At 42.3% G+C, this 57,671-nt stretch carries 51 protein-coding genes and 3 pseudogenes (1 of these 54 only partly in view); 7 read left to right on the top strand and 47 right to left on the bottom strand.

All coding sequences use genetic code 11. The features are described from left to right. Window positions 1-380: 380 nt before the first annotated feature. The 11 genes and pseudogenes from VZF35_RS24020 to VZF35_RS23970 form a co-directional block, all read right to left on the bottom strand. Window positions 381-1,220 carry an amidohydrolase family protein gene (locus VZF35_RS24020; protein WP_407308926.1) on the bottom strand — a complete coding sequence of 280 codons (840 nt, stop codon included), beginning with the start codon at window positions 1,218-1,220 and terminating at the stop codon, window positions 381-383. A 151-nt stretch (window positions 1,221-1,371) separates the two neighbouring features. Beyond that, a pseudogene (locus VZF35_RS24015) lies at window positions 1,372-1,572 on the bottom strand (PEP-utilizing enzyme); the annotation flags it as partial. Window positions 1,573-2,025: 453 nt separating this feature from the next. Beyond that, on the bottom strand, window positions 2,026-2,454 hold the full coding sequence (locus VZF35_RS24010) for an OsmC family protein (protein WP_407308925.1): 429 nt from the start codon (window positions 2,452-2,454) through the stop codon (window positions 2,026-2,028). 151 nt (window positions 2,455-2,605) lie between these two features. Beyond that, on the bottom strand, window positions 2,606-3,310 hold the full coding sequence (locus VZF35_RS24005; RefSeq protein ID WP_407308924.1) for a DUF975 family protein: 705 nt from the start codon (window positions 3,308-3,310) through the stop codon (window positions 2,606-2,608). 155 nt (window positions 3,311-3,465) lie between these two features. Further along, window positions 3,466-3,897 carry a hypothetical protein gene (locus VZF35_RS24000; protein ID WP_407308923.1) on the bottom strand — a complete coding sequence of 144 codons (432 nt, stop codon included), beginning with the start codon at window positions 3,895-3,897 and terminating at the stop codon, window positions 3,466-3,468. A gap of 298 nt (window positions 3,898-4,195) precedes the next feature. Continuing rightward, window positions 4,196-5,374 carry a thiolase family protein gene (locus VZF35_RS23995; RefSeq protein WP_407308922.1) on the bottom strand — a complete coding sequence of 393 codons (1,179 nt, stop codon included), beginning with the start codon at window positions 5,372-5,374 and terminating at the stop codon, window positions 4,196-4,198. Between the two features lie 204 nt (window positions 5,375-5,578). Next, on the bottom strand, window positions 5,579-6,154 hold the full coding sequence (locus VZF35_RS23990; protein WP_407308921.1) for a nitroreductase family protein: 576 nt from the start codon (window positions 6,152-6,154) through the stop codon (window positions 5,579-5,581). 69 nt (window positions 6,155-6,223) lie between these two features. Continuing rightward, window positions 6,224-6,649 (bottom strand): universal stress protein, encoded by a 426-nt coding sequence (locus tag VZF35_RS23985; RefSeq protein WP_407308920.1) that lies wholly within the window; start codon window positions 6,647-6,649, stop codon window positions 6,224-6,226. A 144-nt stretch (window positions 6,650-6,793) separates the two neighbouring features. Continuing rightward, a complete protein-coding gene (locus VZF35_RS23980) occupies window positions 6,794-7,744 on the bottom strand; it encodes a polysaccharide deacetylase family protein (protein WP_407308919.1) in 951 nt (316 codons plus the stop codon). Between the two features lie 275 nt (window positions 7,745-8,019). Then, window positions 8,020-8,256: a hypothetical protein gene (locus VZF35_RS23975; RefSeq protein WP_407308918.1), complete on the bottom strand. Its 237-nt coding sequence runs from the start codon at window positions 8,254-8,256 to the stop codon at window positions 8,020-8,022. A gap of 168 nt (window positions 8,257-8,424) precedes the next feature. Next, window positions 8,425-9,237 (bottom strand): M23 family metallopeptidase, encoded by an 813-nt coding sequence (locus VZF35_RS23970; RefSeq protein WP_407308917.1) that lies wholly within the window; start codon window positions 9,235-9,237, stop codon window positions 8,425-8,427. A 115-nt stretch (window positions 9,238-9,352) separates the two neighbouring features. Between VZF35_RS23970 and lexA the strand changes: the two genes are divergently transcribed. Further along, window positions 9,353-9,970, top strand: a complete 618-nt coding sequence (lexA, locus tag VZF35_RS23965; protein ID WP_407308916.1) for a transcriptional repressor LexA — start codon at window positions 9,353-9,355, stop codon at window positions 9,968-9,970. 148 nt (window positions 9,971-10,118) lie between these two features. On the opposite strand, the gene VZF35_RS23960 is transcribed toward lexA, so the two are convergent. The 21 genes and pseudogenes from VZF35_RS23960 to VZF35_RS23860 form a co-directional block, all read right to left on the bottom strand. Continuing rightward, window positions 10,119-11,222 (bottom strand): D-alanine--D-alanine ligase, encoded by a 1,104-nt coding sequence (locus VZF35_RS23960; protein WP_407308915.1) that lies wholly within the window; start codon window positions 11,220-11,222, stop codon window positions 10,119-10,121. 113 nt (window positions 11,223-11,335) lie between these two features. Next, the gene (gene lepB / locus VZF35_RS23955) at window positions 11,336-11,881 is read right to left on the bottom strand and encodes a signal peptidase I (protein WP_407308914.1); all 546 of its coding nucleotides are present in this window, start codon (window positions 11,879-11,881) and stop codon (window positions 11,336-11,338) included. A 107-nt stretch (window positions 11,882-11,988) separates the two neighbouring features. Next, window positions 11,989-13,254, bottom strand: a complete 1,266-nt coding sequence (locus VZF35_RS23950; protein WP_407308913.1) for an aminotransferase class I/II-fold pyridoxal phosphate-dependent enzyme — start codon at window positions 13,252-13,254, stop codon at window positions 11,989-11,991. Between the two features lie 33 nt (window positions 13,255-13,287). Beyond that, window positions 13,288-14,898 carry a GTPase HflX gene (gene hflX / locus VZF35_RS23945; protein WP_407308912.1) on the bottom strand — a complete coding sequence of 537 codons (1,611 nt, stop codon included), beginning with the start codon at window positions 14,896-14,898 and terminating at the stop codon, window positions 13,288-13,290. A gap of 53 nt (window positions 14,899-14,951) precedes the next feature. After that, entirely contained in the window at window positions 14,952-15,920 is a 969-nt protein-coding gene (locus VZF35_RS23940) for an AAA family ATPase (protein WP_407308911.1), read from the bottom strand. 74 nt (window positions 15,921-15,994) lie between these two features. After that, window positions 15,995-17,818 (bottom strand): translational GTPase TypA, encoded by a 1,824-nt coding sequence (gene typA, locus VZF35_RS23935; protein ID WP_407308910.1) that lies wholly within the window; start codon window positions 17,816-17,818, stop codon window positions 15,995-15,997. A gap of 162 nt (window positions 17,819-17,980) precedes the next feature. Further along, complete coding sequence (gene hfq, locus VZF35_RS23930; RefSeq protein WP_407308909.1) at window positions 17,981-18,220, bottom strand: RNA chaperone Hfq; 240 nt, start codon at window positions 18,218-18,220, stop codon at window positions 17,981-17,983. Window positions 18,221-18,255: 35 nt separating this feature from the next. Continuing rightward, a complete protein-coding gene (gene miaA / locus VZF35_RS23925; protein WP_407308908.1) occupies window positions 18,256-19,197 on the bottom strand; it encodes a tRNA (adenosine(37)-N6)-dimethylallyltransferase MiaA in 942 nt (313 codons plus the stop codon). A 13-nt stretch (window positions 19,198-19,210) separates the two neighbouring features. Continuing rightward, complete coding sequence (locus tag VZF35_RS23920) at window positions 19,211-20,011, bottom strand: class I SAM-dependent methyltransferase (protein WP_407308907.1); 801 nt, start codon at window positions 20,009-20,011, stop codon at window positions 19,211-19,213. 94 nt (window positions 20,012-20,105) lie between these two features. Further along, window positions 20,106-22,079, bottom strand: coding sequence for a DNA mismatch repair endonuclease MutL (gene mutL, locus VZF35_RS23915; RefSeq protein WP_407308906.1), 1,974 nt, complete (start codon window positions 22,077-22,079; stop codon window positions 20,106-20,108). Between the two features lie 3 nt (window positions 22,080-22,082). Beyond that, a complete protein-coding gene (locus VZF35_RS23910) occupies window positions 22,083-23,408 on the bottom strand; it encodes a histone deacetylase (protein ID WP_407308905.1) in 1,326 nt (441 codons plus the stop codon). Then, window positions 23,405-25,072: a hydantoinase/oxoprolinase family protein gene (locus tag VZF35_RS23905; protein WP_407308904.1), complete on the bottom strand. Its 1,668-nt coding sequence runs from the start codon at window positions 25,070-25,072 to the stop codon at window positions 23,405-23,407. The genes VZF35_RS23910 and VZF35_RS23905 overlap by 4 nt, the downstream gene beginning before the upstream one ends. Before the next feature lie 49 nt (window positions 25,073-25,121). Beyond that, window positions 25,122-27,670, bottom strand: a pseudogene (gene mutS, locus VZF35_RS23900) (DNA mismatch repair protein MutS). Between the two features lie 113 nt (window positions 27,671-27,783). Continuing rightward, on the bottom strand, window positions 27,784-28,188 hold the full coding sequence (locus VZF35_RS23895; RefSeq protein ID WP_407308903.1) for a YlbF family regulator: 405 nt from the start codon (window positions 28,186-28,188) through the stop codon (window positions 27,784-27,786). 84 nt (window positions 28,189-28,272) lie between these two features. Further along, window positions 28,273-29,607 carry a tRNA (N6-isopentenyl adenosine(37)-C2)-methylthiotransferase MiaB gene (gene miaB, locus VZF35_RS23890; protein WP_407308902.1) on the bottom strand — a complete coding sequence of 445 codons (1,335 nt, stop codon included), beginning with the start codon at window positions 29,605-29,607 and terminating at the stop codon, window positions 28,273-28,275. Window positions 29,608-29,664: 57 nt separating this feature from the next. Then, window positions 29,665-30,711 carry a sporulation integral membrane protein YtvI gene (ytvI, locus tag VZF35_RS23885; RefSeq protein ID WP_407308901.1) on the bottom strand — a complete coding sequence of 349 codons (1,047 nt, stop codon included), beginning with the start codon at window positions 30,709-30,711 and terminating at the stop codon, window positions 29,665-29,667. Continuing rightward, window positions 30,711-31,973 (bottom strand): D-alanyl-D-alanine carboxypeptidase family protein, encoded by a 1,263-nt coding sequence (locus VZF35_RS23880; protein ID WP_407308900.1) that lies wholly within the window; start codon window positions 31,971-31,973, stop codon window positions 30,711-30,713. Before VZF35_RS23880 ends, ytvI begins: the two co-directional genes overlap by 1 nt. Before the next feature lie 23 nt (window positions 31,974-31,996). Then, window positions 31,997-32,848 (bottom strand): DegV family protein, encoded by an 852-nt coding sequence (locus tag VZF35_RS23875; protein WP_407308899.1) that lies wholly within the window; start codon window positions 32,846-32,848, stop codon window positions 31,997-31,999. A gap of 150 nt (window positions 32,849-32,998) precedes the next feature. Further along, on the bottom strand, window positions 32,999-33,121 hold the full coding sequence (locus VZF35_RS23870; RefSeq protein ID WP_407308898.1) for a hypothetical protein: 123 nt from the start codon (window positions 33,119-33,121) through the stop codon (window positions 32,999-33,001). Window positions 33,122-33,206: 85 nt separating this feature from the next. Beyond that, window positions 33,207-33,632, bottom strand: a complete 426-nt coding sequence (locus VZF35_RS23865; protein WP_407308897.1) for an acyl-CoA thioesterase — start codon at window positions 33,630-33,632, stop codon at window positions 33,207-33,209. Window positions 33,633-33,825: 193 nt separating this feature from the next. Then, window positions 33,826-35,316: a peptidoglycan DD-metalloendopeptidase family protein gene (locus VZF35_RS23860; protein WP_407308896.1), complete on the bottom strand. Its 1,491-nt coding sequence runs from the start codon at window positions 35,314-35,316 to the stop codon at window positions 33,826-33,828. A gap of 141 nt (window positions 35,317-35,457) precedes the next feature. Here VZF35_RS23860 and VZF35_RS23855 point away from each other — a divergent pair, with 141 nt between their 5' ends. Further along, window positions 35,458-35,652 (top strand): DUF896 domain-containing protein, encoded by a 195-nt coding sequence (locus VZF35_RS23855; RefSeq protein WP_407308895.1) that lies wholly within the window; start codon window positions 35,458-35,460, stop codon window positions 35,650-35,652. A gap of 12 nt (window positions 35,653-35,664) precedes the next feature. On the opposite strand, the gene VZF35_RS23850 is transcribed toward VZF35_RS23855, so the two are convergent. Continuing rightward, window positions 35,665-36,330 (bottom strand): MBL fold metallo-hydrolase, encoded by a 666-nt coding sequence (locus VZF35_RS23850; protein WP_407308894.1) that lies wholly within the window; start codon window positions 36,328-36,330, stop codon window positions 35,665-35,667. Between the two features lie 239 nt (window positions 36,331-36,569). Between VZF35_RS23850 and VZF35_RS23845 the strand changes: the two genes are divergently transcribed. Next, window positions 36,570-36,857 (top strand): hypothetical protein, encoded by a 288-nt coding sequence (locus VZF35_RS23845; protein ID WP_407308893.1) that lies wholly within the window; start codon window positions 36,570-36,572, stop codon window positions 36,855-36,857. 54 nt (window positions 36,858-36,911) lie between these two features. Here the strand turns inward: VZF35_RS23845 and VZF35_RS23840 are convergent, their stop codons facing one another. The 8 genes from VZF35_RS23840 to VZF35_RS23805 all read right to left on the bottom strand — a co-directional run bounded on the left by VZF35_RS23840 (window position 36,912) and on the right by VZF35_RS23805 (window position 47,022). Next, window positions 36,912-37,658, bottom strand: a complete 747-nt coding sequence (locus VZF35_RS23840; protein WP_407308892.1) for a DeoR/GlpR family DNA-binding transcription regulator — start codon at window positions 37,656-37,658, stop codon at window positions 36,912-36,914. A gap of 22 nt (window positions 37,659-37,680) precedes the next feature. Beyond that, window positions 37,681-39,414, bottom strand: coding sequence for a pyruvate kinase (pyk, locus tag VZF35_RS23835; RefSeq protein ID WP_407308891.1), 1,734 nt, complete (start codon window positions 39,412-39,414; stop codon window positions 37,681-37,683). Between the two features lie 17 nt (window positions 39,415-39,431). Further along, window positions 39,432-40,442 (bottom strand): type I glyceraldehyde-3-phosphate dehydrogenase, encoded by a 1,011-nt coding sequence (gene gap, locus VZF35_RS23830; RefSeq protein WP_407308890.1) that lies wholly within the window; start codon window positions 40,440-40,442, stop codon window positions 39,432-39,434. A gap of 358 nt (window positions 40,443-40,800) precedes the next feature. Next, window positions 40,801-41,979 carry an acetyl-CoA C-acetyltransferase gene (locus VZF35_RS23825; RefSeq protein WP_407308889.1) on the bottom strand — a complete coding sequence of 393 codons (1,179 nt, stop codon included), beginning with the start codon at window positions 41,977-41,979 and terminating at the stop codon, window positions 40,801-40,803. A 48-nt stretch (window positions 41,980-42,027) separates the two neighbouring features. After that, the gene (locus VZF35_RS23820; protein ID WP_407308888.1) at window positions 42,028-43,170 is read right to left on the bottom strand and encodes an acyl-CoA dehydrogenase; all 1,143 of its coding nucleotides are present in this window, start codon (window positions 43,168-43,170) and stop codon (window positions 42,028-42,030) included. A 33-nt stretch (window positions 43,171-43,203) separates the two neighbouring features. Continuing rightward, window positions 43,204-43,986 (bottom strand): short-chain-enoyl-CoA hydratase, encoded by a 783-nt coding sequence (locus VZF35_RS23815; protein WP_407308887.1) that lies wholly within the window; start codon window positions 43,984-43,986, stop codon window positions 43,204-43,206. Between the two features lie 110 nt (window positions 43,987-44,096). Then, complete coding sequence (locus tag VZF35_RS23810) at window positions 44,097-44,942, bottom strand: 3-hydroxybutyryl-CoA dehydrogenase (protein ID WP_407308886.1); 846 nt, start codon at window positions 44,940-44,942, stop codon at window positions 44,097-44,099. Between the two features lie 349 nt (window positions 44,943-45,291). After that, on the bottom strand, window positions 45,292-47,022 hold the full coding sequence (locus VZF35_RS23805) for a sigma 54-interacting transcriptional regulator (protein WP_407308885.1): 1,731 nt from the start codon (window positions 47,020-47,022) through the stop codon (window positions 45,292-45,294). A 707-nt stretch (window positions 47,023-47,729) separates the two neighbouring features. On the opposite strand from VZF35_RS23805, the pseudogene VZF35_RS23800 reads away from it, so the two are divergent. Continuing rightward, window positions 47,730-48,433 (top strand): annotated as a pseudogene (locus VZF35_RS23800) (Crp/Fnr family transcriptional regulator). On the opposite strand, the gene VZF35_RS23795 reads toward VZF35_RS23800, so the two are convergent. The 4 genes from VZF35_RS23795 to phoU all read right to left on the bottom strand — a co-directional run bounded on the left by VZF35_RS23795 (window position 48,372) and on the right by phoU (window position 51,769). Continuing rightward, window positions 48,372-49,022 (bottom strand): 4Fe-4S dicluster domain-containing protein, encoded by a 651-nt coding sequence (locus VZF35_RS23795; RefSeq protein WP_407308884.1) that lies wholly within the window; start codon window positions 49,020-49,022, stop codon window positions 48,372-48,374. The pseudogene VZF35_RS23800 and the gene VZF35_RS23795 overlap by 62 nt on opposite strands. A gap of 236 nt (window positions 49,023-49,258) precedes the next feature. Next, a complete protein-coding gene (gene ltrA / locus VZF35_RS23790; protein WP_407305724.1) occupies window positions 49,259-50,668 on the bottom strand; it encodes a group II intron reverse transcriptase/maturase in 1,410 nt (469 codons plus the stop codon). 179 nt (window positions 50,669-50,847) lie between these two features. Then, window positions 50,848-50,979: a hypothetical protein gene (locus tag VZF35_RS23785; RefSeq protein WP_407305726.1), complete on the bottom strand. Its 132-nt coding sequence runs from the start codon at window positions 50,977-50,979 to the stop codon at window positions 50,848-50,850. 130 nt (window positions 50,980-51,109) lie between these two features. Next, window positions 51,110-51,769 (bottom strand): phosphate signaling complex protein PhoU, encoded by a 660-nt coding sequence (gene phoU / locus VZF35_RS23780; protein ID WP_407308883.1) that lies wholly within the window; start codon window positions 51,767-51,769, stop codon window positions 51,110-51,112. Window positions 51,770-52,098: 329 nt separating this feature from the next. Between phoU and VZF35_RS23775 the strand changes: the two genes are divergently transcribed. Continuing rightward, window positions 52,099-52,803 (top strand): zinc dependent phospholipase C family protein, encoded by a 705-nt coding sequence (locus VZF35_RS23775; RefSeq protein WP_407308882.1) that lies wholly within the window; start codon window positions 52,099-52,101, stop codon window positions 52,801-52,803. Between the two features lie 257 nt (window positions 52,804-53,060). Here the strand turns inward: VZF35_RS23775 and VZF35_RS23770 are convergent, their stop codons facing one another. Together VZF35_RS23770 and VZF35_RS23765 are read right to left on the bottom strand one after the other, a co-directional pair. Continuing rightward, the gene (locus tag VZF35_RS23770; RefSeq protein ID WP_407308881.1) at window positions 53,061-53,486 is read right to left on the bottom strand and encodes a CBS domain-containing protein; all 426 of its coding nucleotides are present in this window, start codon (window positions 53,484-53,486) and stop codon (window positions 53,061-53,063) included. A gap of 183 nt (window positions 53,487-53,669) precedes the next feature. Next, window positions 53,670-54,377, bottom strand: coding sequence for a hypothetical protein (locus VZF35_RS23765; RefSeq protein ID WP_407308880.1), 708 nt, complete (start codon window positions 54,375-54,377; stop codon window positions 53,670-53,672). A gap of 808 nt (window positions 54,378-55,185) precedes the next feature. On the opposite strand from VZF35_RS23765, the gene VZF35_RS23760 reads away from it, so the two are divergent. Then, the gene (locus VZF35_RS23760) at window positions 55,186-57,237 is read left to right on the top strand and encodes a heterodisulfide reductase-related iron-sulfur binding cluster (RefSeq protein WP_407308001.1); all 2,052 of its coding nucleotides are present in this window, start codon (window positions 55,186-55,188) and stop codon (window positions 57,235-57,237) included. A gap of 100 nt (window positions 57,238-57,337) precedes the next feature. Next, on the top strand, window positions 57,338-57,671 hold the 5' portion of the coding sequence (locus VZF35_RS23755; protein ID WP_407308879.1) for a hypothetical protein. It continues 77 nt past the right edge of the window; the window shows 334 of its 411 coding nt (coding positions 1-334); it begins with the start codon at window positions 57,338-57,340; the stop codon falls past the right edge of the window.

Genomic DNA, 57,671 nt, shown 5'->3' with positions numbered 1-57,671 from the left:
AAATACTATTAGTTCGTTACAAATAGTACTAACCCTTCTAAACACACAAAAAAATAATGTAACTCTGTAGCAAATATTATAACGTAACCCGTTTTGGAGGATTTTGACCCATTTTAACCAGGAAGGAATAGCAATAATGAGCTTTTGATATTATCTCTACCTTCCTCCTGCTGCACGCCGTGATATGAAATTTCCCCATAGCACGGCGCTGCTCAAATACAATAGTTGTTACCTATAAAACTATATTATGTAAAATAAAACAGGCGACATGTTCCCGTGGACGTAGGTTGAAAACATTGAGGTAGTGAGTCCCTTACTGTTTATTGTGTCTGGAAGTTATCTTGCAGGTCAGAGGTCAGCGGCAAGAGTTAAGATGATAGTTAATTTTGAAGAAATTTCATGGCATTATCCCATAGCAATTTGGTTTTGACATCTGATGACAAAGGGAGTTTAGTCAGGGTTTTGATAGCGTCACTGGGGGAGTAATCCATGACCGGAAAGTCTGATCCAAAAATAAATTTATCGGAATAAAGTTCAATGGCTTTTAGCCATTCTTCTTGGATAGGAAACCGAGGATTACCTAAGATAAAAGCAGTATCAAGGTAAACATTCGGATATGAAGCAGCCAATTTAATTGCTAGGGTGAAGTCATTGGGAAGACCCATGTGCGCTATGGTTACCTTTAAATTTGGGAAGGACCTAAGCACATCGGCAAGTAATTCAACTCGGGTATAGGGGCCTGCTACGGGCATCGCGCTTGTATGGAGGATTAGACCTTTTTGTCTCTCGTTTAACATTCGGTACATAGGCCACAACCGCTTATCATTTGCGGCTACCTTTTGAACGAAGGTATGAACTTTCACACCTGGAAAATTCCATTCATCGAGTGCTTGACTCAGAATTTCCTCTACTTGCTCATCATCCTGATGAATAGCAGCAAAAGGGTGTAACCAGGAATGATTATCGCATAGGTCTTTGAGCCATACGTTAATTCCTGAAGCCATACCCTTTTTATGTACATACCCTAAAACAAACGCTGATGTTACCCCAATACCTTCAAGATACTTTATAAGGGTTTCAATGGGCTGTTGATGATAAGGCATAGTCCATTTTTGTTGGATGAACCAGTCTAAAATAACCTTCATGAGGCGATCCGGAAAAAGATGAATGTGGGCGTCACAGATTTTCTGAGAATCATTTGTTTCAATGTTAGAAATCATAAGGCCCGACTCCCTTCACAACATATATTTGAATATTTCGACATATAAAATTAAATTCCTTTGCTTTTAAAACTATAAAAGGTACGGCTAAAAGGATATTAAGCTGTTGGACAACATTAAGTGATTATGTTGTGTGCCCCACCCTGACGTGCTAGTTCGATAATAATTTCGTAACATTTTCCACCCCAACAACAGCAGGAATGCCATATTCCCTGGCAATAACGGAGCCGTGAGTCATCATACCACCCACTTCAACAACTAAGGCTTTAATTGAATGAAATAAAGGTGTCCAGCCCGGATCGGTTAATATTTTCCCTTCGCTGGTCATAACCCGAGGAGGAGTAAGCTTTTGCGGAAATGCTTATAAGCCATGATGTAATTACGCAGGGATTCTTAGAGAAAGTGGTAGATGAAATTTTTCTGCCACTTGTCCGAAATTGATTAAAACTTTGTCATTCCATTTATTTGGGCTACAGCATGAAGTTCGCAAGTTGATAGACCATCCACTGCTCAAAAAACACCAAAATCAGGCTTGATGGGCTGATTTTGGTGTTTTTAAATTCTGGCATTTCGGTGTTTCTGATTAAATATGTTATCTGCCACTCTTTATTGCTTCATTTCTCTATGCTTTATAAACCGTAAATACTACCAGTTTTTGAGACTTGTCCGCTTTAAGTGGACAAAAATTATTCCGCATCGGATCCGATAGTGAGCGTTATGTAATAACACCAGCATTCACAATAAGTATACAAGGGCTATAATTCGTAGTGTTAATAATTTGAGGTTTCATAAATATATATAACCGTTATTGAGTGACAATGCGAAATTCTGGAATAACCTCAACGTTATTCTTCAACATCGTCCATACAGGACAATATGTTTCTTCGGTAAGCTTAATCGCCTTCTCCACTTCTGAACTTTGAACATCCTCAGAACTTATTACATATTCAAGAATAATCTTCTGAAATGAAGTTGGGTTTTGCTCTCGCCTTATACCTTTTGCCTTAACCTTAAGCCCAGAGATGTTCTTTCTCATCCTTCTAAGCAACGTCACAATCGTAGTTCCACTACAAGAAGCTAGACTTACTAGTAGCAATTCAAGTGGTGTATAACCTTGTCCATCTCCTAGAGGTGGTATGCAGTCAATAATAATTGCTGGATTTGTTCTTGTTACCCCAGCAAATTGAACCTTCTGATTCGTTAAGTCAACCGAAACTTCCAATTGGTTATCCATTTTATAATCTCCCTCTTCAATTTCTAATGTATGAAATATTAATTTAGACTATGTCCATCCTAAGTGAACAATTTCCACACGTTAGATGTCCGAGTTTATGAATCAAACAATTATTAATTTTTGTTTGTGTATAGGTTTATTACGACTAAAGCTATACTATGATTGAATTTGCTTTCAAGTCTTGGTAAAAATTGGCCTTGGTAGCCTCATAGTAGGGATTGACCCACAGTAATGCTAAACCACATGTTAATGTGCCTAATAGAAACCAACCTAAAAAGCTAAGTTCTAACACAAATAATTCAAATTTATGCCCAACCATCATATTTTTACTTTGTTTCAATGCTTCAAAGGCACTCAAATGGGGGTTATCCATCATTATATAGTAAGCCATTGAATATCTAAAACCAGCTATAATTCCTGGGATAATTAGCAGTAAACTCCATAAAGTTGTAAAAACCTTAATTAGGAGATTCAGGATAAAAGATTTTAGGAAGGATTTAAATCCCTCTCCCAGATCTTTAATGTCGGGGCCTTCATTCCTGATCAACTTGAGAAAGAAACCCGATACTCCAAGTGTTAATGGACCTATCAAAATCAAGCTAAGCAAATCGCCCCAATGCATCTGACCAATCAAAATGAACTTAATAAAACCACTAACACTACTAAAAGGGTTTGCTGAAGGCACATTTGCTACTCTCCCATTCAAGAAAATATTTCTAACAGCATAAACTGGACCATCTTCTTTAATAGCTATCGTAAGTAGCCAGGTAAGGAAACATACAATGATTGCCTGCAGCCAATAACCTTTTAATTGTTCCTTTGCTTTACATTTTAGATCATAGCTTTCCTGAGGCATATTTCCCCCTCCTTCATGATCTAACTTTCATCTATCTGTGACCGTTAATGGTGTGTGTAGAGTATTTCATTAAGATTTTCACATGCTATCTTTAGATTTAGTGTTTTCAATTTGTGCCGACCATCCCAAATCACTTTTGTTTCTAAGAAGGCACTTTAGGCGGTATTACGTATTGCCCTCTTTTTATCAAAATCAGCCCACCTTTCCTCCATCGACATAGCTCGTGTCTTCTTCACTTTTGGAACTTTGTCTGAATCTCTTTGGCTGCTTGTATCGAGTTCATTCGGAGTTTCCTCTGAAGTTTGTGATTGTGTTTGGGTTTGGGGCTGCATTGTTTCTATTCTCTCTTCCCCCACATCTGAACGCTCCTTGAATTCCTCCATTTCTGAGACAATACGCGCTATTCTGGCACTCGTTTCCCTCACCCGCTCATCTATGATACTTTCTTTCTTTACGATACTGACGATCTTCTTTTCCAATAAAACAACAACTATTATCAAGACTAAAATAGACAGGCCTTTAAGTAATCCAAATAAATTAATTTCGAAATTAATCCTTTGACAAGATTCCAGGATGCTCGTAATCATAGGTAAAGTCCACCTCTAATCTAAGTTTGGAAATTTTATCAAGTATTCTTGATTGTTATCACTCTCATGGAATTTCCAAAATCTATTTCGCCGAATACCCAATGATTACCTTCAGATATATTGTAAAATTATGTAACAAATGTTCTACTTTTGAGGCATTAAACAAAGCCCATTAGTTTGATCTAATAAAAATCAATCTATTGGGCTTTTTCGTTAGCCTTACAAATATTGAGGCCGACTATATGGACCTCTTCAATTTATAGTATCCCTAAATAATGGGTTCGAATAATCGCTTCGTTTATAACAATTCCACAATCGTAGCGGCAGCTGGTCCACCTCCAGCGCAGAGTGATGCACAGCCATAACGTGCCCCACGGCGCTGAAGTTCATGTAAAAGAGTGACGATTAAACGAATCCCTGTATCTCCAACCGGGTGACCTAAAGAAATACCGGAGCCATTGGCATTAACTTTATCCATATTCAGTTTCAATTCACGATTTACAGCCAAAAATTGGGCGGCGAAGGCCTCATTTAATTCCCAATAATCAATATCCTCACGCTGGAGTTGAGCGAACTTTAAAGCCTTCATCACTGCAGGTACAACACCAATACCCATGATTTTCGGGTCCACGGCAGCCGAGGCCGTCGAGCAAATTTTAGCCAAAGGCTTAATTCCAAGTTCTGCGGCCTTTTCTGAAGCCATCAAGATCAAAGCCGAGCCGCCATCGTTCAGTCCTGAGGCATTACCGGCGGTTACAGTTCCATCTTTCTTAAATACGGGCTTTAGTTTCTTTAAGGATTCAAGACTTGTAGCAGAGTTTGGATGTTCATCGGTGCTAACGACCACAGTCCCCTTTTTGGTCTTGACTTCAACAGGAACGATTTCATCCGTAAATTTCCCTTGTTGCATAGCCGCAATTGCCCGCTGATGACTTAAAAAGGCCAACTCATCTTGCTCCTCGCGCGAGACTTTATACATTTCTGCCAGGTTTTCTGCAGTTAAACCCATATGATAATCATAAAATGCATCAAATAAGCCGTCATTCAGCATCGAATCAAGCATTTCAGCATTTCCCATACGGTAGCCGCTGCGAGCTTTTGGCAGAAGGTAAGGAACATTTGACATACTCTCCATGCCAACAGCTGCGCCAATATCAACCTTACCTAAGGCGATCTCTTGGGCGAGTATTTCTGTTGCGCGCATAGACGAAGGGCAAAGCTGGTTAATCGTAACTGCCACAGTCTCTAAAGAACACCCAGCTTTAAGCGCAACTTGTCTGGCAGGGTTCCCCTTTAATCCAGCCTGAAACACATTTCCAGCCACGACTTCCTCGATTTGTGAAACAGCTAACTGTGTTTTTGCAAGAGCTGCTTTCAAAGCGATTACCCCGAGTTCAACTGCAGAGATATCGCTCAAAGCGCCCAGGAAATCTCCGATAGGGGTACGCTGAGCGCTAGTAATGACCACTTCTCGCATTGCTCTATTCCTCCTCTTAGACGTTATCCGCAAATTCCATATTCAACAATTCCACATCGTGCTTCAATTTCCTGCCTTCGGAATTATCCGATAAAAAACAATTTAATGAAGTTTCAGACTTAAAAAACCATGCTGACACTAAAAGGAGTGCTAGCATGGTTTTAGAATGTCATTAAATATCCAACAAGAACTGAATTCACGTTTCTACTCGTTTGTATGCAAACCCTCATCCATTATAAGTTCCCTGAGTTCCACTCTGTCTTCCGGATGCTCACGATCTTGCAGTTCTCCACTCAAGCAATCTTTTTGGCCGTAATGACCAACCGCTATGACTGTAATAATGTCGTAATCCTCCGGTATGTGAAATTCCACTCTCGCTTTTTCTCGATTAAAGCCGCCCATGGCGTGAGTAATCAAGCCGCGTCTTTGAGCCTCCAGCGAGAGATATCCCCACGCCGTGCCAGCATCAAACATGTGCCAGAAATTCCCTTTACCATTTAATGTAAACGTCTTCTTTGAAGCAATTAGAATCAATACCGGAGCTTTATTGGCCCATTCTTGATTCGATGGTGTTAAAGCTTCACGCATTTTTTGCAGAGATTCTTCTTCATCGGCTATGATAAATCGCCATGGCTGTTCATTAAAACAAGATGGAGCGAATCTGGCTGCCTCGAGCACCGCCATAATCTCATCCCTCGAAATCGCCTGACTATCGAATGCTCTGGGCGACCATCTTTCTTTAATCTCGGGCATGATTTCAAAATTAAATTTCCTCAGCATTTTCCTTCCTCCTTTTCTCTGTCGGTTACAATAACCTTGCCATGGTTAACGATGTACTCATACGGCTTTTTACTTTACTACAAGCACCGGACATTGAGCATGGGCCAGAACCCTCTGAGTCACGCTTCCGATTACTGTGTCTATAATCGGTCCATGGCCATGTCTCCCCATTACTATTAAATCAAAGTCTCTTTTGCTCTCCTCAATAATCTCGGATGCAGGATGCCCCGAAGTTTTCTTCTTTAGTACAGATACGTTACCCACGTTAATCCCCGTTAAAGCCGCCTCCAAGGCAGCATCCCCACCTTCTTCCAACTGCTCTGGGGACATATAAAAACCATAAGAAACAGCATAACCCCAATATGCCTCCGGATTGTACATTACATGGAAAAGCTCCACTTCAGAGTTAAACTGCTTTGCCAGTTGAAGTGCTGTTATCAAAGCCTGATGAGAAGCCTCCGAAACATCTGTAGGTACTAAAATTCTTTTGAACATCTTCTCGCCACCCTTTCCTATGAGCCATCTGATTCATTTGCTCATTTTTGTTTTAAAGCCTATTTAATAATTATTATATCATTATAATTATTATTTACAAGCTGTTTTATTTTGCTGTGCCAATGCTTATACTCTTTAGCGTGCTTAATCTTCTGCCTCAGGCAAAGGCCAGATGATTGGAAAGTTATTTGGATGATTTAAGGCATAAGGAAGTGATGCCAGACCTAAATGTTCCTGTTTTAAAATACCAAGCAACTTCTGTAATTCCGAACTTAAATCAGGCTCCCAATGCAAAAGAATAATACTCCCCGGTTCGAGAGGCTTGCCATTATAGGTCTGCAAGACATTGTTGCTCATTGTCGCATTCCACATGATCACGTGCTTTATCCCGGCCTGATACACTGCCTGACAGACCGTTTGATCATAATCACCGTAGGGTGGTCGGAAGAGCGTCGGCGCAGAGAATGAGGATAGATACTTTTGTGCTGTCTCGATTTGATTTACAACTTCTTGAGTGGATGCCTTCGTCAGATCCAGGTGAGACAATGTGTGATTTTCGATATCTCCCCCAGCCGCCAAAAATTCCCGCCAAAAATCGGGGTGCCCTTGAACTGCATTTTCAATTAGAAAAGCAGATATTGGCACATGCTGCGTACGCATAATCGCCAGCACAGAATCACTAGGATACCAGCCATCGTCCACCGTAATAAACACAGCGCTGGCTGTTGTGGGTAAAGACCAGACAACATCGGCTGCTGATCCGACAAGCTGAGCAGCTTGTTTAGATTGACTCAGCGATCCGCTCATATCAGGCTTGGCCGCTGAGCTCTGCTCAGGAGTAGAAGAACGAACAGGTTGGGGGGAGGGCTCTGCCGAGTTAGGAGAAGAACTATCAAGATTCTCAGCTCCACTATCCTGTATTGGAGGTATAACCTCAGGTACTTTCGCGGTGTCTCCTGACACTTGGATTGGGCTCAAAGCTTTGGTCGACATATTCCCATAACTCAAAAACATCGTTCCCCAAATTGCTAAACCAAGGACTAACACACCCAAACTCGTAACGACGGTGACAAGAGTTGCTTTCTTTTTCTGCATAGTATTGCACATCCTTAATTCCAATAGAACGATATCAATTAATTTAAAATGGTTAATCAAAATCTAATATCAATTACATCGTATATTTATTACTTATTCGTCCCAATTTCTTAATTACCTTCTTTATTTAATAATAATTTTTATAATTTGGATATGACACTTTCCTCTAGGGATTTTAAAGCCTTGGATTACTCTTAAGTCTCCCGGACAAATCATTTAAGTAAAACAAGACCTCCCGAGTTAAACTCGTGAGATCTTGTTGTTTAAGTTCTTTGTTAATGTTTAAACCTATATCTCAAGCTCTGCCCTTTATGTCGATTTCCGGAAGGACGATCCTCATCATTTAATAAGATATCGTCAATTCCAATTTCAGCATAATCCCCGTCAGGAACATCAATACACCGACAACAATTATCGCATTGTTTGGTCGGATCAAGATCACATCGTTCGCACTCTCCGCAATTAGTACAAGTACGCTCTTCCAGAATACATGGTTTACCGATTGTTCTCAAGCTCATCATCCCTCAATTATTTTAATTCGTATCATAACTTAATAAAAAACGTTGTTTGGTCTTGATTAATACAATCATATCATAAAATCTTCGTTCTGAGTCTTTGACTTAAAAATCCTTGGCTTGATGAGCCGCATCAAGGTCTTCGTCTCTAGTTATAGAATTATTTTATCCATTTTCGGCCTGATTCAAGCCCCAATATTGCCATACAGCCAAGAAAGAGTACGGATCAATCCATTGTCCGTTAGGAAGTTCTATACCAAAATGAAGATGATCTGGGGTAGTCAGAGCATCACCCGTATGCCCCATACTTCCTATCGGCTCTCCTGCTTCGATACGCTTACCTTTAACCAACTTTGAGGAAATGGTTTGTAAGTGAGCATAATAATAGTAGTTGCCATCATCACCACGTACACCAACCCTTTCCCCGCCTAAACGATTCCAGCCTAATTGTTCCACTATTCCCCCACAACAATTGATAATCGGTGTGCCTTCAGCGCCGAACAGATCTGTACCTTCATGTCTGCGTTTGCCGCCTTCTCGATCTGCTCCAAAACTATCCTCAAACCACGTTTTTCCGATAACTGGAAATTTATACCTGCTGGGCGTTAAAATGGGATATCGGATTAATATTTCTCGATGCTTTTGCAAATCCTTCAAAGTCTGTCCCGAAAGAGCTCCCCATTTCAAATCTGAAAAAGGAATCCTATTCTGTAGTTGTTCTATTAGTGGTTGAGCATTTTCTTCTGTAAGCGTTGAGCGTATTGCCAATAGATCCTCCCAGGGAACTGATTTTTTTGCCCGAATTTCTTGAGCGCATTGTTGGACAAGGTTTGGAGAAATTGAAAGCAAATACGGATAGACCTCCTTCTCCTGGGTGGGCAAACGATGAAGCAGCCCCCAAAAAGCAAAGGCAGCTAACGTAAGGAGAATGATCTGAGCTAGGACTTTTAAAGAATGCAATTGACGTTTAGTTCGCATGATCAATCACTCCTTTCAGCCTTTAGTTCTTTATTTATCTCTCCCGCGAACATTTGTTTGCACTTTATTTTCGAGAATGGTAAAATATATCATGAAAAGATAGGGGTGTGAAATAATGTTCCCAGATTTATCAGAGCGTCAATCCAAGATTTTAGAGTTTATTAAACAAGAGCTGCAAAAAAAAGGGTATCCTCCGTCTGTTCGGGAAATCGGCGAAGCCGTTGGATTATTGTCGAGTTCAACAGTTCATGGACATCTCCAAACTCTTGAGGATAAAGGATACATCCGAAGAGATCCCACAAAACCCAGGGCTATCGAGATCTTAGATAGTTCCAGTGACACTCTTGATTCGAGGAAAGTCGTACATATTCCAATTATCGGCCGCGTGACTGCTGGACAACCGATCTTGGCTGTTGAAAACGTTGAGGGTTCGTTTCCATTGCCAGCAGATTTAGTCCGTGATGATAACGTTTTTATGCTTCGAGTTCAGGGAGATAGTATGATTGAGGCTGGAATCCTAGACGGAGATCTAATCATCGTCCATCAACAACAAGATGCCCGCAATGGGGAGATTGTTGTTGCTTTGATCGGAGACGAAGCAACTGTCAAACGATTCTTTAAAGAAAGAACACTCATTCGTCTACAGCCTGAAAACTCGGCAATGGAACCCATCTATTCTCAGGATGTTTCAATACTCGGGAAAGTTATGGGGGTTTTTCGCACGCTTCATTAAACTTATACTAGGATATACACCTTATAACTTACTTAGATTCTATTCACTTGGGCGTAAAACTATGGTGCTAATTTTGAAAAATAAGGGGCTGAAACTATTCAGGAATAGTTTCAGCCCCTTATTTTTTTGTACCATGGTTACCATATTCTTAATCGCGAGATATTTTACTGTTTTGTTTATCTTGGAAACGTTCTATACCAAGATCAATTAAATGATCAATAAGATTAGAGTAATGAATACCTGTAGCACCCCACAATTTTGGGTACATAGAAATTTCGGTAAACCCCGGCAAGGTATTAATTTCATTCAGGAAAATTTGATTCTCATCGGTCACAAAGAAATCCACTCGGCTAAGGCCACTTGCTTCTACGGCACGGAAGGCATCAATCGCCATACCTTGTAATTGTTTAACGACTGATTCGTCAAGTGGTGCCGGTATCTTTAAACTGGAACCTATGTCGGAATATTTGGCCTCGTAGGAGTAGAATTCCTCTGCGGGCAGGATTTCTCCTGGTAACGACGCCTTCGGGTCATCATTGCCTAACACTGCAACTTCAATTTCCCGTCCCGTAATATTCTCCTCAACAACAAGTTTACGGTCAAACGCTGCGGCAACATTTAAAGCCTCTATCAATTCTGAGCGGTGATGTGCCTTAGAGATCCCCACACTCGACCCTAAATTGGCGGGCTTTACAAAGCAAGGATATCCTAGTTTGGTTTCAATATCTGCGATACAGGACTCTGATTCCTTAAAATAATCCGAACGAAGAAAAGTAACATAGCGAGCCAAGGGAAGTTGTTTTTCTAAAAATACGACTTTCATGCGATCCTTATCCATCCCCAACGAAGAACCCAATACTCCTGAGCCCACATAGGGTACATTGGCCATCTCTAAAAGTCCCTGCAGCGTTCCATCTTCACCATAGGGCCCGTGGAGAACAGGGAAAATAACATCGAACTTACCGTCATCAGGCAGTGGTCGGCCATCCAAGGCTATAAAACGCGGATTGGACGGATCGACAACAAGAGTTACCTGAGGAGCCTGGTCTGTTTCCGGAAACCCCTTATCAAGGACATCTTGAGGCTGCAATCCCCAGAGCCATTGCCCCTGTTTATTTATACCGATAGTTTCAATTTGATAGCGGTTGCGATCGATCGCTTTAAAAACAGATTGTGCTGAATTTAGAGAAACTTCATGTTCTCCCGAACGTCCGCCAAATAATAGAACCACACGAATTTTCTGGTCACCCAAAATCCTCCACCCTCTCTATAAGTAATATTAAATCACTGTAAATTATGTTACCTAGTGTTATTCAAGAAAGTAACTCCCATATAGTATATGACGTTAATAGAAAAAAGCTCCCCCTATCGGGCGAGAGCACCAAAATGATCAAGTGGCCAATAGCGAAATAGAGTTCGACCTGTAATATTTTGAATCGGTAAGAAACCCCAAACCCTTGAGTCATCGCTATTATTTCGGTTGTCTCCCATAACGAAAACGGAATCTTTCGGAACAACAACTGGGCCGAAATCATTTTTAGACTTCTCTAAAACATAGGGTTCATAGAGAGGCTGGTCGTTAACGTAAGTCGTGTGATTTTTAATCTCCAACTTATCTCCGGGCAAAGCAACCACCCGTTTAATAAAGTCTTCGGTTGCATGTGCACTCGGCGGTGGCCTAAAAACCACAATGTCCCCCGGACTAAGATGACCAAACTCCTTAAAGAAAAACTTATCCACAATGACTCGGTCTTGAAGTTGAATCGTCGGAAGCATTGAACCAGTTGGAATCTTACGTGCTTCTACAACATAGGTTCGTAAAACCCAAGAAAGTGCGAAGGCCACAAGTACGATTTCAAGCAATTCTATAAAAAACCGAGTAGTGCTTTTCTTTGATTCTAACTCTTCCATAATCCACCTCTTTCTGCCTTCTTATATTATCATAGGATCTCCAATGTTCCAAATATCAATGGTATAAAGAAAACTTGGCTGACGCCCTAAACATTGTCATGCAATCGTTATCCTAAAAGACCTTCCTGCCATAAATTCAGGGCAGCCTGAATATTACCAATCTGTATATAGGACTGAGAAATACCTCCTTGTTGGTAAACAATATAAGGTTCTCTCAGGGGACCATCAGCCGAAAACTCGCTCGTTGAGCCTTGAATAAAGGTTCCTCCCGCCATAATGATCTCGTCTTCATACCCCGGCATTTCCGAAGGAATTGGTTTAATGTGAGAATCAAGGGGAGAACCTTTCTGAAGCCCCTGGCAAAAGGCGATCATCTTGGTCCTTGATCCTAGTTTTACCGCTTGAATCAGATCAGTACGCGGTGACTCAGGTTCGGGATGAACTTCAAATCCTAAAGCCCTCCAAAAAGCGGCCGAAAAAACAGCTCCTTTTAAAGCTTCGGAGACTGTTAAGGGGCTGAAAAATAGCCCTTGATAGAACAAACGCTCCCACTCCAGGGTCGCACCCATGTGGTCACCGATACCAGGAGCTGTCAACCGCTGTGATGCCAATCTCACTAAATCAGCTCGTCCAGCAACATACCCCCCCGTTGGGGCTAAACTCCCGCCCAGATTTTTAATCAGGGAACCAGCCATTAAATCGACACCAATGTCACCCGGTTCGAGAGCTTCTACTAATTCGCCATAGCAATTATCTACGAAAATGATCATCTGAGGGTAATGTTCTCTCACAAAATCTATAAATCCCTTAAGTTGAGCAATCGTCAAGGAGTTTCTCCAGGCATAACCACGTGAACGCTGAACAATAAGCATTTTGGTTTTAGCGGTTATCGTATCTTTTAGTAAAGAATACTGCAAGTTTCCCTGATCATCCAGGGGGATTTCTTGATACGTGACCCCGAAATCCTTCAAACTTCCTTGTCCTTCTCCTCTAAGTCCGATCACTTCTTCGAGAGTGTCATAAGGTGTGCCACTGACGGAAATCAGCTCATCCCCAGGACGTAGCACGCCGAATAAGGCGGCAGCAATGGCATGAGTACCCGAAACGAACTGCCCACGGACAAGAGCTGCCTCAGTTCCTAGTATGCGAGCGACCACTCGATCAAGGACTTCACGTCCTGCATCGCCGAGTCCATATCCTGTTGTTCCTTGGAGATGATACGAAGAAACACACTCTTCTTGGAAGGCCCGCAGAACCTTTTCATGATTACGTACCGCAGTATCTTGCAGATGAGGTAATTGTTGTTGGAGAGCTTGCTCCGCTTCTAATATCGCTCGGACTATAGGCTCCGGCCAATTAGGATTCAGATTCACGATGTTCCTCCTTAGTAACTTTAAAATTACCAGTTACTCTAGTAATGATTCCAGGACAGTCCAAACAGGCTTTAGTGAATCCCCGCGTTTAAGAGATAGCGCTGTGGGGTAAGGCAACTGCTCTGCAAGTTTCGAAATTTCATGGTCATCCTCTACTTTGTCCACTTTGTTAAGCAACGTAATGATTGGTTTTTCCCGACATTTCAATTGTCCCAAAACTTCGTGAACAGTTTCAGCTTGCTGATGCGCCTGAGGATGACTAACATCTAAAACATGGATGAGGATATCCGCCTGTTGAACTTCTTCAAGGGTTGCCAAAAATGCCTTAAGTAACTGTGTCGGTAATTTTCGGATGAATCCCACTGTATCACTCAGAAGAATTTCTAGGGATGAGTTAAGTTTTATTCTACGAACAATGGGGTCCAAGGTAGCAAACAATTTATTTTCACCAGCAGGAATATCCGTACGAAGGCCAGATTGCAGCATGGCATTTTTCATAAACGTTGTTTTCCCGGCATTAGTATAACCAACCAAGGCAACAGTTGGCAAACCGCTTTTAGTACGCTGACGCCGCTGTATCTCTCGATGCTGAAGGACAAGTTTTAATTCTTTGTCAAGGAGAGTTATTCGCTCACGCATCCGCCTCCGGTCGAGCTCCAATTTTGTTTCTCCAGGGCCACGGGAACCAATACCGGCACCTAAACGGGATAGGGCTTGTCCCTGACCTGTTAAATACGGCAATAAATGCTGAAGCTGGGCCAATTCAACTTGCAGTTTCCCTTCCCGGGAACGAGCCCGCTGAGCAAAAATATCTAAAATTAAACCCGTACGATCCAATACTTTAAGGCCTGTCTCCATTTCTAAGGTTCGCAATTGAGTCGCAGATAATTCATCATCACTGATGACAACGTCAGCTTGAGTTTCCTGAAGTCGATGAAGTAATTCTTCTAGTTTGCCGCTCCCAAGATAACTTCGGGACTGACCATAACGACGCAACTGGACAAGTTGACCAACGACATCGACGCCTGCCGTAAGTGCCAGCTCCCCCAGTTCCTCTAAATCCTCATTAATCTCTTGGTCTCCGTCTTGAAGCGCAATGAGAAAAGCGCGCTCTTTTCCAGCCTTTGTCTCAGTCTTTTTTCCAGCAGTCTTGTCATGCAAAAGACTATCCAGAGATTCAGAATAGTTGAATTCCCGCCAGTCATTGGGTCTTAGGTCAACAAGCAAAGGGGCGCTCCCACTCGTGCGGTAGGCTAATTGCAGACCCGTTAGTTTACCTTGACGTACTCCAATAGCAGTCATACTTTCAAGTTTCAATGAAGATAAGGCAGTATAATCAAGCGGACTTAATCTTGGATCCCCATTGGGATGAGTATGGATACAACGCAAATGTTTTCCCTGAGATCTTCCTTTGAGTGGCGGAAGAGTGACTGTCGCATGTTGTCCTACAGCTGCAGCTATCAAAACCCCTGAGCGAGAAAGATAGATGCAGATTTCTCGATTCCATAGGTGTGTCAACCGAATTAGCCCGTCAAGAATTTCGGGATGAATTAATTCATCCCGTTCTGTTTGAAATTCTGATAGTTTTTTAAGTTCGACAATCTGGCTGGCTCTGATCCCAGACAAGTCGCCCGAGATGTCCATAGTTCAAAACCTCACCTTTAAACCTTCAATTTTAAAATAGTCCTTTTAGAGGGTTAGACCGTTTCGATATTGATATCCTCTGGTAAAATTCTAATGAGTTCTTCCCGGCTTGAGCTGGTTTTTTGATACAAGCGGACAGCCTGCTTGCGAACCGTTTTCTCTACGAGATTACGCACCAATCTGGCATTTCCGGCATAAGGATGGGAATGCAGAAGGGTCTGTAAGTAATTGCGCAGAGAGTCATTGGCTTCTTTCGTCAACTCATATTGCCTAGTCTTAAACATTAGATTCCCAATGGATAACAATTCATCGAGTGTATAATCAGGAAAATCGATATGTATCGGAAAACGTGAGCGAAGTCCAGGATTTGTCTGAAGGAACCAGTCCATTTCCTGACGGTAGCCTGCTAAGATTAAGACAAGATTATCTTTGTTGTCCTCCATTGCTTTGACTAAAGCATCGATGGCTTCTTTACCAAAATCTTTTTCTCCGCCGCGAGCTAAGGAGTAGGCTTCGTCAATAAAGAGGACCCCACCCAAAGCTTTTTTTATTTGTTCTCTAGTTTTTTGCGCAGTATGCCCGATATATTCACCGACAAGATCTGCTCGTTCACATTCAATAACATGCCCCTTTTGGAGAACTCCCATTTCTTTATACAATCTACCGACTAAGCGCGCAACGGTTGTTTTGCCCGTTCCAGGATTTCCCCGGAAAATCATATGCAGAACTAGGGGTTCGGAAATGAGCTTTTCTTGAACACGACGCTTTTGAATTTCAACATAGGCCTGTAAATCTTTAATGAAACGTTTTACCGTTTCGAGCCCAATATAGGATTCTAATTCAGCGAGAATTTCCGCGATTTTGTCTTTATCTCTTTCGGTTGAAGTGAGATTATTCTTACGGACGCGTCCTATTCCCGTCCCCTCCGTTGAATTAGAACTTGGCGCAGGGTTGGGGGGCGTTGGTGTTTGAATGACCGGGGGCTGAAGATTGTCCGGCCGAAACGTTACACGGATCGTCATAAGTACAGGCACACCTCCCATCCTTACTACTATACGCGCGTAAGGACGAAAGGTGTCCTGATTCTCAAATGTTATTATTTTCCTGTTAAACTTTTGGCATAACGAACTCGTGAGGCATGGTCTAAAAATTTCTTCCTTAGACGAACACTTTTAGGGGTTATTTCCACAAGCTCATCATCATTGATAAACTCCAAGGATTGCTCCAAAGAAAATTCCCGGGGCTTTTCCAGTCGCAAAGCATCATCGGCTGCACTTGTTCTCATATTGGTCAGATGCTTTTTCTTAGCAACATTCACTTCAATATCCTGCTCACGGTTATTTTCCCCGACAATCATGCCTGCATAAACATGAAGGCCAGGATCTACAAACAAGGTACCTCTTTCTTGAGCTGAGTACAACCCATAGGTAGTCGTCTCACCCTCTTCAAAAGCGATCAATGCGCCTCTCGTTCTTCCCGGAATATCTCCTTTATAAGGTTCATACCCATTGAAGACGTGACTCATCATACCTTCACCTCGTGTTTCAGAGAGAAACTCCCCGCGAAAACCAATGAGGCCTCGGGCAGGTATTTTAAACTCAATGCGCAGCTGCGTTTCCGAAAGGCTCGTCATATTAGCCATTTCTGCTTTTCTCTTGCCTAGAAGTTCCATGACTGGTCCCAGAGATTTTTCATGAACGTCACAGATTAAAAACTCCATCGGTTCGCATTTTACCCCGTCAATCATCTTATAGATGACTTCAGGTTTAGAAACTTGCAGTTCATACCCTTCACGGCGCATGTTTTCGATGAGGATCGAGAGATGAAGTTCTCCTCTGCCGGAGACTTTAAAACAGTCTGCCGAGTCTGTTTCTTCAACTCTTAAACTAACATTGGTCTCGACTTCTTTCCAAAGTCGTTCTCTAAGCTTGCGTGAGGTTACAAAGTGCCCTTCCCGGCCGGCAAATGGACTCGTGTTAACCATAAAATTCATGGACAATGTTGGCTCATCAACTTCGATTGTAGGCAAAGCTTCAGGATTAAGAGCACAAGCTACAGTCTCCCCAATATTCGCACTTGTTAATCCCGTCAGAGCAACGATTTCACCCGCAGATGCTTCAAGGACATCTTGGCGTTTAAGTCCTTCGAAGACCATAACCTTACCAACTTTTGCTCGTTCAAAGCTTTCATCCCGTTTAATAAGGGTTATGCTTTCGTTTTGGTGAACCGTCCCTCTGACAATTCTGCCGACAACAATTTTACCAACATAATCATCATAATCAAGGGTAGTGACAAGCATTTGGAAAGGAGCATCAAGATCTACCACAGGCGCCGGAATATGGTCTAAAATCACTGAGAACAAAGGCACCAAAGTATCGGAGAGCGAATCAGGGGAAAGCCCTGCAATCCCAGCACGGGCCGAAGCATAGACTACGGGAAAATCCAACTGATCGTCTTCAGCACCAAGTTCAATAAACAGATCTAAGACCTCATCGACGACTTCGGCCGGACGAGCATCAGGACGGTCAATCTTATTAATGACGACAATTGGAATGAGTTTAAGTTCTAAAGCTTTTCTCAAGACAAAACGAGTTTGAGGCATAGGGCCCTCAAAGGAATCTACGATCAGGAGTACCCCATTGACCATTTGTAAGACCCGCTCGACCTCTCCACCAAAATCTGCGTGGCCAGGTGTATCAATAATGTTAATTTTTGTCCCTTGCCAATGAACTGCAGTGTTTTTAGATAAAATGGTAATTCCACGCTCTCGTTCTAGATCATTGGAATCCATAACCCGTTCCATAACCTGTTGATTCGATCGGAAGGTACCACTTTGCTTCAGCATAGCATCAACAAGCGTCGTTTTCCCATGATCTACGTGAGCGATAATTGCAATGTTTCTTAAATTTCGAGTTTCCATAGTTGGACTTTAGTTCCTTTCTTTCACCATTATAAACGCATATAAAGTTAAGATATCATAGTTAAGTATTGAATTCAAGTAAAAAGAACCAAGTTCGATCATTTCAAACTTAGTCCTTTTCGTCAAAACTCATAAATTTGTAAGGAGCTTGAAGATTGTATATTATTCTACGGGGGTGGCCGTTGCTAAATTAATCGGCCGTATAGGCATTACTGTGGAGATGGCATGTTTATAAACCATCTGTTGTCTACCTTCGAATTCAATCACAACCGTGAAATTATCAAAACCTTTGATAAGTCCTTTAAGTTGAAATCCGTTAACCAAATAAATGGTCACTGGAAGGTTTTCCTTACGTACCTGATTTAAAAAGGTATCTTGTAAATTGATGGGCGATTTATTCATATATTTCCCTCCATCACCTTATATTTCTACGCAATCTATTCTACACGAGTTTGATAGGCTCTGCAAGTCCGGATTAGTACTTTGAGAATCGGATCCAATCCGCCTTCGGTATCATGCCAGCTAATCCTGGGATCACGTCGAAACCAAGTTAACTGACGTTTAGCGAAATGACGAGTATCCCTTTGCAGGAGACGCAGCATTTCCGACTTAGTAACAAGTCCCTTTAAACACCAAAGGGCATGACGGTAGCCAATACTTTGCATTGGTTTTAGGGTTGATGAATAGCCCATGTTGAGTAGATTAAGAGTTTCTTCAAGCAACCCCTCTTCAAGCATGATCTCACAGCGGCGATTAATCCGATCATAAATCACTTGACGCGGAGCCGTCAGCCCAATATACAGAACCGCCGGATTCAGAGGTTGGTATTCGTCATCCTTAAATTGACGCTGACTCGAAAAGGGTTTACCGGTTAATTCCTGGACTTCCAAAGCACGAATAATTCGCAGGACATTATTCGGATGCAGAAGCCGGGAAGTTTCCGGATCTCGTTGTTCTAAGACTTTATGGAGCGCTAAGTTTCCATGTTTAAGTGCATACTCTTTCCAATGAAAACGTATCTGTTCAGAGCCATGTTCCGCGAAATCATAGGGATCAAGTAAGGAACGAATGTATAGGCCTGTCCCTCCAACCACAATCGGAACGTGACCCCGGCCGCGTATTTCCTCGATGCGGGAACTTGCTAACTCTTTAAACTGAGCCGCTGTAAAAGGTTCCTTCGGATCCAAGCAATCAATCAAATGATGCGGAACAAGTCGAAGTTCCTGTGTGGTTGGTTTTGCTGATCCAATATCAAGTTTTTGATAAACTTGAACAGAATCTCCAGAAATTATTTCTCCATCGATTTGCTGGGCTAAGGCCAAACCCAATGAAGACTTGCCAATACCGGTTGGCCCAATGATGACAACAAGTGGTAACACGACAACTCCCCCATTAAACAAGAATCACACCATAATCGATGGAACTATATCGTCCCCCAGGTACTATTTCAAAACCGAGGCGGCTAAACTCGGTGCTATTTTTGCGTTCTTTAAGCACCACTCTGTTTCGGGCAATCCGGGAGGCTTCCTGCACGGCCTCAAGATCCAAGGGATTATGTTCAGACCATTGGTGTAAGGATTGGATGGAATCTGATTGACGAAGGGTTGAGCGAAACATGGGATCGAAGTAAACGACATCAACAGACTTGGACTGCATATGTCGGAAAAAATCGCCGTGTTCTGCCCAATGAACTTCAATTCTCCCGGCTGCTCCAGCTAAAGCTTCCCAGGCTCTTTTTTTATGCTCAGTGTTAGCCTTGGAACTATTTTCAGTGATATGATTTAGTCCATCCTTAATAACTGCTGCTAGAATTGGAGATTTTTCAAGTCCTAAAACTTTACCCTGATCTCCAACCGCCAGGGCCCCTATCAGAGCATCGGAGCCAAGACCTAAGGTGGCATCCAGAAGAGTATCTCCTGGTTTTAACAGAGTTGCCTCAAGGAAACGATCCGAAGCGCCGCGTAAAATATTGATCGCCCGAATTAGGGCCATATTGGGGTGAAATGATACACTTTCAGGGCCTTGAATAAGTTTTACGCCACGCCTAGTAATCTTCAGTTCCGGAAGAGGCCCTACCTTATCCTCCGAGTCGACCCAGATACATCCTGGCTGATGCTGAAACCATTTGATTCTTTCGTATAGTTCTGAATCAGGATGAGTTGCTTTTAACATAATTGGGCGTTCCTTAAGCATGAATCCTCCAATAAATTTTCCAGCGAGAAGTCATAACCATTATTTTCCTCCTATTACCAAGTAGTATGCCCTTCCTGCGCTGCCCTCAAACTATTTATAAAACTCGATAAAAACGTCTCTCCAACTCTGCACGGGTTATTTTAATGGTTGTCGGGCGGCCGTGAGGGCAAGTATAGGGGTTCTCCGTTTGACGCAAGCGAGAAATTAATTGCTCCATTTCCAACAGAGTTAGGGAATCTTGAGCTTTGATAGATTCTTTACAAGCTAAGAGATAAATCCATTCTTTTAAGAGCTTGTCATAACTTGGGGATGCATTCTTTTGTAAGACCTCTTCAATGAATTGACGGAGAAGTTGATCCGCAGGAAAATTCCCCGTTTGAACGGGAACCCCACGCAATAAATAGGTCTGACTACCAAATTGTTCGAGCAGAAATCCCATTTCGGAGAGTATCCACAAATGCTCAAGTAAGACCTGTTCTTCTTGAAGCGTAAATTCCATAGGAGTGGGAATTAAAAGAGCCTGACTTGATTGTTTCCTTTGTTGGAACTGAGCTAGGATGCGTTCATAGTTAATTCGTTCGTGAGCAGCATGTTGATCAATCATCAGCAGAACGTCGCCATTCGTTGCTAAAATGTAGGTGTTGAACAACTGTCCAATCGGCCAGAATGAGCTGAGAACATCTTGAGTTTCATCTGCTTTAACCTTAGCTTCAGTCTCATCTGTTTCAGTGGTGGACTGCCCTTCCTGCTCTCCAGCACTTTGGATTTCCGGAAAGCTAACTATAGGTTTCCGAATTGGGGTAGGTCCAGGGAAGAGATTTATTTGCTGGTTTAATCCTTTCGTATCATCAGTAGAGCCTGCTTCTTCAGATAATGGCGCTAAGGTATTTTCTTCACTTATTGCGGAGAAATTTTTCGGCGGGGCAAACTCGCTCTCGGCTTTTATCTCCCGCAACATATTGTTTGCTTTAAGACGTTCGGGATTCACCTGAGGAGCATAAGGATTTAACTGACCTGAAGTGTCCGGCTTAGGTTTCAGGATAGGCTCGGTGCGGCTGTGAAAAGAAGGCAGCGGTTTACTTTTGAGCAGAGTTTGAAAAACAGCCTGACTAATAAAGGAGGATAAATCCGGTTCATTTTTAAATTTAACATCCATTTTTGTTGGATGAACATTGACATCATAGTCTGAAGGGGATCCATATAAATGAAGGGCCACGATAGGATGAAGCTTGACGGGAATCAGAGTCCGATATCCTTCTTCCAAGGCATTACTCAAGAACGAAGAGCGAACTACCCGTCCGTTGATCATAAAGGTCTGAGCTTGTTTTGTCGATCGAACCAGTTCCGGTGGACTGATTAAACCCTCCAGTTTCCAGTCTTCATTTTGCACATTGATAGAAATAAGTTGACGGGCGATTGCCTGTCCAAAAATTGCTCCCATCGTTTCTTTTAAATCTCCTCGTCCGGAGGTTTGTAAAACGACTTGCGTAGGGTGTGCTAAAGAAAAGGCGATCTTGGGATGGGCGAGAGCAATTCGGCCCACAGTATCGCTGATTAAGCCAAATTCTGTTGCTTTCGATTTAAGGAATTTCAGACGCGCAGGAGTATTGAAGAAAAGATTTCGGACTGTCACCGACGTGCCAGGAGGGCATCCTACTTCCTGAAGTACCCCAGGCTCCCCTCCTGTGAGGGAAAAAGACAAACCGGAGATTTCTGAAGGTGGACGCGAGGTAATCTCCAAAGTTGAAACCGAAGCAATACTTGCTAAAGCCTCTCCTCGAAAACCAAGGGTTTGCAAAGAATCAAGGTCTTGGATCTTCGTTATTTTGCTGGTAGCATGCCGAAGAACCGCTAAGGGCAAATCCTCCTCACCCATTCCCCTGCCATCATCCCTCACCCTGATTAAGGGAACTCCGTTCTCTTCGATGGAAATGTCAATATGCTTCGCTCCAGCATCGAGAGCATTCTCAACCAGCTCCTTTACCACAGAGACTGGTCGTTCGACAACTTCTCCAGCTGCTATCTGATTCGCAGAATGTGAATCAAGGATATGAATTACGGATGTCAAACCTCAATCCTTCTTTCTCTGCCATACATCATGTTGATTATGGAGTTGATTTTGCAGCAGGCCGCTTTTAAAATCGTCATGCTGCAGCCGGATATGTTCCCACAAATCATAACCCGCCTGTTCACAGGCTGAACACGCTTGAAATGGAATACGAACCAAGATTGACTTTTGGGAATGAGATCGCTGGCTCTCAATGTAAACCGTTCCAGCGCAATGACTGCATTCTCGAACGTAATCGTGCCTTGTTTCCTGAAACCCTTCTGTATCATAAAAAACAGAATGAGGAATGTGAACCCAATTTCCTGCCGGGAAAAATCCCTTATTCTGAATCGTAAAATTTGGTTTTATGGTTTGATGTTGTTTTTTCAGAGTCTCAATATATGGTTTTAACGTTGCTAAAGGTAAACTCGAACGCCCTAATGTTTGAGGTTCTCGAACATGATGATAGTCTTCACCCGCCAAGGCAAGCAAAATAGCTAAATTTACATAGGGAAGTGCTCCCTCGATTGAATATCCGCCTTCTAAAACGGCCAGATCTGGTTTAAGCAGCTCAGTGATCCGTCCGTATCCTGAAGCTGTGAGATTCATCGATGCCAAAGGATCTGTAAAATGATTGTCTTGACCTGCGGAGTTGATGATCAATTCTGGCCCAAAGGCTTGAAGACGAGGCAAAACCCAAGTCTCTAAAACATAGTGGTAGCCCTCGTCACCTGTGCCAGGAGGAAGCGGAATATTCAAAGTCTGCCCCCAGGCATTAGGTCCTCCCTGCTCATCGCTGAAACCACTGCCTGGATAGAGGGTGCGGCCATCCTGATGAAGGGAAATAAATAGAACATTGGGATCATGATAAAAGATATCTTGCGTACCGTCCCCATGATGAACATCCGTATCGACGATCGCTATTTTCTTAATCCCAAAACGTGCTCTTAACTGATTCACGAGTATGGCTTCATTATTTAACGTACAAAATCCCCGGTTTCCCCAGACAGTGGCTCCTGAATGATGTCCTGGCGGGCGAACGAGTACGAAACCGTTCCTTATCTCCTCTTTCATTCGTGCTTCACCAAGTAAGATAGCGCTCCCTGCAGCAATCAGATGAGCATCCAAGGTCTCCGGATACAATGAGGGGCTGGGAAATAAAGCTTGAGCTTGCAGTACTTCAGACAAGGAGGCGACACGAGGCGCAAATTGCTTGATTTGAGGAAGATCGAGAATACCTTCTTCAAAGAGTTGTTCCTGAGTATAAAGAAGACGTTCTTCTCGTTCAGGGTGAGAGCTTCCTAATGACCAATCAAAAGCAGGGAAAAATAAAATTCCTGTGCGACTCACTTGACAACCCTCCCTATTACTCCAGGTCGCAGATGGGCGGCCCCACGGATAATTTGGCCTACTGACTGATAGTTCTGTACTATAGGGAAGAAATCAAAGGGCTCTTTCTCCAAATCTTGAATTTCTATTCCCAAGTATTCTGCCTGTTTCTGAACTAAACCATCTAAGAAACCTTCAACCTCACGATAAGGCCGCGGAGATCCCTGCCATTTTCCTTGTTCACCTGTTTCTTCAACATGATAACGTTTTATATAAGTATCAATATGAAAGGTGCAGTCGAAAGTTGGCCGAGCCATGGCTGCTCCCAGAGCATTGGAAACCTCTGGATAAACTCCCAATTGAACAGGGATCTCCAGGCGTTTTCCTAAGGCCTTCGCCAATCCTTGGGCCCCTCCTCCACTTACCAAAGTTTTAAAGGTCCGGGCTTCATGAGGATGAAGGACCTCCCAAACTTTATAAGCAGGCTCTTCTTGCCATTCTCGCTTTAAGGAGTCAACTGCTTCAGAAATCCGGTCGACAACGGTGTCGATAATCTCACGGGCAAGTTTCCGATAAAATTCAGGCGTTCTCCGCTCGGAAGGTAAGATGGATGCCAGAGCTTCTTCCGCCAAATTCTTATTTCCATAGTCAATCAGTTCGAGATAACGCAAAGCATCCGTTGGGGTTAGAGCCTTACCTCCGAGACAATAGGCAGGACCAAGTCGGTAATTTTCCAGGACAAAACCTTGTTCTGATGGCCGAACGACTGAGTCACCGCCTACCGGAATTGAACGAACAGCCAGCGAACGTACTAACGTAGAATAGGGACCAATTTGAGCCCCGCGTGAACTGAGCAAAGGCGTCCCAGAGAGAATAAGGCCCAAATCGGTCGTTGTTCCGCCGATATCCACAATGATTGAAGAATCAGAGGGTTCACTCTGAGTCAAAGCCGCCAAAACGCTGGCCGCCGGACCTGAATAAATGGAATGTATCGGTCGAAGCTTAGGAAGCGGCAAGCTGCCGCCATCCGCTTTTAAAATCAAAATCGGAGCCTGTATCTTGAGATCTGATACGGCAGCTTGTAGTTGCTGGGCAAATTGATGGTATAAGCCTGTGACACCAAGATTGAGACAGGTGGTTAAGCTGCGGCGGTAAAAGTTTGCTTGGCCCCATTCATGCCCTAAGGCAATCTGACAATTGGGGTATGATTTTTTTAGATAGTCGGCAAGTTGTATCTCATGAAGATTATTTCTGTGAGAAAACTTCCCTACAATAGCCACTAACTCAGGATTTCCAGACCGTTTGACCCAGGGGAACTGCTTCCACTCACTGGGGTCTGATGGCCGAACTTCTCGGCCTCGAAAATCCATTTCTCCAGAGAGTTCACTATACTGTACCGGCCAAGGAAGTGCGTTCAGGCTCATTCCATTTCCGGGAAACAATAACAAATCAACCGACGGCAGTCGTTTTTGGAGAATAGCATTTGTTACGAGTGTGGTACTCACGGTAATTTGATCAATCGTTTTAACATTATCCAGCGTTAATGTTTTTAGGGCATCCAAAATGGTTTCTACTAAATTCTCCTCTCGAGTAGGAACTTTTGCCGTCCGTAGAATTTGACCATGATCGACATATACAGCGTCAGTATAGGTACCTCCCACATCAATGCCTACGCGACAAGACATTTTAATCCCTCCTATCGATATTTCATGTTACTATGTGTTACATTTGTAATTAAATTTCTGTGCTTTGAATACGGTCACGAAGCTCAAAGAGATATTGCAGTGCCTGACGTGCTGTCATCTCTTCTAACTGCAGCTGAGCAATTTCTTGCAAAAGTGGATGGGGCTGGGGTATGTCAAAGAGAGCGAACTGGGTTACAACCTGAGAAGAATCCGCTAAAGAAGGTACTGGCTTGGCAGTTTCTAATTCAAGCAGCAGAGTTTTAGCTCGCTGGAGAAGTTCAGGGGAAGGCCGGCCAAACGAGCAACTTGAATTCCGTAACTTCGGTCTGCTCTGCCGGGTAAAATCTTATGTAAAAAGACTATATCCTCTCCTCGTTCCTTCACGCCAACATGAAGGTTAAACAGTCCTGAAAAATCTTCTTGAAGTTGTGTCAACTCATGATAATGGGTTGCAAAGAGAGTTTTAGGGCTAAAATTGGAATGTTGGACTAAATATTCTGCGACAGCCCAAGCAATGCTCAGTCCATCAAAGGTTGCGGTTCCCCGTCCAATCTCGTCTAAAATGATCAAGCTATTTCTCGTAGCATATTTCAAAATATGTGCTACTTCATGCATTTCTACCATAAAGGTACTTTGGCCTGCTGCTAGGTCATCAGAAGCCCCCACGCGTGTGAAAATACGGTCAACCATGCTAATGGTTGCTTGTTTAGCCGGCACAAAAGACCCGATGTGAGCCATTAGGACGATTAAAGCAACTTGACGCATGTAGGTAGACTTTCCTGCCATATTGGGTCCCGTAATGATGGCTAAATGATGATCCTCACTTAGCTGTGTATCATTAGGCACAAATACGCCTGCTTCTAACATTTCTTCTACAACCGGATGACGCCCCTCGGCGATGGAAATTTGCCCATCATTTGTGATCTGGGGACGAACATACCGATTACGCACGGCAACTTCGGCTAAACTGACAAACACATCAAGTTCGGCGAGAATATCCGCCACCCTAAGTATACTTTGAGTATGGAAACGAACATCCTCTCTAAGCATTAACAGAAGTTCATATTCCAATTCTTTCAGGCGTTCTTCCGCTCCCAATATTTTTTGTTCATAGTCTTTGAGGTCCGGGGTAATGAAACGTTCAGCGTTTGACAAAGTTTGTTTGCGCAAATAATCAGCAGGCACCAGGTGAGCATTGGAATGGGTAATTTCTATATAATAGCCGAAAACTTTGGTATAGCCAATTTTTAAGGATCGAATTCCAGTTCTCTCTCGTTCGGCGTTCTCTAGCTGGGCTACCCACTCTTTCCCCCCCGAGGCAATCGAGCGTAATTCATCCACTTCTTCAGAATACCCCGATTTGATGATGTTGCCATCACGCAGCGATAGCGGAGGTGTAGGATTTATAGCCCTTAAAAGCTTATCGACTAAAAGGTCAAGACCGTCTAAAAATGGGACTTTCGTCTTTAAGGTCTCAGCCGTACTAGAGGTAAGGAGCAAACGCAGTTCAGGCAGGAGCGCCAAGGTATGTGTCAAGGATAATAAGTCCTTGGCATTGGCTGTGCCATAAGAAACTTTTCCCATTAAACGTTCCAGATCATAGACCTGATCCAGAATCTTTATCAAATCTTTGCGCAAAAAAGAATCTGAGGTTAACTCTTCAACCGTGTTTAAACGGTGTTCAATAGCATCGGGCAAAAGCATCGGTTTATCAATCCAATGCTTTAATAATCTCCCGCCCAAAGCTGTTTTTGTCAAATCGAGCACAGAAAGGAGCGTGCCTTTTTTATCTTGACCTCTCAGAGATTCTGTAAGTTCAAGGTTTCGACGCGTCCATTGATCCAGAAACATCCATTGTTCCGATCGATAAGTTTTAATCTCAACGATGTGAGACGGATTTACGCCTGGCATGGTTTCAAGCAAATAGTCCCATAAAGCTGCAGCAGCTAAAGCCGCTACAGGGAATTCCTCAAGTAATGGCGCTTGGTCTGAGAAATATTGTTGCAAAGCTAGGCTATGATACGATTGACGATCACGGACGCTGCAAAAATATCCGGCCCATTGTTTGGCTTTCTTGATAAGTTCAGGGGGAAGCAGAATTTCGGCCGGATTAATCCGAGAAAGCTCAGCGAATAGAACCTCCGATTCGGATGTCTGAAAAATCGTAAATTCTCCAGTCGATAAATCTAAAAAGGACAACCCCCACTGAACATCGTAATAGACACTGGCTAGATAATGATTGCTGCGTTCAGAAATCGATTCCGTTAAGGTGCCAGGAGAAACAATGCGAATTATGTCTCGTTTGACAATACCCTTCGTCATTTTAGGATCTTCAACTTGTTCGCAAATGGCGACCTTATGGCCGGAGCTGACTAGTTTTATTAAATAGCCATCAACTGCATGATAAGGAACGCCACACATAGCGATTCGTTTACCTTCCCCTGCATCACGACTCGTTAGAGCTATTTGTAAAATTGGGGCAGCTAGCTCAGCATCCTCTCCAAACATCTCATAAAAATCGCCGAGTCGATAAAAGAGTATCGCATCAGGCACCTTAGCTTTAATTCCTCGATATTGTTTCATCATCGGGGTAGTCATCCCTTGTACTCTCCCTCTTGCCCATCATTTTGCTCAAAACAGCTTAAATCCTAAAAAGGGAAGAGCTATAGATTTAGCCCTTCCCTTAGATCATCTCGAACCTTCGTCTTGGGTTAATGCCCGCAACTGCAGCCTCCGCATCCTGCACTATCACAGCTGCCGTCATCACAGGAACAACTATCCGAAGAGCTAGCAATAGCACCCGCTAATATGGCATTGACGCTGTCCAGCATTTGAGTAAACTTATCCTGCGCTTTCATATAGGCCGCAATGGCAGGGTTAGCCTCTACTCGGGCTTCAATTTCATCGACTACTTTTTTATCCTCTTCAGAAAGCTCTTGATTGTTTTGTTGCATTTCCATAAACCGTTCTTGAGCTTTCTGTAACTCTGCAATCAATTGTTGAGCGGACTCATCAGCAGTCATAGCATCTTCCATGCTGTGCAATTCGGCCAGTTCCGGGCTCCGAGCAATTGCGTCTGCTAAAAGCTGAGCCTTCTCTGTAACTTCATTTGTCATTTTTTACACCTCCATAACGCTACATTCTACATTTAACAACTCAATTCCTGCCTCACTAAAATTAAAAAGTGTTTCATAGTCATTCTAATTTTCGAGTTCTCCCACTAGTGTCCAAGATCCTGCTTCGACAATCTTTAAGGTAACTAATGACCCGATGACTTCCGGAAGACCGTTAAATACAACCAAAATGTTTCCGCGTGTGCGACCTGTTAGACGATTAGGGTTCGTCTTACTGGGCCCTTCTACTAGAATTTCATAACGTTTCCCGATCATACTTTGTCTCAATAGATAACTTTCTTCATTTTGAACACTCATCAATCTTTGGAGACGCCGTTTTTTAATGTCCAGCGGAATCTGATCGGGCATATCAGCTGCTGAAGTCCCTGAGCGTTTTGAGTACATGAATGTAAACGCTTGGCTATAATGTACTGAATTAATCATCTCAAGGGTTTGTTCGAAATCTTCCTCAGATTCGCCAGGGAAGCCAACAATTATATCTGTTGTCAAAGTAGCCTGAGGAAGAAGCTCACGAATTTTACGAACTCTGCTCAAATAGTATTCCCTTGTATATTGGCGATTCATGCACTCTAAGATAGAATTACTGCCCGATTGAAGAGGAAGATGAAAATGTTCGCATAACTTATCTCCACGAGCAATTGTCATAATTAATTTATCGGATAAGTCCTTGGGATGGGAGGTGATAAAACGAACGCGTAAAAGCTCCGAAATTTGATCTACTTCCTGAAGTAAATCAGCAAAATCAAAGGTTGGATCAAACTCTTTGCCATAGGAGTTTACATTTTGTCCCAAAAGAGTAACCTCCTTGCACCCATTAGCGGCAAGAGCTTTAATTTCACGGATGATGTCCTGAGGTTGGCGGCTCCGCTCTCGGCCCCGAACATGCGGAACAATACAATACGAGCAAAAATTATCGCAGCCGTACATGATATTCACATTTGCCTGCAGTTTCCCTTTTTCGGCCAAAGGGGTAGATTCCATGGTTTGGTGTGATTCTTGCCAAATTTCCGCGATTCTTTTTTCAGTCTCAGAACGATGCAGTAGTTCGGAAAAATCATGCAAATTATGTGTACCTGTCCAAATATCCACGTGGGGTGCGCGCTTCTGCAGGCGCTCTAAAGCTCCAGGTTGCTGAACCATACAACCGCTAATGGCGATCTTCAAGCCTGGGTTTCTCTCTTTAAGTTTCTTGAGTTCACCAATCTTGCCTAGAATTCTATTTTCTGCGCTTTCCCTGACACAACAAGTGTTAACGATGACCAAGTCGGCGTTTTCAAGGTCATTGGAACTTGTGTATCCTTCTTGGCGCGTAATTTCAGTTAAGGTTTCGGCATCACGCTCCGACATCTGACAGCCATATGTTATGGTTACTACTTTCTTTTCTTTTTCCAAAAGAGTCAACTCCTAAAACACATATTACCTAAAATTTATTATAATGAACAATCAACGAAAAAAAAATCAAAGATTGCGAAAAACTCCAGCCCTGCTCAAGGCATAATAGGCGATAAGAATAAACGGTCCCAAAATTAAGCCGACAATTCCCATTGAAGCTAAGCCAATATACATACTTATCAAGACAAACAGTGGGTCAAGTCCAACGTTATCACCTAATATTTTAGGTTCGATAACGTGTCTCAGTATTGTAATAATCGATGTTAAGAGGATTAATTCAAGAGCCAAGAAACTATGCCCGCTGACATACGCTAAAAGTGACCAAGGGATCAAAACAATCCCAACTCCTAATACTGGGAGAATTCCAAATATCCCTGTAATCGTACCTATAATAATGGCATATTTAGGATGGATTATCCACAATCCAACGATGGAACAAAAGAGAGTTATCAAGAAAACAATAGCTTCTGCCCGAACAAATCCCGCAAATGCCCGCGAAAAATCTAATCCCAATCCTCTGAGATCCTCACGCCATTCCCAAGGAAAGACATTCAAGAAGTCGTTTAGATAGCGTTTAGTCCCTTTAGACATGAAAAAAGTAGCAACCAGCGCAATAACAATGATAATGACAATCTCTGGAATCTTTGCAGCGATAGACAACACACCGGTTAGGACAGCCGGTACTCTGCTCACAAATTCTTTGACCGTGTTATTGATACTATCATCCGTACCAGGGAGCTTTAAATAATAAACCTCAACCCTCGTAAGCCAATGCGTAATAAAATGTTGAATGAGCTGGTTATAAAACGGCCAATGAATATAGATTTCTTGAACTTCTCGAATCAGCCGAACTACCAAAAGGATAATTAAGACACCCAAGCCTCCAATCTCTAGAACCATTGCGGCAATAACAGCTGCAACTTGAGGTAGGTGGACTTTTCTTATTAAGAAATTTTTAAGCGGACTTATGGTTACGGTCATTATGAATGCCAAAATAAATGGCAAGAAAAGGTAACTAAAGCGTCCAACCAGATAGATGAAAATGCCAATGACCAGCCAAAAAACTAAAAACTTCAAACTTCGATTTAAAAATAGTTTCGTAACCTGGTTCACTAATTAGACTCCCTTCTCCTCGTGAGCAAAATTCGTCTTCGTGACCGACGTTCAGCATCAATCTTCCGACGAAACAGAACTAAAAAAAGAACTCCCGTGAGGGTAATACCCACAAGCCAAGAAAGATAGTTAGGGTTGGAACTCTTAATGGGTGGCTGCGGTATAATAGTACGTGCTGCTTTAAGAGTCAAGGTGTCTAAAAGAGTGCTTCCATCATAAACCTCCATTTGAGCAACCTCCTGCCCCTCTTTAATTGTAGTTAGCTTACCGGCAGAAGGGATCACTTTGAGGGTTAAAGACGAAGGAGTCTGATCGGCGAGATTTTGTGTCAAGTAAATGGGACGATCTATTTTTAAATCAACAGGTTCATTATTTACCATTACCGTGGATAGTACTGAACCAGCAGGTTTTAAAATCTTGTCAGCATAATTTGTATACCCATAATCAAACAGATTCTGCATGTCCGTATAAATTTCACGACCAGGAGATTTTAGGATAACCCCGATCAGTTGACGCCCATCTTTGGTCATTGAAGCGACAAGACAGTTTTCTGCTGCTGACGTGTATCCTGTTTTAATGCCGTCAACATCAGAATCTTGCCACAATAATTTATTTTCGTTAACCATTTGAGTAGGTAAATCTGGCTTTGATCTACTGATTCCATGGGATTTAGTACGAACGTACTGTGCGAATAGGGGGTTTTGATAAGCAACCCGAGCAATTAAGGCCAGATCATGAGCTGTCGTTACATGACCTTTCTCGGTTAATCCGCTTGGATTGACAAAATGCGTTTGAGTAGCCCCAATTTCCAGAGCTCGTTGATTCATTAGGTCGACAAAGCTCTGTACGTCTCCCCCGATATGTTCAGCTACTGTAACAGCAGCATCATTTGCAGAGTTCAAAAGCATAGCGTAAAGCAGGTCCTGGAGCGACATCTTTTCCCCAGGCTCTAAATAAACTTGAGTCCCATAAACAAGCTTACTATTAAGCATGGTCGATGAAACTGTTACAATATCATTTAGATTTCCTCGTTCGAAGGCTAACAGCCCGGTCATAATTTTTGTAGTGCTGGCCGGGGCTAACTGCTCATTGGGATTTTTAGAAAATAGAGTTTGTCCAGACTGGACATCAATTAAATAAGCACCCTCGCCGCGCACCTGAGGTAAAGGTTCCAGACCGGTAGGCTTGTCCTCAGCATAGGTTGCCGGTGAATTACTCAGGACCATCGACAACGCCAGTAATATGACCATGATGAATTTCAAGGAAGTGAAACCTCCTATTCTTGTTATACTTTGCGCTGATAAAATAGTGCCAGTGTGCCTGGGCCTGTATGACTGCCGATAACACAGCCAATTTCACTGATCCACACGTCTTTTACCGAAACGTGCTGACGGATTTCTTGGGCTAGCATCACTGCCTCTTCATAACATGCGGAATGAGAAATTCCGATGACTTGTTGTTCAGGTTGATCAATTTCCTGTTCTAAAAGTTCAATCAATTTTCGAATTGCCGCTCGCCTAGACCGAACTTTGGCTAAAGGTTCAATTTTCCCGTCTGGAGTCATATGTAAAACAGGTTTGACATCAAGCAAACCTCCGATGAATCCAGCAGTTTTACTGACTCTACCTCCTTTAACCAGGAACTCTAAGGTATCTAGAGTAAATACATAACGCATTTTTTTGCGAATGTCAAGAATTCTTGCTTCAGCTTCCTGCCATGATGAAGATATCGTCAAAATTTGTTGTGCAGACATGGCAAGCAGTCCATAACCAAAGGATGCTCCTAAACTATCAATAATATGAACTCGTTCAGGTGCCGAGGTAGTGTCCCGCATAATCTGAGCGGTAGCAAATGTTGAGCTCAAGCCTGAAGAAAGATGGATTGCCACTACCTCGTGGCCTTCCGACAAGAAACGCTCATAATGTTCTAAGAGGGTGTTCGGGTTAGGCTGAGATGTTTTAGGTAATTCTTTGAAGTGATTAAATTCAGTATAAAAATCTTGGGTTTTAAGGTTAACTCCTTCAAGATAGGTATTACCGTCGATGGTGACCGGCATGGGAATTGTATCAATACCTGCTGCGATCGCGCGATCAAAAGGTATGTCGGACGCACTATCAACAAGAACTTTGAAGGACATAATTATACCTCCCTAACGAAGACGATACGACTTATTATAATTCGATATAGGATTATATTATCCTGCAGAACGAAAAAAATAAATGCCCATGCCTTTCTGCACTGGACATTTATTCTATCACTAAAAATCAGCGGTTATATCGATGCCGAACTAGGAGGCTAAACGTTGGATAATTGCATGTTGTCCCACAGTGGCCATCAATTTTGGAAGTTCCTGCTTCTTAACTAACCGATAATTTACTTCTTCGCCTTCAATCCAAGTTACAAGAAACATAGAATCCCCTTCTCTCAGATGTATTATGTATACATAATACCATAATACATGATAAAAAACAAGTTATCCCAAGGATCCTTTAGACTTAGACATCATTAATTTTTCTGTTTACAATCAATTGGAGCTGTGCCCAAAGAACAGTATCACGAATATCCGCATGATGACCTTCCCTGTTAATAAACAAGTGAGCTGTTTTGCCTTGAGCTAAAAGGAAGCCCTCTCGGAATACTTGATAGGAAAAAGAAACGGATCGTGATGTTATTTTCTCTATCTCCGTGATAATCTCCAATTCATCATCGTAGCGGGCGGGTTTACGATAGCGGCAGCTTGCTTCTATAACTGCCAGACCAAAGCCTTGTTCCTCAAACCTTGTGTACGGAAGATCTATTTCACGAAAAAGCTCTGATCTACCAACTTCAAACCAGATAAGATAATTCGAGTGATAGACTATACCCATTTGGTCGGTTTCGGCATAACGAACTCGCAGCTGAGTTTTTCCTCTCAATCCCATAAGGGAGCCCCTCCTTTGCCTTGTAACTTGTATTATTGCCTGTATCTTTGGCTTCTTAGTCATGTTTATCTGTAAAGAAGCAGGGACGCTCGCCATCCATGGTTAAAGTCCCTGCTTGCCAATCCTCGGCAAAATTTTCAACGAAGTTGTACTTCTGGCATTAAACTTAAGAGCGCCCCTGGCGCTCTTAAGTTTAATGCAAATAGTTTAAAGGATTCACTGTGTCGCCGTTTTGAATAATCTCAAAATGAAGATGAGGGCCTGTGGCATTCCCTGTTGCACCGACAAGACCAATGGTTTGTCCCTGGCTCACTTTTTGTCCGACAGAAACCAGAAGTTTTGACGAATGACCATAGCGAGTCATAACACCATTACCGTGATCAATTAAGATCATATTGCCATATCCGCCGCTCCATCCGGCTGCAACGACTGTTCCTGATGCAGCCGCTGTATAAGGCTCGCCAGTATCCCCGCCAATATCAATCCCGGTATGGAATCCCCCCGAGCGAGATCCATAGTAAGAATTAATTGAACCTCTTAAAGGCCAAGCAATTCCTGAAATAGCCCCAGATCCTCTAGACCATGAATAGGCGACATTGACAGGGACACGACTTGGGCCTCTGTCAACGACTTGATCAACAGGTGTCTTGATTTCTTTCTCATCAACCACTTGTTTTGTGACATCTACTCCGTTTTTTTGAATATAGGAGTAAGTCACAAATTTTGATCCATCACTGCCTTGTTGTTTGATCACTGTCGTACCAGTTGGCAGTTGAGTATTGGTATTCGTAATCACATCAAAGGCGACAATCTCTGTGTCAGTTCGGATACCTTTACTAATCACGTTGAGATATGGTGTCACCGAAACCAGTTTGATCTTTTGTCCACTTTGTAACGTACTATCTTCTGTCATCCCCGGATTACCCGCTAAAACTTCTTTGGTTTTCATATTATTTTTGCGTGCGATCAGCCACCAAGAATCATTAGCTTGCACGGTATAATCTGTCGTTGTAACCTTACCATCTTTTAATTCCTTAAAAACTTCTTCGGGAAGTTTTACTTGATCTGGCTGAGCCTCAATAGGCTTCGTAGATACGGTTTCGCTAAATTCCACACCGGATACTTTGTTATTGTCAGTCGCTTTGGCATATAAATCCTGATATTCTTTCAGAACTTCTTGAACATCCTCTTTGCTGGGTAAAATGGCAATCTGAACATCAGCAATTTCTAAAGAAATTCCATCTATATAGGCCGTTAACGTATTTTGCAGTTCTTTTTTAGTTGTAACTTCTTGAATTAAAGCCGCTTTATTTACACGTACCGGTTCAAAGGTAATTTGGTCATGGGTCTTTGCAAGCTTACCGATCGCCTGCCCTCGGCTATTCAAGATATCATCAACCATTTGTTGGCCTGATTTTTCACTTTTGACAATTCCTATCTTCTGGCCGTTCAAGATTAGATAATCGGCAGAGCTTGAACTACTCAAATAAACACTTGAACCGACAATAAGGAATACAAGAATTACTGTACCCGCTATTACTTTCGGTGACTCCCAAGTTATATCGCTAAATTTTGGCTTAGTCCATAATTTAATTTTTAAAAAAGTAGGTTTGACACTAAGTTGTAGGCGTGCTGCTAGCTTTAGAATATAGGTTTTCAACGTTTGTTGGCTTATCTTTTTCATCCAATCCCCCATTCGTTATCTGTTGTAGAACATTATATCATTCATCCCTGAGCAAGAGTACAATCTGTCATTATTTTTCGCATCATGTTATAATATGGTGTTACAATTTTAGACAGATGTTGACGAAGGGAGAAATTTCTCGTGAGTACCACACCAATTAACATACTTATTAAGCGCATTAATGAACTTTCCAAAAAGCAAAAAACTGAGGGCCTTGAAGAATGGGAAAAGGCTGAACAAGAGGTTCTGCGTCAAGAGTATTTGTCATTCATCCGGGGCCAAGTCAAAGAAACACTGAGCAAAGTAAAAATAGTTGATGATCTTCCTGTTCAATAATATTTGCCCTGATTATTGGATTTTGCCATTGATGGACTTTTGTAGTTTGTCCAGCCAATGATTTGATGCGGGGGTTGCGGGCCCATGCCCTGGTAAAATCCAGCGTAAAGGACGTTCTATAACCAATTGTGCCGACTCTCTTAATGTTTCAAGACTCCAAGAAAAAACATTTGGCGCTAAACAAATCTCTCCGCCCTGAAAAAGGTCTCCAACGATAGCAATACCATTTCGATAAAGAACGATGTGACCTGGTGTATGACCAGGTGTATGAATGATTTCCCAATCCTCAAATATTTTTCCGTCTTCTAAAGGGCTAATCTCCTTAGGAGGATTTAACGCCCCATAAATAGGTCGAGTTAGCAAGGGCAGCCAGCGCTTAATGCCAAGTCGTTGCTCTTGTCCAATAATATAAGGTATCTCCAGTATATGTGCATAGATGGGACAATGCGCCACGTTTTGCAATTTTACCGCACTTCCGACATGGTCGACGTCGTAATGAGTAAGAATTATTCCTTCGAGTGTCGCGGGATCCAGTCCGATATTGGTAATATACTTTAAGATTCGATCCTCTTGTCCAGGTAATCCCGAATCAACCAAAAAAATACGCGAACCTGTCACAAGATAAACATGGGCTCCTTTTACCCCATCTATCAAATGAATACCATCAGTTACTAACACTAAACTATTTCCCCCATCCCAATGGTAAACGTGCTTTCTGTCGTCATATTATGATTGCTAGTTATGATGAGCAGAGCACGTTCTTTCTTTCGCTAATTTCTATAGTTTGTTCGACAGAAAGACTAAAATACCTTTTTGGCTTGATAAATAAACTTATAAAATGATTGAATGTATTTTTTTGACCATTTGACAAATACTAAGTGATGAAGAATTGATTTTCGATAAGGAGGAGGATCCTTATGCCGGAACGAATTCTAAAATTTGGAGGAGTTAAAATCCGCAACCTTGTTCCTCCAGTAAAAATTAACCGATTTGTTAATCGTTTGCCATTCAAGAAACGAGATTCATTGTTTGAAATTGCCAGTGAATTACAAAGTGCCGGGCTTATTGATGTTTTAAATGACCGCTCTCAAAGTACTATTGATAAAGACACAATTGATGATCAAATGACGAATACAGGAAGTTTTGCTCATGAAATTAAAGGTTTTAAAAGACACTCTAAAGACAGCTTAACTCTTCCAAAATAATAAAAAAATTCCGCACCGACTTGTGTTGGCGCGGAATTTTTTTATTATTTTGGGTTACGCCAGCAGAACCTTGACACCTAAAGAGTTAAGTTTCTCTCGAACAGGTTCAGCTAAACCGGCATCCGTAACTAATGTCTGTATACTATCCCATCGAGCAAATGTATGAAAATAAATTTGCCCGATTTTTGCACTGTGAGCTACAAGAATGACTTCTTTGGCAACTTTTAGCATAACTTGTTTAACTTCAGATTCCAGCATATTGGCAGTTGACAAACCACGTTCAATCGTTACACCCGTGGCTCCTAAAAACAGTTTATCAGCGTTAAAACCCTTTAAGACCGATCGTGTCACAGGCCCAGCTAAGGCAAATGTCCCGCTCCGGACTTCCCCTCCAGTCATCAAGACGGTAATTTCATCCCGATTCCCTAAGACACTTGCGATGGGAATTGAATTGGTAATTACGGTGCATTTAGTATTCAGAGCCTGGGCAACGGCTAACGTCGTGGTACCGGCATCCAGGATAATCGAATCTCCTTCAGAAATAAGCGTCGCTGCTAAATGACCTATTCTTGCCTTTTCCTGTTCGGCTTCTCCCATATTAAGCAAAGTGTCCATTATAGGAACTGGAGGATAGATCGCTCGTCCGTGCTCGCGTTGAATTAAACCCATCGCTGCCAAGTTCTTAAGATCTCGACGGATCGTCATCTCCGATACATTAAACCTCTTGGCCAACTCAATAACGGTTAAATTTCCATGCGTTTGGAGTAAATGATGAATTTCATCCTGCCTTTCAGAACTCACGATCTCCCCCCTTTCACATTACTTACAGAATACTCACCGAACCTTCATACATTATGCCTGTCAGCGCATCAACAGTTACCAATTGCCCATTTCCTACCTTCGAAAAAGCCTCCGGTACGCCGACAATTGCCGGTATTCCATATTGTAAAGCCGCAATCGCCGCATGTGAGGTCAATCCTCCCTCTTCGACAACGAGTGCGCCAGCTCGGGCTATGAGGGATACAAACCTGGCATCCGTACTCTCGGCAACTAAAATATCCCCTTGATTAATCGTATCCTGAGTCGGATCCTTAACTTTCTTAGCCAATCCCGAATAAGATTTACGCCCAATTCCTATACCTCTAGAGAGTATGTTGCCTATGATTTGAACTTTAATCATATTCGTTGAGCCAACTTTTCCAATAGGTACACCTGCAGTAATCACAACGACATCACCAGAGCTGATGTAATTTCTGTTTAAGGCAGTATTTACGGCAACGGATAGCATTTGATCTGTTCCGGAACTTTCAGGAACGACAAGGGGTTGAACTCCCCATTGCAGAGACAGTTTTCTTGCTGTTGTAGCAAAGGGAGTTGCCGCCACAATTAAGGCTTTAGGACGATATTTGGAAATCATTCGTGCTGTCAATCCAGAATGTGTGGGTGTAAGAATGGCAGCAGCTTCCAAATCCTTAGCAATCGTATAGCTTGCAAAACTTATTGCTTCGGCTACATTTAGCTGAGGGTGACGAGTTGCTTGATTTCCTAAAGACGTTGTTTCTGTACGCCGCGCAATTTTATCCATCATTTGGACCGCTTGTAACGGGAAAAGGCCTGCAGCTGTTTCACCTGAAAGCATAATTGCGTCTGTTCCATCCCAGATTGCATTAGCAACATCGCTGGCTTCTGCCCGCGTAGGACGTGGCTGCCGAATCATAGAATCCAGCATCTGAGTGGCAACGATCACAGGTTTTCCAAGCAAATTGCATTTGGAAATCATCTCTTTTTGATGAATTGGGACCTCTTCAACGGGAATTTCTACGCCTAAATCTCCGCGTGCAACCATCAAACCATCGGCAACTTCCAAAATTGAATCTAAATTTGCAAGCCCTTCCTGACTTTCTATTTTAGCGATGATATGGACAGTTGCTCCCATTTCTTCAACAATTCTACGTACATCTAAAATATCAACTGCCTTCTGAGTAAAGGATGCTGCAATGAAATCAATTCCCTGGGAAATCCCAAAGCGTATATCCTCGATATCTTTATCTGTAACTGCCGGTAAATCCACGTGGATACCTGGTACATTTACTCCTTTTTGAGACTTGAGGACTCCGCCATTTCGAACAATAGTTCGAATCGTTTCATTTTCTACAGAGCTTACTTCCAAATCGATCTGACCGTCGTCAATTAAAATATGGGTTCCTGGTTTAACACTTTGCCATAGAGTTTTATGAGTTATTCCAACTCGCTCCTGATCCCCTAGGCTGAGATCAGTACTTAGGGAGTAAGAAGCTCCATTTTCCAGCTTAATTCCTTCACCCGGAACCATTCCGGTGCGCACTTCTGGGCCTTTCGTATCGAGAAGAATACCTAAATGCTTGCCTACTTTAGCAGCTTCTTCTTTCAAAACAGAAATTCTTCGACCATGTTCCTCATGTGTTCCATGCGAGAAATTTAAGCGTGCAACGTCCATTCCCGCCGCTAGAAGTGCTTGAACATTTTCTTTAGACTCACTTGCCGGACCTATCGTGCAAACAATCTTAGTCCTTCTCATGCTGTATTTCCTCCTGATTACAGACCTTTGGCTGCAATAAGTTTTACCAAATCCACAATACGGTTGGAGTAACCCCACTCATTATCGTACCAAGACAATACCTTAACCATTCGATCCCCCATCATCATCGTTGACAAACCGTCTACAATTGAGCTTGCTGGGTTCCCGTTAAAATCGTGTGAGACGAGGGGCAGATCTGTATACTCAAGGATTCCTTTCAACTCATTATTAGCTGCTTGGCGCAAGGTTGAATTAACGTCTTCCTTGGTGGTTGGCTTACTCAAATTAGCAACAAAATCTACTAAGGAAACATTAGGTGTTGGAACTCGTACAGCAAGCCCATTCATCTTCCCTACCAATTCTGGAAGTACAAGTGTCACCGCTTTCGCCGCACCTGTAGTTGTTGGGATCATAGATTGATAAGCGGCTCTTGACCTGCGCCAATCGGAGTGCTCTAAGTCCAAAATACGCTGATCATTAGTCACTGAATGAGTCGTCGTCATCATCCCTTGTTCAATTCCGAAAGCATCAAGTAATACTTTGGCAACTGGCGCAAGGCAGTTTGTTGTACAAGAAGCATTGGAGATAATGTGATGATTTTTGGGATCGTATTTGTCATCATTAACACCCATAACGATAGTTATATCTTCGTTTTTCGCCGGTGCAGAGATAACTACTTTTTTAGCTCCAGCAGTAAGATGTTGTGCCGCCGCATCGCGCTTAGTGAAACGGCCCGTTGATTCAATGACAAGATCAACGCCCAGCTTAGACCAGGGTAAATCTAACGGATTTCTCTCAGCCAAAATCTCAATACGTTTTCCATCGATGATCATAGTACGGCCATCGATTTCGACGGAATTTGGAAGGATGCCATGAACAGAATCATACTTGAAGAGATGAGCCAACAAATCAGGACTCCCTAAATCATTGATAGCCACTACCTCAAAAGGAAGTGATTGTTTAAGGGCAGCACGAAGTGTAAGTCTGCCAATTCTACCGAACCCATTAATTGCCACGCGTAAACTCATGTTATAAACCTCCTCTTAATTATCCAACGTTAAGGCTGGATGATGCATATATATGCTAATTAACATTTATTCTGTGCAAATAAACAAATTCCTGCTATCCGAAATGTTTATTTACACATTTATTTGTTTATGTTTAGGATTCCCTAAACAGAACAAAAACTTGCAGACTTACTTAGATGTTAGAAGGCTATAAAGAAAACTCGGCTTATGCCGAGCTTGCGAAAGCAGAAGCTGTTAGTTGCACTTATGCTGTAGAAAGTATTCAACGAAATTATACTTTCTGACAGTACAAAAAAGAAATAGGCTTGTAACTAAGGTTGTTACAAACCTATTTCAAGATTATTCCTTCGTTAAAATCCTATCGTTCAACAATTAAAGCGATTCCTTGTCCGCCGCCGATACACAGCGTAGCCAAACCGCGTTGAGCATTCCTATGTTTCATTTCATGAAGTAACGTAACCAAAATCCGTGTCCCTGAAGCTCCAACCGGATGACCTAAGGCGATGGCTCCTCCGTTGACGTTTGTTTTTTCCATATTGAGGTTTAACTCTTTGGCTACTTCCAACGTTTGAGAAGCAAAGGCCTCATTAGCTTCAACAAGGTCAATATCCTCAATCTTCAAACCAGCCTTTTCCAAGGCCTTGCGGCTTGCAGGAATTGGACCTGTACCCATGATACGAGGGTCTACTCCAGCTGAAGCCCAGGATTTAATCGTAACTAAAGGAGTTAATCCTAGTTCCAGAGCCTTCTCCTTGGACATAACAACCACGGCAGCTGCACCATCATTGATACCTGATGCATTTGCAGCTGTAACCGTCCCGTCTTTTTTAAACGCTCCTCGAAGCTTAGCTACTGACTCGTACGTTGCCCCAAAACGTGGAAATTCATCTTTGGAAACGATAACGGGATCTCCCTTGCGCTGCGGGATAGAAACCGATACGATCTCTTCATCGAACTTCCCGGCTTTAATCGCCGCTTCCGCACGATTCTGGCTTGATACAGCATATCGATCCTGTTCTTCACGAGAAATGCCGAACTGCTCTGCAATATTTTCCGCAGTAATACCCATGTGAATATTGTCAAAAGCATCAGTTAGCCCATCGTTAATCATTAGATCGACTAAATTTCCATTTCCCATTCGATATCCAGTTCGTGCTTTGGGGAGAACATAGGGAGCTAGAGACATGCTCTCCATTCCTCCTGCGATGACCGTATCCGCGTCCCCTGCAATAATAGCTTGAGCAGCACAAACAACAGATTTGATACCAGAACCACAGACTTTATTTAGGGTCCATGAAGGAACTTCTTGGGGAATTCCAGCCTTGATTGCTGCTTGCCGAGCAGGATTCTGTCCCAGTCCGCCTTGCAGAACGTTGCCGAAAATAACCTCGTCAACTTGGTCAGGAGTAATTCCAGCTCTATTAATCGCCTCTTTAATGACAATTGCCCCTAATTCTGCGGCAGGGATTTGTCCTAATGTCCCACAAAAAGAACCTACTGGTGTGCGAACTGCGCTAACGATAACAACGTCTCTCATTAAGTCATCTCCTACAGCAATATTTTATAAACTCTAATGACGATTATCTTATCCTTTTAGAACAAGGCTGCTGATAACGACGCGTTGAATTTCATTAGTACCTTCATAAATCTCGGTAATTTTAGCATCCCGCATCATGCGCTCAGCAGGATACTCACGAGTATAACCATATCCTCCATGGAGTTGAACTCCCATGGTGGTTACAGCCATTGCCGTTTCAGAAGCAAATAATTTAGCCATCGCCGAAACTTTGGAAACAGGAACATGTTGATCAGCCATTCTGCAAGCTTTATAAACAAGCAAACGAGCAGCTTCAATTTGGGTTGCCATATCGGCTAATTTAAACTGGGTATTTTGAAATTCTGAAATGGATTTACCGAATTGCACACGCTCTTTCGTATACTTCATGCATTGCTCATAGGCACCTTGGGCAATTCCTAAAGCCTGGGATGCAATGCCGATTCTACCGAAGTCAAGTGTTTGCATAGCAATTTTAAACCCATGGCCCTCTTCGCCCAATAAATTCTCAGCCGGTACATGAACATCTTCAAAAACTAATTCATAGGTTGCCGATGAACGAATCCCCATTTTCATTTCTTTTTTACCGAAAGAAAACCCTGGCATTCCCTTTTCGACTATGAAGGCAGCAATTCCACGATTCCCCTTGCTCTTATCCATTTGAGCTGTGACGACATAAGTATCAGCATAATAGGCATTGGTAATAAATATTTTGCTGCCATTTAAGATGTATTCATCACCTTGACGAACAGCCGTTGTTCTCGTTCCGGAAGCGTCCGAACCTGCCATAGGTTCTGTTAAACCAAAAGCTCCAAGTTTTTCACCTGTAGCTAATGGGGTAAGATATTTTTTCTTTTGTGCTTCCGTACCAAATTTATAAATAGGATTGGCACAAAGGCTGGAGTGTGCAGAAATCGTTACTCCCACAGAAGCATCAACTCTTGAGAGCTCCTCAACAGCAATAGCATAAGAGATATAGTCCGCACCTACACCGCCATATTCTTCAGGAAAGGTAATACCGGCAAGACCGAGCTCCCCAGCCTTCTTCCAGATCTCTACAGAAAATTCTTCTGTCTCATCACGATGTTCTGCACCTGGTGCGCATTCTTTTTCTGCGAAATCACGTACCATTTTCCGCATCATGACATGGTCTTCAGTTAAATCAAAATTCATAATTTTCATCCTCCATCTCTCTAATAAACGTTTCTAACGGCCTTCAAAAGCAGGTTTTCGTTTTTCTATAAATGCAGTGCAGCCCTCTTTTTGATCCGACGTACTAAAAGTAAGGCCAAAAACTTCCGCTTCATAAGCTTGTGCACTGTCTAAATCCAAATTAACTCCTCGTTGTATGGCAGTCTTTGTTAACTGGACCGCCACAGGGGCCCGTCCGGCAATTCGCTGAGCAAGTTTTTGGGCTTCTTCCATTAGAGACTCTAAGGGATAAACCCGATTCACAAGCCCGATTCGATAAGCCTCTTGAGCATCGATGATATCGCCAGTAAACAATAATCCACTGGCAAGCCCTGTCCCAACTAAACGAGGCAACCTTTGTGTACCTCCGAATCCAGCAGTAAGTCCTAACGTTACTTCTGGTTGACCAAATTTAGCATTTTCGCTGGCGAGACGGATGTCGCAAGCCATCGCTAATTCGCATCCTCCGCCTAAAGCGAAACCATTGACAGCAGCAATTACGGGCTGAGGTAAGAGTTCAAGCTTGCGGAACGCTGCGTGTCCCAATTGAGCAAAACGCCGGCCTTCTAAAGGAGTAAAATCTTTCATTTGTGAAATATCCGCTCCTGCAATAAAGGCCTTTTCACCACTCCCGGTGATAATTACAGCCTTGACACCAGAATCTCTCCCTAACTCATCAAGAGCAGTGGACAGTTCCGTCAATGTGTCACTGTTTAAAGCATTCAAGGCTTTCGGACGATTGATCGTTAGGATAGCAACATTATCATGACGTTCTAGTAAAAGATTTGTGTACTCCACGCTTTGACCTCCTTGTTTTTACAAATCTCAATGAAAGATCATTATCTTTTCGTGGAAAGAGATAACATCCCTCCAAAGGTTTGTATCAGAAAGTTACACGAGCTTGGATCTTAGGCCTCGTATTGGTAAAAACCTCGACCTGTCTTACGTCCGAGCCATCCAGCCTTGACATATTTTCGGAGTAACGGGCACGGACGATATTTATCGCCTAGTCCTTCATGAAGTACTTCCATGATGGACAAGACGGTATCGAGACCAATCAAATCTGCTAATGCAAGAGGTCCCATTGGATGATTCATCCCTAATTTCATAACGTTATCAATCGCTTCAACGGTTGCGATTCCTTCATAGAGCGTATAAACAGCTTCATTAAGCATAGGAATCAAAACACGATTGGCGACAAAACCCGGAGCATCGTTAACCTCAACAGGAGTTTTACCCATTTTTAAACTCAAGTCTTCGATCAGGTTATAGACTTCATCACTCGTCGCTAACCCGCGAATAACCTCAACAAGTTTCATAACGGGAACAGGATTCATAAAATGCATCCCTATTACCCGATCTGGGCGCTTAGTGCATGCCGCAATCTCAGTAATTGGGAGTGACGAAGTATTCGTTGCCAGGATCGTATGTTCGGGGCAAATAACATCAAGTTGAGAAAACACCTGAACCTTAATTGCCATATTTTCTACAGCAGCTTCAATCACTAAATCCGCTCCAGCGGCATCTTGTAAAGAAGTTGATCTTGTAACAAGGCCTAAGATAGCTTCTTTTTCCTCCGCCTTTAGTTTGCCTTTTTCTACCGAACGATTTAGGTTCTTCTCAATAATTCCGAGGCCGCGATTTACGAATTCTTCTTTGATGTCGTTCAAGATTACTTTGTAACCCGCTTGAGCCGCAACCTGGGCGATCCCGCCACCCATTTGTCCTGCCCCGATAACCATGATTGTTTTCACTAGTGCTCCTCCTTTTTTCTATTCAAATTTATGATCCCGCAGAAATGGGTGATTCCCGAATCGACCGAATCTAAATGCAATTTTTGTGCCACTTATTATTCAATAGATTCTGAATCTTGAATCCCTGATATGACAAGCTTTTCCATTGATGTTCCATAGGCATGATTATAACATCAGCAATCGGACTGTATACTTTTGTTGACACTATCAAAATGAGTCTTAAGTCATTCCTGATCATGTCCTTACGCTGGTAGGTATGTCTACAAAAGTGGACATGTCTGTATTTGTTAACATATTGAGTTTAAATATTCTGACCATGGAGTTTATCTTGGAATAAACTTTAAATTAATTAGTGAAGGTTATGCTTTATTAGTTTTTTGTACAGACCCGCACGCGATAACCCTAAACTCTTTGCTGCTTGTACCTTATTCCCATTAGCAGCATCTAATGCATAAACTAGAGCTTCTTTTTCAACAGCATTCAAGATGTTATCCAGTGACCCACCTGAAAATGGACGAGTATCATGGCCTGCTAGGATCTGCAAATAGTTTGGTAAATGTTTTAGTTGGATTTCAGATCCATCAAGCATGTTAAATGCTCGCTCAATAATGTTCTCGAGTTCACGAACATTGCCAGGCCATCGATATTTCATGAACACGCTTTTAGTTTCCTCTGTTACGCCTGTCACAGATTGGGCGAATTGTAGATTGAACTTTTTAATAAAGGTCTCAATCAGGGCTTCTAAATCATCGATTCTCTCTCTTAATGGCGGGATCGTTAACGTAACCACATTTAAGCGATAATAAAGATCTTCCCGAAACTGTTTCTCACGAATCATCGTTTCCAGATCACGGTTAGTAGCAGCTACAAGCCTAACATTAATTTTCCGGGGCTTATTGCTTCCGAGACGCTCAATTTCACGTTCTTGAATAACACGCAACAATTTAACTTGCATAGCTATTTCCATATCTCCGATTTCATCTAGAAACAGGGTTCCGCCATCCGCCAGTTCGAACTTTCCAATCTTCCCCCCTTTACGAGCGCCTGTAAAAGCACCGTCTTCATAGCCGAACAATTCAGATTCGAGCAGATTTTCTGGTACTGCAGCGCAATTTACTTTAATAAAGGGACCGTGTCTATTCAAACTTTCTGAATGAAGTAATTGGGCAAATAATTCTTTTCCTGTTCCGCTTTCCCCTCTCAAGAGAACCGTTGACCCAGATTTCGCCACTCGCAAAGCAGTTTGTACCAAGGAAATCATGTGGGTATTCTTACCTTTTAAAAGCTCCAAGGCAGAAAAGTTTTTCTCTAAAACAGTTTTCTTATAATAATCAAGTTCTGAACGCAATGAATTAACTTTTTTAGTTAAAGCATACAGTTCATCAACATCTTTAAAAACAACCTTCCCCAAAGCTCCAACAATTTTTCCATCTTGAGTAATGGGAATTCTACTGGCAATGATTTCATGACCGTTTAAATCATGAATGTATCCATGAACGGGTTGTCCTGTTTCCAGTACATCTGTAAATTTTGGATTCTGATAAACTTCCATGATGTGTTTTCCAATCATGTCCTCGGGAAACCTGTTGAAAAAATTGGCAAAGGCTTGATTGGTCATGGTCACTATTCCTTTGTCATTAACGACAATAAGTCCATCATAAGCTGTATTTAGAACGACTTCAAGCGTACGCTGGAGTTGTTTCGTTTTCTCATGTTCAATGACAAGATTATCTATAAGGTTTTGGAGAATGGTAATATCCTGAAATACTGCAACAGCACCGACTAATTCACCTTGTACATAGATGGGCGTACGGTTGCTTAATAAAACGATATTGTTGATCGTCATCTGCTGTCCCAACTCAGCAATACCGTTTTCGAAAACTCTTAATAACCCCGTGCCGGGAAAATAGGTTGTGATCGACTGCCCGACAAGATCTCGATCCGTAATTTGCAAGATATTATAAACTGCACGGTTAGCATAGATTATTTGCCCTTCGGGATTAACCGCGATGACGGCATTATTGGTATTATCAAGTATTTCTTCTATCGAAATTGTAACGGATTGTCCCTCCAGCAACATCGCCAAACCTCCCGAAATTTCTGTATAGTCAGTGCTATTCGACAGAAAAATAGTGAATCCTTCTTCGTTAGATAAGATGACGTTCTAATGGATTCGACGAAACTAGAGCTGTTTTGACTCCCGTTTGACAGCTAAGCCCCTAAAAAGATTACAATTAAAATGCAATAACCGCTTCCCATGCGGGTTCCTAGCCTCGATGTCTCCCCAAAATTGGACTAAAAATCGAAAAGTAGTGCCGCACTTTTTCAAATAATGCCTTTATTAGCTGAAACCCTTGTGGTACAAGGGTACTTAAAGGAGTGTGCTGCGAAGCACACTCCTTTAAAATAATCACCCTAATTGTTCGCCTATTTCCTTACTTACTTACTCTTCTCGGAAGAGGCTTTTGAATATTTCGTTCCTTTTGTGTATCAAACTCAGTAAAGTGGGGGTCTTGTATGGTAACTGGAGATTTCGGTCGTGAAACTTTCTTTCGAGCACCCATATCCTTCCCTCCCATTGAATCAAAAATTAACTAATTATAGTTTTTCCAAGAAATTAAGTCTTTATCCTTGATATTAAACAGCGCTGCTCGGAATAATATTGAAATAAATTTCATTGGTGTGCCAAAATATGATAACTTGGTTCAAATAATTTATCCTATTGCGCTATAATGAAAAGTATCTTGAAATAGACCTTTAAAATGGAGGTGTAATGTGTCTAAAGAGCTGCAAATTCGAGAACTATTCACATACAAACCTTTTTCAACGCTACCCGCCAATTTTATCGATTTCTGCCTAGTCCATGGACGAACGCGCCACTATGCACCCAAACAGTATCTCTACTTTGCAGGGGATGAAGGAAACACTGTCTATTTCCTCTTATCGGGAAGAATCAGATTATATTTAATGGGAGAGTTCACGGAAAAAATCATTCGAGTCTTAAGTCCCCAAACTTCTTTCCCGAAGTAGTTTTAGATGGCAGGCCTTATCCCCATGCCGCCCTTTGTATCGAGGAAACAGAAGTTTTAGCACTAAATCGTGAAACCTTGATTCGTTTCATCGAAAGTAACCCTACAATGCTATGGTTCTTTTACAAAATTTTAGCTTTGGATTTACGTCGTTCTTACCGTCAAATCAGGAATCTCTCCATTGGTGATGCACGATTGCGCTTAGGAGCCAAGCTTTATGCCTTAGCCCATGTTCATGGGCAATCAACTTCTGAAGGAATATTAATTAAAATTCCTTTATCCGCCACAGAACTTGCCAGTATGTGCAGCTTAGCAAGAGAGTCTGTGAGTCGAATTTTGAGCGAACTTAAGGACACTCATTTGATCGAGGTTGAAAAGAAAAGTATCACTGTCTGCGATCCTAAAAAATTGCGTCTTTGGATTCACGAGCGTTCTGCTCGTTCTCGTTCTTCGCTAGACTAAAATCATGTGAATCTAAAAAATGTGTTAATCGCTCTTGGGGCTGTCCCTGGTCAATATAACGCTGCAGTGTCTCGCAAATCCACATAACCACCTCAGCATCGGTTACGACATGGCCGGCAGACTTAGCAAATTGTGGGTGACGACCAACGCGTCCGCCGTATCGTACAGTCCATCCTCGTTCTCCAGCTGACAGGGTACCCGTAGGACAGACGCGCAAACAATCCCCGCACGAAATACAACGCGCAATATTTATCACAATTCCCTGGGACTTTCGGGTTATGGCTTCCTCCAAACATGCCCTGATGCAGGCATCACACTCTAAGCATGGCGCATCAGTAATCAGGGGAACAACGTAACCGGATACACCGAAATCTTTGATATTAGGCAGAGAGCATCCATTAGGGCACCCGGCCAAGCTGACTTTAGGCAGATGATGATATTGTACAGGATTAAATTTTTTAATCAAAGTTTGTTGAAGATTCAGTTCCGTTAGTCTTTGTGTCAACATAACTAAAAGGTTTTGCCAGTCACAAGCGGATTTTGGACAGTTCGATCGGCAATGTTCAATCTGAAACCCATTCTGTTGCATAGATATTCCCCAGAATTTTTTGTCATTAACTTCAAGCTGCTCAACTAGGATTAGTTTAACAAAAACACCTGCATAACAGTGTGTTTTTGATCACAATGACAGCTAAAGAAAATCTAAGCAACAAAAACAACATAGATAACATTTAATCGGGTAGGAGGCTGATCATTAATTGATCAGCCGACCTGCCACAGCACCGTACGTACCGTTCGGTATACGGCGCTTCCAAAGTTTATACATTATTTCGCAGAATAACATTCACTAAAACTAAGGTATCCGATTCGTCTGAAACGCTCATTGGATAGAGCTTTTGTCAGAATAGGGCTATGGGCAACGCGCCAATAGCCTTTTCTTGTGTTTGCCCACATCCATGCTTGTTCCTTGGTAATGCCCGCTTTCTTCAGGTTCTCAAACCTTGTTCGGGTTTTCTTCCATCGCTTCCAAGTTGCCATTCGTATGCGACTTCTCGTCCATTCATCCAGGTCCTTGAGTAGGTTCTTTGCATCGGCAGGTTTGAAGTAATTCGTCCAGCCTCGTACTACTTGATTGAGTTTAGTTCTGCGCTCTTCGATTCCCATCCCATTGCTACGCCCAGTAACTCCTCGGATTTTATCCTTAAGCTTCTGGATGCTTTTTGGGTGGATTCTCAGGCGCCCTTCTCCCCTGTAAATGTAAAAGCTATATCCCAAAAACTTGACATAGTTTACATGAGCGACCTTCGTTTTCTCCCTATTTACCTTCAGAAATAGTTTCCCTTCGATATAAGGGAGAATGTGATCAAGTGTTCGTTTTGCCGCCTTTTTACTTTTGCAGAAGATCATCATATCGTCTGCATAACGTACAAAGTGGTGTTTCCGCTTTCCCAGTTCGTGGTCACATTCGTTAAGCATTATGTTGCCAAGTAATGGGCTCAGGGGGCCTCCTTGTGGTACACCTTCTGGACTTTCTTCAAACATTCCATTGGTCATAACTCCTGCTTTCAGGAATTTGTGAATCAGCGATACGACCCGGCCATCTCTTATCGTCTCCGACAAAATTTGGATAAGCTTACTTTGGTTTACCGTATCGAAATATTGGGCCAAATCCATATCAACTACATATTTGTAACCTACTGTTATATAGGTTTGGCATCTTCTTAATGCCCCATGGGCACTACGATTCGGTCGAAATCCAAAACTATTGTCTGAAAACTGTTTCTCAAAGATGGGACTTAGAACTTGAGTTATCGCTTGTTGAATTAACCTGTCTAAGACGGTGGGTATTCCTAGTTTTCTGGTCTTTCCGTTCTCTTTGGGTATTTCTACCCTCCGTACGGGTTTTGGACGGTATTTACCATCCCGGAGAGATTGCAATAGTTCATCCTTGTGTTCTTTCAAGAAGGGTAGAAGTTCATCTACCTGCATACCATCAATTCCACCTGCGCCCTTGTTTCTTTTAACCTGCCTATAGGCCTGGTTTAGATTTTCAGTGCTAAGGATTTGCTCAAGCAACCCATTCGTCTGCTCATTTGTGTTGGTGTTGTCGGTTTCAGTCATCTTAGGTAGCTCGCACACTTCTGCATACTCTTTCTGTTCCGCAGATACCCTTTGCAGATAGTCTTCAATTCGAAGTTGTCTGTGTTTTAAATTACCACTTTCAGTAACTTTCATTGACCCACACCTCCTTTGGTTCAGCCCTTCCGTCGGTGTCTAGATCACCTCTGTACTATGGCTTCTGCTGACTCCTCACGATAAATCTTGTTTCAACCGGGTTTCTTACTCTGTTTCCACCCGTCCGTGAGGCCTCCCACGGTAAGACGATTCACTTTCATTCCATGTACCCGCAACATTTACGCTGGCGTGTCTGTGTAGCTTTTGGGCTTTAACTTGTCGTGCAGTCTTACCCCACGTTTTGCGCCTGATGCTGTTCGTGTTCCTCGGGTCAGAATTTTGCCGCCGGCTTCCTTCAGATTCCACCTCACGATGGACACCCTTGCCTTAAGCTAATGGTTGGTCGCTACATACCCCCATATCGGACTTTCACCGTCTAGTTAATCGTCATGCGTGGCGCACACTAACGAAGAGGATGGATTTTCTCCATCCCCTTCTTATTTACGCGTTCAAATCGACTCTTTTACCAGAACAAATGTAAACGACTTCTTCGGAAATATTCGTACAATAGTCTCCAAGGCGTTCCAAAAACCTGCATGCGAACAGTAAATAATTCGCTTGATTAACCTGCTGTGGCTTCGTCATCATAATAACTTTCAGTTCATCAAAAACCCCAGAATAAATTTTATCGACATCATCATCCATGAGAGCCATAGCTGCAGCAGCTTCACAATCCTCTTGGACATACGCTTTTAATCCGAGTTCAAGCATTTCTTGTACCAACGCGCTCATTTTGGGAATGTCGACTAATGGCTTAATAAATGGCTCTTGGCCTATTCTGTGAGTTAACTTTGCTAGATCAACGGACAGATCGCCCATTCTTTCCAGATAAATAGAAATTTTTAAGCAAGCTACTACCTTGCGCAAATCACGCGCAAAGGGTTGCTGGGTAGCAATCAAGAGAATACAGTGTTCTTCAATGCTCGCTTGCAGATCGTTGACGATGGAATCCCCAGTTATAACACGATTCGCCAAATCTCGATCTTGATCAATTAAGGACTTCACTGCTAAACCAATCCGTTCATCGACCATCTTGCCTAAATCTAAGATATTTAAGCAGAGATCTTCCAGATCATGATCAAATTTCTGACGCGTCGGCATCTCTAGCCCCCCTCTCCTTTGTTTTACATTAACTCTACAGCCATAAATAATTTGCCAATATTATATCAGAAATTTATATATAGTAGAAGTAATCCAATCAATAGTGGCAATTTTGGCAGGACCCTGACACTGCTCTTTCTATAGTACTCGTTGAATGTAAAATTACTATGTTCTTCAGGTAAATTTTTGGTTAATTGTTTTAAAGCCCCTGCCCTAACGCTAATTTACGAAAACATAACTTTAACTCCTTATTCCTTTACCTTGCTGTAATATGTTCTTAACATTCATGCCTTAAACTACTCGTAAACAGAGGAGAGGAGTATGAAGGAATGTATGAAAGCATTATCGGTCAGACACTTGGTACGATAACAAAAATGTTTCTTGCACCTGTAGCCCCCTTGCAATATTTCTTAGACTCCCCTGGTCTAACTCATGGTCATTGTCTGGAACAGGCATATATTTCCTTAGAAAACGATGGTAAAGCTTCTGTTTCCCAGATGCTTAGGCCATATCATCCCTTACTCTCGAAAGGGTTGTTTTGGGCTGATCGGGGATGGAAAAACGTTAATCATTTTTACAGTCATGCAGATAGGCGGGGAAGAATCCATTGGCCAGGAGCAACCGCTGAATGTCAGTTCTATTTTAATAAAGCTCTGTACTACTTTCCCCATGACATACCCAAAAGCATGTTTTTTTTGGGTGCAGCGCTACACCTCGTTCAAGATATGTGTGTGCCTCACCACTCCCTAGGAATAATTTTCGATGGTCATAAAGAGTTTGAAACTTGGGCAACTCAGCATTGTGATAAGTTTAAAGCCACTAAAGGACAATATTTAACCTTTACTCATACTATTCAGTGGATTGAGCACAATGCCAGAATTTCTGAAACTCTATTTCCTTTGGTGGCTCTCAGTAAAGGAGCCTCAGAGTCGAGTTACCTCAAGGCGGCTGAAACTTTAATTCCACTGACTATTGCCACTACAGCTGGTTTTTTAGATTTTGCAGTTAATCAATTAGAAAGCTTAACTAGATAAAGAAAACTTGGCTGGCGCCCGAAGACACTGTCTTCGCACTTGTTAGCCTGGTGAAGGCGGCTGCCTTAGTTACCCTTATGCTTCAGAAAGTATACAACAAAGTTATACTTTCTGATTAGTATAAAATAGTTTAGTCCTGTAAAGACCGGTAATCCTCTAAAAGTAAAAAGGAACTGACTTTTCATAAATGTCCTCAGACATCATTATAAGGCAGTCCCTCATTCATAAACAGTGAAGATCATCAAGTTACATATTCCCTAATTCGGGGAATCATTTTTCAGTTGCAGCAATAATTTTGAACAATATTCTATCATTTCACGGCGACGTACAATTCCGATAAAAATTTGCTGGTCGTCTACAACTGGTACAAAATTTTGAACCACGGCTCTGGAAATCAAATCCTCTATCTGAGCATCGATCGTGACTGGTAAATTCTGAACATGTTGCTCCACATCTCTAAGATAAATATCTTGAGTGTTATAAAATGTCAAACCCGCGGTATTTTTAAGCTTCCAAAGCAAATCCCCTTCGGTTATAGTCCCTACATATTTTCCATCTTCATTAATAAGGGGTACTGCTGAGTAACTGTGATACTCCATCCTTTCTAAAGCTTGACGCATTGTCGAGTTTTCTTTTAGGAAGACAATATCCTTTTTAGGTATTAGGAAAAAAGCTACATTCATGTTATACGCTCCGTCTAAATTAATTTCAAATCTTATCCCAACTAAAATTCTACTCCGGCTATTTTTACTAAATCCTTTTCATATAGGTTCCATCAATATTATAGATAAATTCTTTCAAAAAAAAAAGTGCCTTAACGCCACTTCAAATCATAAATGCTTGCGTACTCTATTTAGCTCAAATTTCTAAAAATGTTTACTGAAACGATTTAAAAGGTTCAATAAATTCTCCGGTGTAAATTGTAATATATTAGGTCCTCCAGAAACCGGATCTGTTAAAGGCTTGGAACCTGTTGTTTGAGGGGGGACAACAGCTCGGACAAAAATAGTTGCCAAGATTTCTAAGATTAACATAGGTAAAGCTCCTCGAACGCCAGGGAAGGTAAAAACAGGAAAAAGAAGAAAGACAGTCGGACCATAAGGCACATCTGCAAAATCCCCCCAAACAGTTAAGGCAACCACAAGTGGAGCTTCCGGAGTTTCAAGTGTCCCAGAAGTAACGCCAGGTTGATCGGTTGTAGGCTGGACATAGTTACTCGATACTGAAGTCAGAAAATCTTGCAAATCACTGACCGACATTCGTACCGTTTGGTCCGGTGAAATGACAGTGCCTGGACTAAGCGTTGGCGATTGAACATCAAGTATCCGGCTAATGAAGAAAAGAAAAAGTTGAGCGACACTAAGAATCCCTAAGGATGCAAACACTTTCCCCGTAAACAATGGCTGTAAGAAAAAAAGCGAAGAGCTTCCCGGCACTGAACTAACGGGAGTAAAGATTGAAATACCAAAATTCAAAGGTTCTTTGGGACAATCGCCTTGAGAAGTAACCGGTCCACAAGAGCTCGACAGAGGCAATGCTTCCCCACAAGGCAAGGGAGTTGTCGTATTGCTCATTTTTTAACCCCCCCTCTTATTTAAGATATGGGGCTTTTTAGAAAATGTACCTTATTTCAAGCCGAGATGCGGCATTGTTGGCAGTTATTCGATGGCTAGCTTCATACAATGATCCAACCCAAAACCTGCAATCTTTTGCAGGTTTTGGGTTGGATTTATATTACGTTGATTAATACTCTTAAGACTTTAAACAATATATTAGCCAATAATAGTTTCGCCCTAAGTGTAGTATAGATTTTTGTTATGGATCAAGCATCAATTAACGACCACCTTTCTTCCTATTTTTTGAGAATAAACTCTTCAAACCAAGCAACAGGTTTTTCTTGGGCTCGAAAACTACAAATAGTTCTCCAGAATTAAAGAATTCATGATTCCGGATTATTATTCAACCAAACAAGACTATCTAATTTTAGTTCATATTCTGAAATTTTAAAATTTTCTCCCAATTTTAGACATAAATATTGCATTTAAGTGCAAAACCGCCATATATTATCTTAATATCGAGGATGTTGACATAATACGACCCCAATGTTAGTCTTTGTCTATAACTAAATAGCTGGTGTATTATTAATAATCTATTAAAACAAATCTACTGCACCGGCCCAATTCTTTAAGTAATAAGTGTAAAAGTTCACAATTGGTGAATTACACTTATTAGGCATTTCAGACTACTTAGAAGGAGAGGTTAACGCCTAGTGATATGAAGTAACACACATGATTCGATGTCAACTGTTGAAAAAATCTTGAAGTGGCTTGTGGCTTATTGCCTCGGCGGATGCCGAGAGTCTATTTAAATGGAGGGATTTATATGCGTCTAGCTTGGCTTATCGCTTTCCTGGTAATTGCTATTGCTTCTGTTCTGGCCTTTAGTTATGCCTTGAAGAAAAAGATCCGTATCTTAACCTTAGGGGCCAAAGAGGAACGCTTTGACAACCCCGGTCAACGTTTTATGAATTTTGTTAAGTTGGTCTTGGGCCAGAGTAAACTGATCAACGAACCCTATGGCATCATCCACTTCATCATTTTTTGGGGTTTTATCTTTATCTGTTTAGGCGAGCTGCCTTTGATCTTTGAAGGGCTCTTCCCTGCTTATTCTTTTCCCTTCCTCGGAACCAATCCCTATTTCTATATGATTAAAGATATTCTTACAGCCTTAGTTGTCATTGGTCTATTCATCGGAATTATTCGTCGTTGGGTCATTAAACCTGCTCGTTTATATCGTACCCCGGAAGCCGCTATTATTGTTCTTTTAATCCTGGGTGTTATCGTCACAGAGTGGATTTCCAGTGGTGCTAAGGTTGCCCTAGGGAACGACAGTGTTTATGCTCTTGCTATTATGTATCATAGTGTAGCCTATCTCTTCCAAGGACTTAGCTCGGATACTTTGGTCACGATCCAAGATACGTTTTGGTGGATTCATATGCTCATTGTCTTTGGGTTCCTGGTCTACATTCCTAACTCCAAGCATATGCACCTGGTGGCTGTCCATCCGAATGTTTACTTCTCTTCGCTGAAACCTATTGGTGCTCAAATCGAAAAGATTGACTTAGAAAACGAAGAGCTCACCGAGTTAGGGGTTGCCCGCATCGAAAGCTTTACTTGGAAACAGCTCTTAGATAGTTTTGCTTGTGGTGAATGTGGTCGGTGTATGGACAACTGTCCCGCCAACATTTCCGGTAAACCTCTGAATCCGAAGCGTTTGCTCAGCCGTCAATTGAAAGAGCATCTTCTGGAGAAAGGGGCCGTTTTAAATGCCAAAGGTCTCTCTTCCACCGGCGAAGAACATGCAGAGGCCTTAGCGGAAATCGCTGAGAATGATCCGCAAGCGGCTGAGATTTTACAAAAGTCCCTGATCGGGGATATTGTTTCCGAAGAGGAAATTTGGGCTTGCACTACGTGCATGTCCTGTCAAGTACAATGTCCTGTGGCCAATGAACACGTCAATAAGATTATTAATATGCGCCAATCCCTGGTCATGATGGATAGTAACTTCCCACAAGAGTTACAGACTTCCTTCCGTAATGTGGAAAACAACGCCAATCCTTGGGGAGTTGGTTATACAGAGCGGGCTAATTGGGCTGCTGACTTGGATATCCCCTTAATCAGCGAGCGGGAGAATGTTGAGTATCTCTTCTGGGTTGGCTGTGCCGGTTCTTTCGATAGCCGGGCTCAGAAAGTCTCGGTGGCTGTTGCTAAGATTCTGAAGGCAGCGGGCGTTAATTTCGCCATCTTAGGCACGGAAGAGAAATGCTGCGGCGACTTTGTGCGTCGATCCGGCAATGAGTATCTCTTCCAAACCGCGGCTGCCGAAAATGTAGAAATCTTGAACAACTATCACGTGAAGAAAATTATCACGGCTTGCCCTCACTGCTTAAATACCCTGAAGAATGAGTACCCTGATTTCGGCGGCAGCTATGAGGTTGTTCATCATACCCAATTCATTGAGCAATTGATTAAGGACGGCAAATTAGTGCTCAATTCTAAGGGTGATATCGAGCCTCAAAAAATAGTCTACCATGATTCCTGTTATTTAGGCCGCTACCAACAAGAATTCGAAGCGCCTCGCTCCCTTTTCAAGATGGTTCCGGGTGTGGAGATCGTGGAAATGGACCGCAACCATAATAAGAGCTTCTGCTGTGGAGCAGGCGGCGGCCGCATGTGGTTAGAGGAAGAAAGCCATCAAAGGGTTAATAACCTGAGAGTTGAGCAAGCGTTGGAGAAGAATGCTGAAGTGATTGGTGCGAATTGCCCCTTCTGTATTACCATGTTGGAAGATGGCGTCAAAGATAAGGTCGACAGTGATAAGCAATCGGTTCGAGTCGTCGATCCTGCTGAGCTCATCGCTAAAATGATTGGTTAAATTTTCAGCTAAGGTGCAAAAACAGGTTTAAGATTAGTATGTTCTAGCGGATTATCCTAAGAAACACTTCGAGTAGATCTCTAAATTAGGAGGTTATACCATGAAAACGTGTGATGAGTTAAGTAATAGATTTACTTCAACAGGACAGGATAGCAGCATAAGGGAACTACAGAAACATGAACTTGAAGAGTATCAAGCAATATTCAAGGACCTAATTACAAGGCACATGGATATCCATGGAGAAATCCCCGAAGGAATGGATGTACAAGTCATCAACAGAATTGTTACTCATAATGGTGAGAATATAACTCCTATGGGGTTAGTTAATGTAAGTTTAGAGCACTTGGCAAAGATTCTTACTTTCGCCAGAGCTCAAGGGATTCAGTGGCAGGTTGAAAACCAGGAATGTACTGATACCCGCTTTAAGAAACTGT

It is taken from the genome of Desulfosporosinus paludis, from assembly GCF_045689965.1.
In the GTDB taxonomy this organism is placed as follows: domain Bacteria; phylum Bacillota; class Desulfitobacteriia; order Desulfitobacteriales; family Desulfitobacteriaceae; genus Desulfosporosinus; species Desulfosporosinus paludis.
The sequence above is the reverse complement of the archived record's forward strand: the minus strand, read 5'-3'. Positions and strand labels throughout refer to the sequence as shown.

Coding starts and splice junctions, on each gene's coding strand:
- hflX (WP_407308912.1), bottom strand. CDS start 14,898: ATGGACATCTCGGGCGACTTGTCTGGGATCAGAGCCAGCCAGATTGTC.
- VZF35_RS24000 (WP_407308923.1), bottom strand. CDS start 3,897: ATGATTACGAGCATCCTGGAATCTTGTCAAAGGATTAATTTCGAAATT.
- lepB (WP_407308914.1), bottom strand. CDS start 11,881: ATGGAAGAGTTAGAATCAAAGAAAAGCACTACTCGGTTTTTTATAGAA.
- VZF35_RS24020 (WP_407308926.1), bottom strand. CDS start 1,220: ATGATTTCTAACATTGAAACAAATGATTCTCAGAAAATCTGTGACGCC.
- ltrA (WP_407305724.1), bottom strand. CDS start 50,668: ATGAAAGTTACTGAAAGTGGTAATTTAAAACACAGACAACTTCGAATT.
- VZF35_RS23820 (WP_407308888.1), bottom strand. CDS start 43,170: ATGAATTTTGATTTAACTGAAGACCATGTCATGATGCGGAAAATGGTA.
- hfq (WP_407308909.1), bottom strand. CDS start 18,220: ATGAATAAATCGCCCATCAATTTACAAGATACCTTTTTAAATCAGGTA.
- VZF35_RS23770 (WP_407308881.1), bottom strand. CDS start 53,486: ATGAATGTAGCTTTTTTCCTAATACCTAAAAAGGATATTGTCTTCCTA.
- VZF35_RS23870 (WP_407308898.1), bottom strand. CDS start 33,121: ATGTTTCTTGTAACTTGGATTGAAGGCGAAGAAGTAAATTATCGGTTA.
- VZF35_RS23995 (WP_407308922.1), bottom strand. CDS start 5,374: ATGCGAGAAGTGGTCATTACTAGCGCTCAGCGTACCCCTATCGGAGAT.
- typA (WP_407308910.1), bottom strand. CDS start 17,818: ATGGAAACTCGAAATTTAAGAAACATTGCAATTATCGCTCACGTAGAT.
- VZF35_RS24010 (WP_407308925.1), bottom strand. CDS start 2,454: ATGGATAACCAATTGGAAGTTTCGGTTGACTTAACGAATCAGAAGGTT.
- VZF35_RS23865 (WP_407308897.1), bottom strand. CDS start 33,632: ATGGGATTGAGAGGAAAAACTCAGCTGCGAGTTCGTTATGCCGAAACC.
- lexA (WP_407308916.1), top strand. CDS start 9,353: ATGTTCCCAGATTTATCAGAGCGTCAATCCAAGATTTTAGAGTTTATT.
- VZF35_RS23920 (WP_407308907.1), bottom strand. CDS start 20,011: ATGCTTAAGGAACGCCCAATTATGTTAAAAGCAACTCATCCTGATTCA.
- VZF35_RS23845 (WP_407308893.1), top strand. CDS start 36,570: ATGCCGGAACGAATTCTAAAATTTGGAGGAGTTAAAATCCGCAACCTT.
- phoU (WP_407308883.1), bottom strand. CDS start 51,769: ATGCCGACGCGTCAGAAATTTGATCATGATCTGGAAGATCTCTGCTTA.
- VZF35_RS23875 (WP_407308899.1), bottom strand. CDS start 32,848: ATGTCCTTCAAAGTTCTTGTTGATAGTGCGTCCGACATACCTTTTGAT.
- VZF35_RS23795 (WP_407308884.1), bottom strand. CDS start 49,022: ATGCAACAGAATGGGTTTCAGATTGAACATTGCCGATCGAACTGTCCA.
- VZF35_RS23895 (WP_407308903.1), bottom strand. CDS start 28,188: ATGACAAATGAAGTTACAGAGAAGGCTCAGCTTTTAGCAGACGCAATT.
- VZF35_RS23985 (WP_407308920.1), bottom strand. CDS start 6,649: ATGTTCAAAAGAATTTTAGTACCTACAGATGTTTCGGAGGCTTCTCAT.
- VZF35_RS24005 (WP_407308924.1), bottom strand. CDS start 3,310: ATGCCTCAGGAAAGCTATGATCTAAAATGTAAAGCAAAGGAACAATTA.
- gap (WP_407308890.1), bottom strand. CDS start 40,442: ATGAGTTTACGCGTGGCAATTAATGGGTTCGGTAGAATTGGCAGACTT.
- VZF35_RS23765 (WP_407308880.1), bottom strand. CDS start 54,377: ATGAGCAATACGACAACTCCCTTGCCTTGTGGGGAAGCATTGCCTCTG.
- VZF35_RS23940 (WP_407308911.1), bottom strand. CDS start 15,920: ATGACGATCCGTGTAACGTTTCGGCCGGACAATCTTCAGCCCCCGGTC.
- VZF35_RS23970 (WP_407308917.1), bottom strand. CDS start 9,237: ATGCGAACTAAACGTCAATTGCATTCTTTAAAAGTCCTAGCTCAGATC.
- VZF35_RS23905 (WP_407308904.1), bottom strand. CDS start 25,072: ATGTCTTGTCGCGTAGGCATTGATGTGGGAGGTACCTATACTGACGCT.
- VZF35_RS23760 (WP_407308001.1), top strand. CDS start 55,186: ATGCGTCTAGCTTGGCTTATCGCTTTCCTGGTAATTGCTATTGCTTCT.
- VZF35_RS23990 (WP_407308921.1), bottom strand. CDS start 6,154: ATGCTGAGGAAATTTAATTTTGAAATCATGCCCGAGATTAAAGAAAGA.
- VZF35_RS23860 (WP_407308896.1), bottom strand. CDS start 35,316: ATGAAAAAGATAAGCCAACAAACGTTGAAAACCTATATTCTAAAGCTA.
- pyk (WP_407308891.1), bottom strand. CDS start 39,414: ATGAGAAGGACTAAGATTGTTTGCACGATAGGTCCGGCAAGTGAGTCT.
- VZF35_RS23775 (WP_407308882.1), top strand. CDS start 52,099: ATGTATGAAAGCATTATCGGTCAGACACTTGGTACGATAACAAAAATG.
- VZF35_RS23805 (WP_407308885.1), bottom strand. CDS start 47,022: ATGTTGCTGGAGGGACAATCCGTTACAATTTCGATAGAAGAAATACTT.
- VZF35_RS23980 (WP_407308919.1), bottom strand. CDS start 7,744: ATGCAGAAAAAGAAAGCAACTCTTGTCACCGTCGTTACGAGTTTGGGT.
- VZF35_RS23825 (WP_407308889.1), bottom strand. CDS start 41,979: ATGAGAGACGTTGTTATCGTTAGCGCAGTTCGCACACCAGTAGGTTCT.